This window comes from Leifsonia sp. TF02-11, assembly GCF_017565305.1.
Lineage (GTDB): Bacteria > Actinomycetota > Actinomycetes > Actinomycetales > Microbacteriaceae > Leifsonia.
Genome location: NZ_JAGEKP010000005.1, coordinates 1 through 55835, shown reverse-complemented (window position 1 = coordinate 55835; position 55835 = coordinate 1). Strand labels below are relative to the sequence as shown.

Here is a 55835-nt window from a genome sequence, read left to right as displayed (position 1 = left end):
GACCCGAGCAGGGCGAAGGCCGCGAGGGGTTCGCCCGGCCAGGCCAGCTGCCAGACGCCGCCGAGCGTCAGGCCCAGTCCGGCGCCGATCGCGAGCGATGGAGTGAGCGTTCCGCCCGCGGCTCCGGCTCCGATGGTCCCGACGGTGGCAGCGGTCTTCACCAGCGTGATCCCGAGGATGACGACGACCGGCAGCGACGCCGTGAAGGCGAGCTGGCCGAGCGAACGGCCGTTGCCCAGGATCGCCGGCAGCCAGAGGGAGGCGACCCCGACTGCTGCGAACACCAGCGGCATCACGACCAGGATGCCCCACGATTTCGGCCGATGGGTCTGGGCCAGGCGCGTCAGTCGGACGAAGCCGACGGCGGCGAAGCCGATGATCGGGCCGGCCAGGATCGCCCAGACCACGATCTGCGGGTGCAGCGGCACCTGCTCGACGACGTAGAGCGGGTTGGCCGGCACCACGATGCGCGCCACCAGCGCCGCGATCGCGGAGGTGGCGAGGGCGGGGAGAACCGTGGCGAAACTGATCTCGGCCAGCAGGATCTCGACAGCGAAGACCGCACCGCCGAAGGGGACGTTGTAGACCGCCGCGAGGCCGGCGCCCGCGCCGCACGCGACCAGGATGCGCCGCTCCCTGGCGCTCACGCCCGCGCGGTCGGCCAGCCACGACGCCCACCACGCCGCGATCTCCCGCGGTGCGACCTCCCGGCCGATCGAGGCGCCGAGCCCGACGATGACGACCTGGAGGGCCGCGTTCAGGAGGGTCACCACTCCGGGCATCCGCTTGCCGCCGACCGCGGCCTCCACCGACACCACGGCGTGGTCGGCCCTGCGGCGGCCCCACGCGCGCAGGAAGTACCAGCCGACGGCGCCGACGATACCGGCCACCACGAGCGCCACGACGCGGTTCACCGGAGGGGCCTCGAGCAAGCCCTCGAGGAAGCTGCCCTCCGAGTAGCCGAACGCCAGATGCTGGATGCTGTGCAGGCCCAGGTAGACGAGCCCGCCGCCGATGCCCGCGCCCACGCCGACGAGGGCGGTCACGACGACGAGCCGGATCAGCCAGCCGGGTGTGGTCGGTCCGGGCTGGCGGCGGGCGGTGGGCACGGAATCAGGCTATCGTCCGCCGTGGCGGCGCGTCACGGCGCGTCACGGCGCGGCCAGGGCGCCGACGGTGAGCAGCGTGACGGTCGTGGTCGTGCACGCCGTGACCGTGTCGTCCCTCACGAACAGCGACTCGGTGGAGCCGGGCGGATAGACGCGGAACCCGTCGGCCTTCTGCGGCTTGCAGTCCCCCTCCGGGTAGTTCATCGCCTGGACGATCTTCAGCGCCGCCTGTGCGGTGCCGCCGGGCCGGAGGACGACCGTCGCGTGCGGGGTGCTCCTGTCGAAGTCGGCCGGCTTGCCGAGCTGGGTGCCGTTGCCGCCCCCGACGAAGGAGACACCGGGCCAGCCCTGCAGCGAGCACTGGGCCGAGCCGTGATTGGTGAGAACCAGGGTGACCTCCACGCTGCCGGCGGCCCCGCCTCCCCCCTGTCCGATGGTGCCTTTCAGGCTGGACGTCGCGCACTGCCCTTCGACGGGCTGCGCGGTGCTGGTCCCGGTCGGCCGCGGCGACGCGGACCCGGTGTCCGTCGGCGATTCCGACGAGCTCGGCGACGTGGACGGGCCGCCCGCTGCCGTGCAGCCCGCGATGCCGAACACGACGGCCGCCGACAGCGCGAGTGTGACGACGGCACGTGCGAGGGCGGCGCTGGAGGTCGCGGACATGCTCTATTGTCAGCACGCCGAAGCCGGTGGTCGCAGGACGGCGCGCCGCCCTCGCGGCAGTCGTCCTGACAGTATGGACGCATGAAAGCGTTCGGTCAGTGGCTCGCCCGTTGGTGGACGGTCTTCGTCCCGATCGTCGGCATCGTCGTGCTCGTCGCTTTCTGGACGGTCGAGCTCCAGCCGCTGGCTGTCGCCCTGATCGCCGTCGTCCTGGCGGGAACGGTGCTGGCGGCGGTGCAGCACGCGGAGGTCGTGGCGCACCGGGTCGGCGAGCCCTTCGGGTCGCTCGTGCTCGCGGTGGCCGTGACGATCATCGAGGTGGCCCTGATCGTCACACTCATGACGACGGGCAAGGACAGCGCGACGCTGGCACGCGACACGGTCTTCTCCGCCGTGATGATCACGATGAACGGCATCGTCGGGCTCAGCCTGCTGTTGAGCGCCTCGCGACGCGAGACCACGACGTTCAACGCGCAGGGCAGCGGAGCGGCGCTCGGGACGGTGACCGCGATGGCGACGCTCACGATGGTGCTCCCGACCTTCACCGAGGCGACGCCCGGCCCCGAGTTCTCGCCCAGCCAGCTCACGTTCGCGGCGATCGCCTCCGTGCTGCTCTACGGGATGTTCGTCTTCACGCAGACCTTCGCGCACCGCGACTTCTTCCTGCCGGTGTCGCCCAAAGGCAAGCCCCTCTCCGACGACGAGGAGACCCACGCGGACGCCCCCTCGAACCGCACCGCGCTCATCAGCGTCGGCCTGCTCCTCGTCGCGCTCGTCGCGGTCGTGGGGCTCGCCAAGCTGGAGTCGACTCCGATCGAGCGCGCCGTGACCGGGATCGGCCTCCCGCAGTCGTTCGTGGGTGTGATCATCGCACTCCTGGTGCTACTGCCGGAGGGCATCGCCGCATCGAAGGCAGCGCGGCGCAACCGCATGCAGACCAGCCTGAACCTCGCCCTGGGCTCGGCGATCGCGAGCATCGGACTCACCATCCCCGCGATCGCGGTCGCGTCGATCTGGCTCCCCGGTCCGCTGCACCTGGGTCTCGGCTCCAGCCAGATCGTGCTGCTGATGCTGACGGTCGTCATCAGCATCCTGACGATCATGCCCGGCCAGGCGGCCCGCATCAAGGGCGGCATCCACCTCATCATCTTCGCGGCGTTCATCTTCCTGTCGATCGCGCCGTGACGTCACGGCCCTCACGCCGACGGCGTAGGGTGACGCCATGAGCGAGCGCGACCCGCGGGTGGATGCGTACCTGAACGGGCTGCCGCTGTGGCAGCAGCAGGTCCTCGGCGAACTGCGGGACATCCTCCACGAGGCGGATCCCGCGATGGAGGAGACTATCAAGCGCTCCGGCCGGCGCTGACCGCCGCATCCCAGAGCTGCTCCGCCGCGAGACGTGCGGCGAGCGGGGTCCCCCCGCACATCGCCGCACTCGCCGACGCGCCGTCGAACAGGAGGGTCAGCTGCACGGCGAGCACGTGCGGCGACCTCGCACCCGCCGCCTCCGCCTGGCGCTGGAAGTACGCCGTCAGCTCCCCCTTGAAGTGCTGCGCGACCACGGCCGCCGGATGGTTGCGATCGCGCAGCTCGGTGGCGACGTTGACGAACGGGCAACCGAAGAAGTCCCCGGCCTCCGCCGCGCTATGGAGGGCGTCGTAGACGTGCAGCACCCGTTCGCGCGGTGAGCGCCCGTCGTCCTCCGCGCAGAAGTACCCCGCGACCACGCGCGGACCGTATTCGCGGAGCATGTCGGCCACGATCGCGTCTTTACTCGCGAAGTGCTGGTAGATGGAACGCTTGGAGACCTGGGCCTCCTGCGCGAGTCGGTCGACTCCGACGGCGTTGACGCCCTCGCGGATGAAGAGTCGCGCCGCGGCGTCGAGCACGCGCTCCCTGGGTCGGGGGCGGGCGGGGATGGTCGACGTCATGCAGACGATTCTAGGGGCACGCTTGCACAAAGTAAACCGATCTGTGTACATTGGCCGGAAACAGATCGGTTTACTTTTGGAGGACCCTCATGACAGATCTCACCGGGCGCGTCGCCCTCGTCACCGGCGCCAACCGCGGCCTGGGCGCCGCGTTCGTCGCAGAGCTCCTCGAGCGCGGCGCCGCGAAGGTCTACGCGGCCGCGCGCCGCCCCGAGACCGTCGCGGTCACCGACCCGCGCGTCGTCCCGCTCGAACTGGACGTCACCGACGCCGACAGCATCCGGCGCGCTGCGGAGGCCGCGCCCGACGTGACCGTGCTGGTCAACAACGCGGGCATCGGCGTCAACCAGTCGCTCGTGACCGGCGACCTCGAGCAGATCCACCGCGAGTTCGACACCAACTTCTGGGGCCCTGTGCTGGTGACCCGCGCGTTCGCCCCGGGTATCGCCGACAACGGGGGCGGCGCGATCGTGAACATGCACTCCGCGCTGAGCTGGTATGCGGTCGGCTCCTACAGCGCGACCAAGGCCGCACTCTGGTCGGCGAGCAACTCGACGCGCGTCGAGCTTGCACCCCAGGGCATCCAGGTCGTCGGCGTCCACGTCGGCTACGTGGACACCGAGATGGCAGCGGACGCTGAGGGTTACAAGGTGCCGCCGGCCCAGGTCGTGACCGAGGCACTCGACACCGTGGCCGCCGGAGGCGCCGAGGCGATCGTCGGGGAGACCGCGCAGCGCGTGAAGTCCGTGCTGCACGAGGACGTGCGTGCCCTCTACCCCCAGCTCGCCAGGTAGGAGTCGCCGGCGAACCCGCGGGGGCGGATGCCCCACTGCGCCGTCCAGGTCTCGTCCGGCTCCAGCCAGCGCAGGCCCCGACCGGTGTTGAGCGCGTTCGCCGGCGCCGTCATGGGCTCCACCGCGAGCGCCACCTCCCCCGCCTCCTTCGTGGCGAAGGCGCGGTGGGTGAACAGCTGCACGTAGGCGAAGGACGCATCGCCCCACAGGGTGACGGTGCGGCCGTCCGCCGCGGCCAGAGTGTGCTCGACGGGCGACGGGAGCTCGCCGAACCCGTCGTTCAGGTCGAGCTCTGCGACGATCCGCCCTGCGGACAGGTCGTACGCCGTGCCTGCGACCGCTGTCTCGCCGACCACGTTGAGACGGTCGTCGGTCTCGAACCGCGTTCCGGCGCGCACCGTCAGCGTCAACTGGGTGGGCGGCACGTCGCCGACCCGCAGATAGGGGTGCGCGCCGATCGCGACGGGCGCGGTTCGACGGCTGCGATTGGTGACCGTGTGGGTGACCGTCAGCCCCTCCGTGTCGAGCTCGTGCGTGACCGTGGTGTCGAGCACGAACGGATAGCCGGGCTCCGGGTAGATGGTCGCACCCTGGGTGACCGCGGACTCGGACCGCTCGACAAGCGCATACGGGCGGAACCGCAGCAGACCGTGCGAGGCGTTCCCGAGAGCCGGCTCCGTGATGGCCAGCCGCTGCGGGACGCCGTCCAACTCCCACACGCCGTCCTTCACCCGGTTGGGCCACGGCACCAGCACGATGCCGTCGGCGGAGGGAGGCGTGGCCTCCTCCGGGAAGGGCTCGACCAGGTCAGCGCCGCCGTAGCGGAGGGTTCGGACGCCGGCCGCGACCTGCGTGATCGTCGCGGTCAGGTCGCCGAACTCGAGTTCGTACTGTTCTCCGGTCGGTGCGCGCATGGGCACAGCGTATTACTCAGGCGATGGTCACGGGCAGGCCCGCCGCCCGGAGCGCCCGAACCTCGTCCCGGTCGGCCGACTCCCCCGTGAGCAGGCCGGCCACCTCGTCGATCGCGGCGATGCGGCCGACGTGCGTGCGGCCGAGCTTGGAGCCGTCGGCGACCACGAGCGCCCGGCTGCAGGTCGCGACCATCACGCGCTTGAGGTCGGCCTCCGGCAGGTTCACGTTCGTGACGCCGCCGACCGGATGCACGCCGGTGCAGCCGATGAACGCCAGGTCGGCGTGCACGCGCTCCAACAGCGTGGAGGCCAGCGGCTCCACCAGCGAGTGCTGCAGCGGTCGCAAGGTGCCTCCGGTGACCACCACCTGGAACCGCGGGATCGCGCGCTCGAGCTCGAGCGCGATCGTGAGCCCGTTGGTGATGACCGTGACGTCCTCCAGGTCGTCACGGTCGGCCAGGGCGCGGGCGATGGCGGCGGTCGTGGTACCGACGTCGAGAAGGACGCTGCTTCCCGACTCGACCAGGGCCGCTGCGGCGGTGCCGATGCGGCGCTTCTCCTCCGCCGACGACTCGAGTGCCTCCTCGAAGCTCGCCTCGCGGGTCCCCGCCGCCCGGAGCACGGCCCCGCCGTGGACTCGCCGGATGCTCTGCTGCGCGTCGAGCGCGTCGAGGTCGGTGCGCACGGTCACGTCGGAGACCTGGAACTCCTCGCTCAGCTCGGCGACGCGGACGAAGCCGGATCGCCCGATCAGTTCGAGCATCCGCTCGCGACGGAGGGCGGCCGGCAGCGGTTCGGTCATACCGGCAATGCTCCTGCGCTTGCGTTTTCTTGTCAATCCGCAAGTCATTGAGTACATTTGCTTTCGCAAACGAAAGGGACGCATGGCTGCCATCACGAAGCGCCCGCACCGCCTCTCCGACGGTCGTGACCTGATCTACTACGACGACGCGGACTCGGCACTCGACCCCGAGCGCGCACCGGACCTCCGCGAGCCCGCGCCGCGCCCGGCGACCGCGACCATGCGACAGGATCCGCTCACCGGCGAGTGGGTCTCCATCGCCGCCGCGCGGCAGAACCGCGTGATGCTTCCGCCGGCCGAACTCGACCCGCTCGCGCCCGCGAGCCCGGGCAACCCGTCCGAGATCCCGAGCCTCTACGACGTCGCCGTGTTCGAGAACAAGTCGCCGTCGTTCGGCCCGCTGCTCGACGCCCCGAACGGGCCGGAGGGCCTGGACGACCTCGCGACCATCGGGCTCGGCCGCACCCGCACCTCCGTCGGCCGCTGCGAAGTGGTGTGCTTCAGCCCGGCGACGAGCGGGTCGTTCGGCAGCCTGACTCCGACCAGGGCGCGCACGGTCATCGAGGCCTGGGCCGACCGTACGTCCGCGCTCTCCGCATTGCCCAACGTGCGCCAGGTGTTCCCGTTCGAGAACCGCGGGGAGGCCATCGGCGTCACTCTGCACCACCCGCACGGCCAGATCTACGCCTACCCGTACATCACCCCGCGCACGAGCGCGCTGATCCGCTCGCTCGAGAGCTACGGTCCGACGCTGTTCGCCGACATCCTGGAGCGCGAGCGCGCCTCGGAGCGGGTCATCCTCGCGGGCGAGCACTGGACGGCGTTCGTTCCGTTCGCCGCGCGCTGGCCGATCGAGATCCACGTGCTTCCGCACCGTCACGTGCCCGACCTCGCGGCGACCTCCGACGCCGAGCGGGACGAGCTCGCCACCCTGTATCTGCGCGTCCTGCGCGGGGTCGACGCGCTCTACGACTCCCCCACGCCGTACATCGCGGCCTGGCACCAGGCGCCGGTCGGCACCCACCGCGACGACATCCGCCTCATGCTCCAGCTGACCTCCCCGCGCCGCGCCGCGGATAAGCTGAAGTTCCTGGCCGGCTCCGAATCGGCGATGGGCGCCTGGATCGGCGACATCCCGCCGGAGCAGGCGGCCGCTGCGCTCCGGGAGGCCGTCGCCCGGGCCGACCGCGAGAACCCGGTCGGCGACCTTCCCGCCGGAATCGCCGGCCTGGTCACCGCCTCCGACACCCCAGAAGGAATGATCCCCGCATGACCGACCTGCGCACCGGCGTCCGCGACGACTTCGTCTCGATCTTCGGCCGCGAGCCCGACGGAGTCTGGTCGAGCCCGGGCCGCGTCAACCTCATCGGCGAGCACACCGACTACAACCTCGGCTTCGTGCTGCCGTTCGCGATCAACCGGCGCACGGTCGCCGCGCTCGGTCTGCGCGATGACCGCACGGTGCGAGTCGGCAGCACCTTCGCCGACGAACTGGTCGAGATCGACCTCGACCGGCTCTCCCCCGAGGCCCTCGACGGCTGGTCGGCCTACCCGCTCGGGGTCGCCTGGGCGCTGAGCGAGTTCGGCGCAGACCTTGCCGCCGTGCCCGGCTTCGACCTGCTGATCGACTCGAACGTCCCCGTGGGAGCCGGCCTCTCCTCGTCCGCCGCGATCGAAGGTGCGACCGCACTCGCCCTCAACGACGTCTGGCGGCTCGGGCTCGACCGCCGCACGCTGGCCCGGGTCGGGCAGCGCAGCGAGAACATCGCCGTCGGCGCCCCGACCGGCATCATGGACCAGTCGGCCTCCCTGCTCGGCGAGCAGGACGCCGCAGTGTTCCTCGACTGCCGGTCGCTGGAGGCCCAGCTCGTGCCGCTCGGCCTCGAGGAGGCCGGGCTGGCGGTCCTCATCATCGACACCGGCGTGACCCACGCCCACGCCACCGGCGGGTACGCCGAACGGCGCGCGTCGTGCGAGGCCGGCGCCCGGGCGCTCGGCGTGGAGGCGCTGCGCGACGTGAGCGTCGACGACCTTCCGCGGGCCCGCGAGATCCTCGACGACGTGACGTTCCGAAGGGTGCGGCACGTGGTCACGGAAGACCAGCGCGTGCTCGACACCGTGCGCACCCTGCGCGAGAGCGGTCCGGCCGCCATCGGCGAGCTGCTGGACGCGTCCCACGTCTCCATGCGCGACGACTTCGAGATCTCGGTTCCCGAGCTCGACCTCGCCGTCGAGACGGCGCAGGCGAACGGCGCCATCGGAGCGCGGATGACGGGCGGCGGATTCGGCGGCTCGGCGATCGCGCTGGTGCCGCTCGACGCGCTCAGCCGCGTGCAGGTCGCCCTCGACGGCGCGTTCGCCGAGCACGGGTTCGGTCAGCCGGAGCTGTTCACGGTCACGGCGTCGCAGGGCGCGGTCCGCGAGAGCTGAGTCCATCCGGCCGTCCCTCGGTTCGCTCGTTCATCCGTTCGTCACGGGTGTTCGCCAGAATGGGACGATGACCGACGCGGAGATCACCTGGCTGAGCCCTGACACCGTTCAGATCCGTCAGCCGAAGGCGTCGCACTGGGAGGCGCCGTTCCTGTTCCTGCTCTTCGGGCGGGAGCGGGCGCTCCTGATCGACACCGGCGCCACCGGCGACGAGCAGGTATTCCCGTTGCGCGGCACCGTCGACGCCCTCACCGACACTTGGCTGCGCCGAAATCCCGCGGTCTTCACCCGGCCGTACCCGCTGGTGGTGGCGCACAGCCACGCGCACCGCGACCACATCGCCGGCGACGCTCTCCTCGCCAGCCGGCCGGGCACGACGGTCGTCGGCACGACGCCGGCCCAGGTGATCGCGTTCTTCGGTTTCCGCTCCTGGCCCGACGAGACCGTGGAGTTCGACCTCGGCCGGCGCATCGTCGATGTGATCGGCGGACCCGGTCACGAGCCCTCGGCGGTCGCCTTCTTCGACCGCGAGACCGGCATCCTCTTCACCGGCGACACCGTCCTCCCCGGCCACCTCTACGTGCGCGACCTCCCCCAGTACGTCGCGACGATCGAACGGCTGCAACGCTTCCGCGACGCCCCGACCGCTCCGCTGCGGGAGCTGCGCGGTGCGCACGTCGAGATGTCGGCGACCCCGGGCGTGGTCTATCCGCCCGGCACCCTCGACCAACCCGACGAGCTGCCCCTCGCGCTCCCGCCACGCATCCTCGACCGGGTCCGCTCGGCGCTCGACGACCTCCACGACGGGCCAGGGGAGCGCGTCGTGCGCAAGCGGTTCGTGGTCGTCGCGGAGTGAGCGGCTCCCCGTAGGGTGAAGTCATGACCATCATCAGCCTCACCGACGGCTCCACCCCCAGCGTCGCCGACGATGCGTTCGTCGCCGTCGGCGCTGTGCTCGCCGGGCGCGTGCACCTCCGTCCCGGATCCAGCGTCTGGTACAACGCCGTGCTGCGGGCGGAGGCCGAGGACATCGTCGTCGGCGAGCGGAGCAACCTCCAGGACAACGTGTCGTGCCACGTCGACCACGGCTTCCCGCTCACCATCGGCGCCGACGTCTCCGTCGGTCACAACGCCGTGCTGCACGGCTGCACGATCGAGGACGGCGTGCTGGTCGGAATGCACGCGACCGTACTCAACGGAGCCGTGGTGGGCGCCGGATCGCTGCTCGCGGCCGGCACCGTTGTGCTGGAGGGCGCGGTCATCCCGCCCGGATCCCTCGTCGCGGGCGTCCCCGGCAAGGTGCGCCGTGAGCTCACCGACGACGAACGCGCCGGCATCCTCCGCAACGCCGCCGCCTACCTCACCCACGTCACCCAACACCCCGCCCCGTAGCAATCGCTTCCTCACTTTCTCCCGCCTACGCACGGCGTGTTGCGGGAGAAGGTGAGGAAGCGATGGCTGGTCAGGAGGGTTCGACGGGGGCGGGCTCGCCGCCGGTGATGCGCACGAGCTCGTCGAACGTCGTCGGGAAGACCGTGTGCGCGTGACCGGCGGCGGCCCAGACCTCGGGATAGCCGGCGAGAGCGATGTCGACGACGGTGCGCAGCCGCTCGGGATGGCCGAGCGGCGCGACACCGCCGATCGTCTGACCGGTCGCGGCCTTCACGGTGTCGGCGTCGGCGCGGCGGATGCGCCCGCCGAGCCGCTCCCCCAGAAACGCGGTGTCGACGCGGTGCGCTCCCGAGGTCATGACCAGCAGCGGTGCGCCGTCGATCGTGAACACCAGGGAGTTGGCGATGGCGCCGACCTCCACGCCGAGCTCCGCCGCGGCCGAGACCGCTGTCGGCGTCGCGGACTCGAACCAGCGCACGCGCGGCTCGATCCCGGCCTCGAGGAGGGCGGCCTCCACCCGCTCGACGGCGGGGTGCGTGCGCTCGGCGTCGGTCACGCCAGTGCCCGCTCGGCCGACTCGACCACGTTCTGCAGCAGCAGCGCGCGGGTCATCGGGCCGACGCCGCCGGGGTTGGGCGACACCCACGAGGCCACCTCGGCGACGTCCGCGGCCACGTCGCCTGCCACGACGCTCTTGCCGGTCACCGGGTCCTCGACGCGGCTCACGCCGACATCGAGCACGACGGCGCCCGGCTTCACGTTGGCGGCGGTGACCAGTCCGGCCACGCCCGCGGCGGCGACGATGATGTCGGCCCGACGCAGATGCTCGTCCAGGTCGACGGTGCCCGTGTGCGTCAGCGTGACGGTGGCGTTGAACTCGCGGCGGGTGAGCAGCGAACCGATGGCCCGACCCACGGTCACGCCGCGGCCGACGACCACGACGTCCTTGCCCTTCAAGTCGATCCCGTGGCGCAGCATCAGGTCGATCACGCCGCGCGGAGTGCACGGCAGCGGCGTCGTGATCGGGCGGTTGACGTTGAGCACGAGCCGGCCGAGGTTCGTGGGGTGGAGGCCGTCCGCGTCCTTGGCGGGATCGACGAGCTCGAGGATGGCGTCAGTGTCGATGTGCGACGGCAGCGGGAGCTGCACGATGAACCCGGTGCAGTCGGGGTCGTCGTTGAGCTCCTCGACCACGGCCTCCAGCTCGGCCTGCGAGATGTCCGCCGGGAGGTCGCGGCGGATCGACGCGATGCCGACCTCCGCGCAGTCGCGGTGCTTTCCCGCGACGTACCACTGCGAACCGGGGTCGTCGCCGACCAGGATGGTGCCGAGACCGGGAACCACCCCGTGCTCGCGCAGCGCGCTCACGCGCTCCTTCAGCTCCGCCTTGATCTCGGCCGCTGTCGCCTTGCCGTCCAGAATCTTCGCCGTCACGCCGGCCTCCACACTCGTTGCGAACCGTCGAGTACGCGGACAATCCGCGTACTCGACGGTTCCTGGCTGATTATTCGCGTACTCGGCTGCTGCCGGAGCCGTCAGATCGAGGACGGGAGCTCGACCGGGAAGGCGTCCTGGCCGGAGGGGGTCAGGCCGGGGTACAGCGGGAAGGCCGCGGTGAGGGCGTCGACGCGGGCGCGGAGCGCCGTGGTGTCGGCGCCGGGACGCAGCGCGAGGGCGATGATGTCGGCCACCTCGGTGAACTCCACGTCGCCGAAGCCGCGGGTCGCCAGGGCCGGCGTCCCGATGCGGAGGCCGGAGGTCACCATCGGCGGGCGCGGGTCGAAGGGAACCGCGTTGCGGTTGACGGTGATGCCGACCTCGTGGAGGACGTCCTCCGCCTGCTGGCCGTCGAGCTCCGAGGTGCGGAGGTCGGCGAGCACGAGGTGCACGTCGGTGCCGCCGGTGAGCACGTCGACGCCCGCTGCGCGCGAGTCGTCGGCGGTCAGGCGCTCTGCCAGCAGCTTGGCGCCACGGATAGTGCGCTCCTGGCGGTCCTTGAACTCGTCGGTCGCGGCGAGCTTGAACGCGGTCGCCTTGGCGGCGATCACGTGCATGAGCGGGCCGCCCTGCTGGCCGGGGAAGACGTTCGAGTTGAGCTTCTTCGCGAGCTCCGTGTCGCGGCTGACGATGAAGCCGGAGCGCGGGCCGCCGATCGTCTTGTGCACGGTCGAGCTGACCACGTCGGCGTAAGGCACGGGCGACGGGTGCAGCCCGGCGGCCACCAGGCCCGCGAAGTGCGCCATGTCGACCCAGAGCTTGGCGCCCACCTCGTCGGCGATCTCGCGGAACGCGGCGAAGTCGAGCTGGCGCGGGTAAGCGGACCAGCCGGCGATGATCACCTGCGGCTTGTGCTCGATCGCCTTGTCGCGCACCACGTTCATGTCGACGAGGAAGGACTCGGGGTCGACACCGTAGGAGACGGCGTTGTAAAGCTTGCCGGAGAAGTTGAGCTTCATGCCGTGCGTCAGGTGGCCGCCGTGGGCGAGCTCGAGACCGAGGATGGTGTCGCCCGGGGTCGCGATCGCCGAGAGGACGGCGGCGTTGGCGGAGGCGCCGGAGTGCGGCTGGACGTTGGCGTACTCGGCGCCGAACAGGCTCTTCGCCCGGTCGATCGCCAGCTGCTCGGCGATGTCGACGTACTCGCAGCCGCCGTAGTAGCGGCGCCCGGGGTAGCCCTCGGCGTACTTGTTGGTCAGCACGGAGCCGACAGACTCGAGCACGGCGCGCGGCACGAAGTTCTCGGAGGCGATCATCTCGAGGTAGTCGCGCTGGCGGCCGAGCTCGAGGGCCAGCACCTCCGCGATCTCCGGATCGACCTCCGCCAGCGGCGCGGTGAAAGTGGATGGAAGGGTGTCGGTCACAATCGGCTCCTTCAAAACAGGGATGAATACTGCATCGACCCAGGCGCGCGGCCGAATCCATCCGTTCGTTCGAGGTACCGTCGTCGCTCCCCGATGGTGACCATCTGAGCGCCAGTCGCGACGTGAGCAAGCATAGCAAAGCCGGGCCGGCCGGAGCCGTGCTCATCGGCGGAAGACCTTGCTGATTAGTTAGGAGCCCTGCAATACTCGCTGGTGGTCGTCCCGCGGGTGGGCAGCGCCGACCGATCCGAGAATCCCCCTGACGTCGTGAGGAGCATCCGTGGTCGTGCCTCGCCCCGCCCAGCTCGAGAACACGGGCGATGCGCCCTTCACCCTCCTCCCCGGCGCGCGGATCATCGTCGCGGGCACCGGAGCCGAAGCGGTCGGTCGGCTCCTGCGCGACGAACTGGCGTCGGACTGCCGGCGCGACCTCGTCGTCGCGCACGAGCCTCCCGCGTTCGGCGACATCGCCATCGTGATCGCCGACGACGAAGGACCGGCCGGACACGCGGCGGAGGGGTACACCCTGGAGGTCGCGGCCGAGGGCGTGCGCGTCGGCGCGGCGACGCCTGCCGGAGCGTTCTGGGGGGTCCAGACGCTGCGCCAGCTGGTCCCGGCGGTCTGTGACGGCGACCCGCTGACCGTCGAGGCGGTTCGGATCAGCGACCACCCGCGCTTCGCGTACCGCGGTGCGATGCTCGACGTCGCCCGGCACTTCTTCACGCCGGCCGAGGTCAAGCGCTTCATCGACGCCATCGTGCTGCTCAAGGTGAATCACCTCCATCTCCACCTGACGGACGACCAGGGCTGGCGGATCGAGATCGCGTCCTGGCCCGCGCTGACCCGCCACGGCGGGTCGACGGGGAGCGACGGGAGCCGCGGCGGCTACTACACCGCCGACGACTACCGCGACCTGGTCGCCTACGCGGCCGAACGCTTCGTCACGATCGTCCCGGAGCTCGATATGCCCGGCCACACGAACGCGGCCCTGGCGTCCTACCCGGAGCTGAATCCCGACGGCGTCGCGCCCGCCCTCTACACGGGCTCGGAGGTCGGATTCAGCACGCTGCGGACCGGCGACCCGGTGACCGATCGGTTCGTGCGCGACGTCATCGGCGAGGTCGCCGCGCTCACGCCCGGCCCGTATCTGCACATCGGCGGGGACGAGTGCCTGAGCACCTCGGAGCACGACTTCCTCGGCTTCATCGACTACGCGACCCACGCCGTCGCCGACACCGGCAAGATCCCGGTCGGCTGGCACGAGATGGGCCGCAGCCCGGACCTCCCGGAGGGCACCGTCGGCCAGTACTGGTCGTTCCGGACCCCGCGCGAGCGCGCGGCGGACGAGACGCTGTCGTTCGTCCGCGCGGGCGGGGCCGTGATCATGTCGCCCGCGGATGTCGCCTACCTCGACATCGTGTACGCGGACGGCGACACGATCGGCCAGGACTGGGCGGACGGCGCGACGGACCTGCGCAGCTCCTACCAGTGGGATCCGTCCCGAATCGTGCCGGGGCTGGGAGACGCGCACATCCTCGGCGTCGAGGCTCCGATCTGGACGGAGACGATCGCGACGATCGAGGAGGTGGAGGACATGGTGTTCCCACGCCTCGCCGCCATCGCGGAGATCGGTTGGTCCGCGGCGCCGGCGGACACCGCGGCCATCGAGACCGCCCGCGACTTCGACGATTTCGCCGCCCGCCTCGGACGGCTCGCCGAGCACTGGGATGCCCTCGGTACCTCTTACCGCCGGGTGCCGGGTGTGCCGTGGCCGGAGGCCGTCGCCGGCTGACCAGCGGTCGGATCGGCGGTCGTCGCCCGAAGAGCGCGAAGAATCCGAGCGACGGCGACGAGCCGGCGACCTCCCGAGCGACGGCGACGAGCCGGCGACCTCTCGGTCGCCGGCTCGTCGTTCGTTCGACGGGGTTGACCCCGTCGCGTTGCTCTCAGGCGGCGGCGTCGGCGCGCGAGCGGCGGCGGCGCACGATGAGCAGCACGAGGCCGCCCACGAACAGCAGGACCGCGCCGGTTGCGATGCCGGCGATCGCGATGTCCGAACCGGTCATCGCGAGGCCACCCTTACCGGAGCCCGAACCGGCCGCGGAATCGCTGCCCGAGCCGGGACCCGCACCCGGGCCCGTTCCGTTCTCGGCGCCGCGAACGACGGTCGTGACGACGAAGTGGTCCCACACCTCGCCACTCGCGAGGATCACATCGAGCTCGTACTGGTCGCCGTGCTGAGCGCTCATCGGAATCGTGAAGTTGAACGTGTGCGACCCGTCAGCCGCCGCCCGCTTGGAGAAGACGCCCTCGGTGGCCGGGGCAGTCTTCGTCGACACCAGAGAAATCGCGTGAGCGTCGAGGCCGCGGATCTTCTGCGTGAGCGCCTCGTCTGCCGCGTAGGTGTCGGCGATCGCGGTGTACGTGATCGTGTCGCCCGGCGCCCCGACGAGCGAGCTGAGCGTCCCGTGGATCGAGTCTCCCGCGCCGGGCGGGTACGGCGCGGCGTTCGCGCCTGCTGCCGGTGCCAGGGCAAGCGCCAGGGCGACGAGGCCGCCGAAGAGTTTCTTTCGCATGGGGTTCTCCTTTGTGTGGGTAGGCAGGGCAGATCGGAGCGGGTCCGGTCAGCCGCAGGTTCCGCGCTCGGCGTACTGGTCGAACGAGGTGGCGGTGGGGGTGACGACAATGCGGTCGACAGTGGGTGTCCGTTGGGTGAGTACGGTGAATTCGGTCTCGAGGACGGCCACCTGGCCCGGCGCGAGATCGACCATGGCGACCACGACGGGGCGCCCGTCGATCATGCGCGAGACCAGATCCACCTGTTCGCCGTCGACGGTGACGCGGACGGGACGCAGGCTGTCCGTGCTCGCGAACTGCACCATCGTCCGGATGTGCCCGATGGGCGGGAGGCCTTTGCCACCCGGACCGGTTACCACCCAGGGCGCTGAGGTGATGTCGTCGGGCGCGGTGGAGGCGAGCGTCGCGGTCGCCGCGATCGACCGGCCGCCCTTCTGCGACGAGCACGTCGCGGTGACCGTCCCCTCGAGATAGCCGTCCATCTTTCCCGCGGTCCCGTCGGCGAAGAACACGCCGACGGGAGCGCCGTCGTCGCTCAGCTGCGCAAGCGGGCCGCCGAGCTTTCCGCCCGAGGTCACCGACTGCAGCGCCGGGTCGGCGAACCAGACCGAGACCCTGCCCTCGTCGGCCACGGCGCCGAGCTGCTTCGCCAGCGCGATGAGAGGCGTGCCGCTGCTGAAGAGCTTGTCGAACATGGCGCGGGTCAAGTCAGCGAAGAAGACGTCCTGCTCGTCTCGATCCTCGATCTCGCGGTAGATGTCGGTCAGGATCACGGCTCTCGCGTTCTCCGCATCGATCGTGCGTTGCCCGATCGTGACCGGCCCGGTCGCCGCCAACAGATGCGAGATCGAGGCTGTATCGATCGACACCACCCCGTCGAGCGGCACTCCCTGCGAGGTCTGCCAGAGTGCCGAGGTGAGCTGCCCGGTCCGGACGAAGTCCGGGGTCAGGTTCACGTCCTGGATGTACTCGCCCAGCTGCACGCCGAACAGCGCACGCTCTTCCGGGGTCACCGCGATGCCGTCGCCCTCGGCCGGATTGAGGTCGGCGGGAACGAGCTGACGCCCGAGCTCGAACCGGCCGCCGTCGGTCGTGAGCTCGGAGATCGCGCCGGCGATCCCGCCGGTCGTCCGGAGCTCGGCGTTGTTGTTGAACAGGAGGGCGTAGCGCTTGGCTCCCTCGATCCCGAGCGCGCTGGGCAGGACGTCTGCTGCAGTGGAGAGGGCCGATACCGTGCCGTGGAGGTCGCCGACGAGCTCCGCTGCTTCTCGGACGCCGGAGGCGAGCACCGGCACGAGCGCACCGGAATCGGCGTCGGCCAGAGTCCTCTCGCCGCGCGCGAGCGCGCTCTCGGCCGCGTGGAGGTCGCCTGCGACCGTGGAGACCGCTGCGACGTCGACCGTTCGGTCCGACAGCGAGACGGCGGCCGCGAGAGTCGAGAAGTCTGCCGCGACCGGAGTCAAGCCGTCGCCGACGGCGACGGCCAGGGCATCGACGGTCAGCCGGTAGGCGCGCAGGTTGTCGCCCAGGAGGGGAACGAACTCCGCGGACCGCCAGACGACGTCGGACGTCAAGTCGTGCGCGTCATCCAGGCGCGCGCCGAGGCCGCGGAGCCGGTCGACGGATGCCGCTCCCGTGCTGGGATCGGCCGAGAGCTTCGCGACGACCACACCGGCCTCCGAACGCGCGGCCGAGACGTGTCCGTACGACATGACCAAGCGCACACCGATCCAGGCGGCGCACGCCACGACCACGAGCGCGAGGCCGCCGACGGTGGCGACGACGACGCGTTTCGTCTTCGCCGAGCCTGACTTCGTCGCTCGACGGCGTGCCCGATCGCTCATGCCACGGATCCCCTTCATTCGAAACCCATGCTGACGCGAGGCGGAAGGCGCGGGCCCGTGAATCCGGAGAAGACCGTGCTCCTGGGCGGATGATCCGGAGTCAATCGTCAACACTGCGTGTCTAAGATTAGAATTATGCGTATTACTTGCATGGGAGGCTGGTTTCCTCCCCTCCTCGAACCTCCTGGAGCTCGACGTTGACCGATCCCCGCGCCGCATCAGCACCGAGGCTCGTCGGCCGCGACCGCGCGCTGACGCTCGCCCGCGAACTCCTGTTGTCCGCGGGCGCCGACGTGGACATCGTCGGCCCGCGACACAGCGGGCGGTCGAGCGTCGCCGACGCGCTCACGGCCCTCGTGTCCGACGCGCACCGCACCCCCGTCCGGCTGAACGGCATCCGGACCCTCGCATCGACGCCCCTCGCCGCACTCCATGTCGCAGGGCTCGGAGGCAACACCGGCCAGGAGCGTCGCACCCCCTCCCCGCTGCAGAACGCGATCGACGCGCTGACGGCGGCCGTCGCACGCGTCGACGCCGTCATCGTGGTCGACGACGCCGATCTGCTCGACGAGACGTCGACGGGGGCCGTCGACGCGGTCCGGCGCGCGACGGGGGTGCCGGTACTGCGCACCCGCACCCGGCACGCCAGGGCGATGGAGTCCGGCTACGTCGTCGACCTGGTCCCGCTCTCGTACGATCAGCTGGCCGCGGTGGTCGGCGAGCGCCTCGACGGGCCGGTGGACGCCACGGCGATGAGTCGCCTCTACGCCCTGTCCGGCGGCAATGTCGGCCTCGCCGTTTCGACGCTCCGACTCGCCGTCGTCGAGGGAGCGCTCACCAGACGGGCCGGGATCTGGACCGCGGAACGGGACCTCTGGACACCGGCGCTGCGCGGGTTGGTCATCGATCATCTCGCCGGCTGCACACCGGCCGAACTGGCCGTTCTCGCGGAGGTCGCCGTCGCCGGGGACGACGACGCCGAGGTCGTCCGTCGGAGTCTCGGCGACAGGCACGGCGAGGCAGCGCTCTCCGAGCTCGAGGCGGCCGGGGTCGTGAGGACGCTCGACCATGGCGGCAGACGCCGGATCGTGCTCGAGCCTCCCCTGCTCTCCGAGCACTTCCGCCACACCGATGCGCCCGCGGCCTCCTCCGACGCCCTCGTAGCGCGACTCGTGCACCAGGAGGCGGACGCGCGCTGCGCGGAGGCGGCTGCCGACTGGCGCAGCTCACCGACGCCGCGGTCGGCGCTGGCGCTCGTGCGGGCGTCGATGGCGCCGGCGTGCCCGGCGGACGGCGCCGCCGTGGAGCTCGATGCAGTCATGACGGCGGCGTCGCACTCGGACGATCCGCTCGCCCTCCTCGAGCTCGCGGAGCTGCGCGCCCGTCACGCGCTCCGAGCGGGCGTCGACCTCGCGACGGCGTCGGCGGCCCTGCACGACGCGGTCTCCGGGCTCGGCCACCCGTACTCGCGTGCTGCTGACGCGGCGGCGGCACTGCTCGCGATCGAGATCGGCGCGACGCCCGGCGCGGAGGCCGCGCAGCCGGCCGACGACCGGGAGCTGCCGAACGCCGTCCGCTCACGCCGTCTTCTCGCCGCACAGGCCGTCGCCCTGCAACGGGGGCGATTCGCCGACGCACTCGACCTCCGCGAGCGGATGCGCTCCCTCCCCGACGCGGAGATCCCCGCGCTCGGCGACGCCCTTCACGGGTTCGCGCTGCTCGGCTGCGGGCGAAGCGCGGACGCGGCGACCTGGGCTGAGCGGGGAGCGGCTGCCGCGCGGGGACGCCTCGACGTCGAGGCGCTGCGTCTGCACAGCGTCGTCGGCGGCTTGGGCCACCTGGTCTCCGGCTGCACGGACGCCGCGTCGTCGGCCATCGCGACGGCGACGGCGCTGGGCACACCGCCGTCGCCCGGCTCGGCGGCGGAGCTCGGCCTCCGCGTGCTCACGGCGATCATCGCGGCCCGGCGTGGCGACCCGGCTGGTGCAGAGCGCGTCCGCGACGAGCTCGCCGTCCGCCCCGACGCATCCTCCGGTGCAAGCCGGGCGGCACGCGCCTGGATCGACGCGCAGCTGGCCGCCGCGCGGGGACGCTCCGACGTCGCGGTCGGCCTGTTGCGCAGGCTGGCCACTGTTCTCCGCGCCGATCGGCAGGAGTCCGCCGCCGCGTTCGCCCTGTTGACGGCACTCGAACACTGCGCCGACGAGAGCGGGCTCGAGGAAGCGCGGTCTCTGCTCGCCGGCCAGCAGTCGGAGTTGTTCGACGCACGACTCGCCCACCTCGTGGCGCGCGCAGAACACGATCACGACGCCCAGCGCGCGCTCGCTCCCCGACTCATGGCCGTGGGCCTCGAGAGGCTGACCCCGAGCGGACACGACCGCACGGGCTTCTTCACGACGCCGATCTCGTTGACCGACCGGGAGCGGGAGATCGTCCGCTTCGTGGCGGACGGGCTCGTCTACCGCGAGATCGCGGCGCGGCTCCACCTCAGCGCGCGCACCGTCGAGGGCATCGCCGCGCGGATCATCCGCAAGCTGGGGCTGCGCGACCGCAGAGAACTCGCGGACCTCGCCCGCTCCGGTGCGCTGTGAGCGCGCTCACGGATATCCGATGAACCACAGCAGCACGAGCGCGACCGGCTGAAGGGCGATTCCCGCGATGAGCACGATCCGCCTCGCCCGCACATTGTGCGTGAGCCCGGGCGCGCCGGCGAGCGGGGCCAGCGGCATCAGGAGGCGGAAGAGGCTCTGCTGCGGGAGGAACACCGCGAAGAGATACAGCGCATAGCTCGAGGCGTACGCGACCACTTCCGTTCCGAGCGCGCGGACGCTCGGCCGGTTGAGCAACCACGCATAGCCGGCGATGACGGCGACGACGAGGAGTGCCCCCGCGACGCTCGCGTACCGCCAGGTGAAGAGGAACCACGGGGTGAGCGGGACGAACGCCACCCTGCCGATGAAACCGGTCCACCACGACAGCTCGGTCTCCACGTAGGCGCCGGGAGTCCCCGTCACGGTGGCCGCGACCAGGGGCCACGCCAGTCCGGCGACGGCCGTCACCGCCCCGGCGACGAGCATCGCGACGCGGTCGCGCGCCCCGAACTCCTCCCCTTCCCGACGCGCGAGTAGCGAACGGATCACGAAGATGATCCCGAGCGTCAGGGGCAGCGCGAGCTCGCCAGGGCGCGTGAACGCAGCCGCCACGCCGAGCGGGATCACCGTCCAGTAGCGCCGTGCCATGATCGCCCAGAGTCCGCCGAACAGGAGGACGAAGAACATGCTCTCCGCGTAGGCGATCTGCAGCACGAACGACAGCGGTCCGAAGCAGAAGAAGGCCGCGGCCCACAGCCCGCTCACGGGTCCAACGCGCGCGGCGACGAGGCGGTACAGCACGAGCGCCGCCACCGCGCCGCAGAGCACGGCGACCAGGACCCCGGCCGGCGCGAACCCGAGCCCTGTGGCCGCCATCAGCCCGCGGACGACCAGCGGATAGAGGGGCAGGAACGCCCACTCGTTCTGCTGGACATCGCCGGCCGCGTCGGTGGGGAGCGTCGCGGGATAGCCGTGCTCCACGATGCGCCGGTAGTAGGAGGCGTCCCAGGTGCCGGCGAACCCGAGGAACGTCGGGTGCGCCTGCGGGCTCCCGCCCTCCCAGTGGAACGCGCCGGCCAGCAGGTACAGCACGAGCATCAGACCGGTGGTGAGCACGCGCGACGCGGCGTAGAGGCCGAGGATCGCCGCCCACCACGGCAGATCGCGGCCGAACAGCCGCACCTGGCCGACATCGGCCGACGGCCCGGCGGGATTCGCCGGGCGCAGCGAACTGGAGGTACCGGCCGTCATCGGTTCGATGCTACTCCCGCGACGCTCGCACGGGGCGAGGGCCATTCGCGGCCCCCGCCCCGTGTTCTTCCGGCGCGAGCGAATCTTCCGTCTCGGCGTGCGGCTGCGCTGACGGCCTACTTGTAGTAGGTGAAGACGTAGTGCGTCATTCCCCCGTAGGCCAACGTCGACCAGCAGGAGGTGCTCACCCGGTCGTAGCCGTATTGGATGAATCGGTTCCGCACCTGGTCGCACTCCGACTTCGTGGTGAACTTCATCGTCGTCAACACGGTGCCCGCCGACGCCGGAGCGGCCACTCCGAGCGACAGACTCACGGCGAGCCCCACGATCGCCGCGCCCCCGAGCACCTTGTTCCTGGTGAATTTCATTGCGTTACCCCTTCGTAGCAATTCGATGCCTGCATTTTCTGGTGTGCAGGTCCCGCACACCATACCGGACGGTCTACCCCTCCGAGGACCGCCGCGACTCGACGATCGAAAATGATCAGTAGACAACCGTTACGCTCATAAGCGATCATTGAAGCGACCGAGCCGTCGTCGCAGAGGAGATGAGAAGTGGCGTCCGAGACCCGACTCGACGACCGGCTGGGCGCCGGGCACCCGGTGGTCGCCTTCGACGTCGGAGGAACGGACATCAAAGCCGCCCTGGTCGACGACGGCGGACGCATCGTCGAACTCCTCCGCCGCCCGACACCTCTCGACGGCGAGCGCACGGGCGACGCCGTCGTCTCGGCGACCGTCGCGCTCCTGGAGGAATTCCGTCGCACCCACCCCGAGCTCCGGCCGGTCGCGGCCGGGCTCGTCGTGCCCGGCCACGTGGACGAGGCGCGCGGGGTCGGAGTCCTCGCCGAGAACCTCGGCTGGCGGGAGTACCCGTTCCGCGACCTCGCCGCGCAGGCCCTCGGGATCCCTGTCGCGTTCAGCCACGATGTGCGGGCAGCGGGCGAGGCCGAGTACCGGCTCGGAGCGGCGAAGGACTTCCGCGACGTGGTGGTGGTCGCGATCGGCACCGGGATCGCCGGCGCGATCTTCATCGATGGCACCCTGTACACCGGCGGCGGCATGGCCGGCGAGATCGGCCACTCCCGGGTCGCCGACGGCCCCGAGTGCGCGTGCGGCGGCCGCGGCTGCCTGGAGGCCGTCGCCTCCGCCGCCGCCATCGCGCGGCGCTACACGGCGCTCAGCGGTGTGCCGGTCGCCGGATCGCGGGAGGTGCTGGAGCGCGCGAAGTCGGGCGATGCTGCGGCCCGGCGCATCTGGGACTCGGCGCTCGACGCCCTCGCGCTCGACCTGTCGCACACCGTCGCGCTCCTCGCCCCCGAGGCCGTCGTCATCGGCGGCGGTCTCGCCCAGGCCGGCGACGACCTCTTCCTGCCGCTCGCCGAGCGCCTCGAGGGCATCCTCACCTTCCAGCGCCGGCCCGTGCTGCTCGCGGCCCGAATCGGCGAGAACGCGGGGGTGATCGGCGCGGCCCTGCGCGCGCGGGAACTCCTCGACGCTGTCGACCCGGACCCCGTCGACCCCGACCCCATCCCCGCCCCCGTCCGCGAGAGAGCTCGATGATCCTCACCGTCACGCCCAACCCCGCCATCGACCTGACCTACCGCGTCGCCGCGCTGGAACCCGGCGAGACCCACCGCGTCGCCGCACCCGCGGCGCGCGCCGGCGGCAAGGGTCTCAACGTCGCCCGCGTCATCGTCCAGACCGGTGGCGCGGCCTTTGCTCTGACGACGGCCGGAGGCGCCCCCGGGCTCCGGCTCGCCGACGACCTGGAGGCTTCCGGCCTGCCGTCCGAGCTGGTCCCCGTCTCGGCCCCGACCCGCAGCAGCGTCGCGATCGTCGACGAGGGCTCCGGGGTGACCACGATCTTCAACGAGGCGGGCGGCGCGCTGTCGCCGGCCGAATGGCGGGCGCTCACGGAGGCCGTCGAGCGGCTCGCCGTGCCCGCGACCGCGGTCGTCGGTTCGGGCAGTCTCCCTCCCGGAGCCCCCGACTCGTTCTACGCCGACCTCGTGGAGGTCGCCCGCCGACGGGGCATCCCCAGCGTCATCGACGCCACAGGTCTCCCGCTGCTCGCGGCCGCCGAGGCTGGCGCCGACGTGCTCAAGCCGAATCACCGCGAGCTCGCCGACACCGTCGGCATCGACGATCCCGTCGCGGGCGCGCGCGCTCTGCTCGCCGCCGGTGCACGGCTCGTCCTCGTCTCGCTCGGCTCCGAGGGGATGCTGGCGGTGAGCGCGACAGGCGTGTCCGGCGCCCGCCTGCCGCAGCCGCTCGCCGGCAACGCGACGGGAGCGGGCGACGCCGCCGTCGCTGCGGTCGCCACGAGTCTCGCCGCGGGCATCGACGATCCCGCACTCCTCGTGCGGCGCGCCACCGCCTGGTCCGCCGCTGCCGTCCTCGCCCCGCTCGCGGGCGAGCTCGACCCCGCCTACCCGGAGTACGAGGCCCGCCTCGTGCTCTCCTGACCCGCGAACGCCGACCCACCGGAGATCCCATGTCCCTCGTCCCCACCCTCGACCTCTTGCACGCAGCGGTCGCCGCGCGCACCGGCGTCGCCGCGTTCAACGTCATCCATCTGGAGACGGCGGAGGCGCTCGTCGCCGCCGCCGAGGAGTCGCGCCGCCCGGTGATCCTCCAGATCTCGCAGAACTGTGTGGCGTATCACGGCTCGCTCGACCCCATCGCCCGCGGCGCCCTCGCGCTCGCGTCCGAGTCGTCCGCGCACGTCGCCGTGCACCTCGATCACGCGGAGGACGAGGAGCTGACACGGCGCGCGATCGACCTCGGCTTCGGGTCCGTCATGTTCGACGGCTCGACCCTGGCGTACGACGCCAACGTCGCGGCCACCGTCCGCGTCGTCGAGTACGCCCACGCCAACGATGTCTCTGTCGAGGCCGAACTCGGCGAGATCGGCGGCAAGGACGGCGCGCACGCACCGGGGGTGCGCACTGATCCGGGCGAGGCGCGTCGGTTCGTCGCCGAGACCGGGGTCGACGCGCTGGCGGTCGCCGTCGGCAGCTCCCACGCGATGACCGAGCGCACGGCGCAGCTCGACCTCGACCTGATCGCCGCGTTGCGGCACGCCGTCCCCGTCCCGCTCGTGCTGCACGGCTCCTCCGGGGTCGCGGACGAGACGATCGAGGCGGCCATCCGCGCCGGCATCACCAAGGTCAATGTGTCCACCCACCTCAACCGTCACTTCACCGAGGCGATCCGCGCCTACCTCGGCGCCAACCCGGACGTCGTCGACTCGCGCCGCTACGTCCGCGCCGGGCGTGCGGCCGTCGCGGAGGAAGCCGCCCGGCTGCTGACCCTGTTCGACGTCGCGGCCCGCCTCCCCGGCGGAACGGTGACGGCGCGCCCATGAACAGGGCGGAGCGCCTCAACGCGGTCCTCGACCTCCTCGCCGAGACGGGTCAGATCGAGGTCGAGGACATCGTGGCCAAGCTCGATGTCTCCGCGGTGACGGCCCGGCGCGACCTCGACGCGCTCGCATCGCAGCAGTTGCTGACGCGCACCAGGGGCGGAGCCGTCGGCCAGTCCGTGGCCTACGACCTCCCGATCCGCTACAAGCGCGAGCAGCACGCGCCGGAGAAGCTCCGGATCGCTCAGGCGGCGAGCGCTCTCGTGCCACGCGGGTCCGTGGTCGGCCTGTGCGGCGGCACGACCAGCACGGCGGTGGCGAGCGTCCTCGGCTCGCGGCCGGATCTGATGGAGCCGTCGCCGCACCCCAATCTCACCGTGGTCACCAACGCCATCAACATCGCCGCCCAGCTCGTGATGCGGCCCCAGATCAAGACCGTGGTGACGGGTGGCGTGGTGCACGCCCGATCGTACGAACTCGTCGGACCCTACAGCGATGTGGTGCTCGAGCGGATCACGATGGACATCGCGTTCATCGGCGTCAACGGCATCGACCCGGTTGTCGGCCCGACCGTGCACGACGAGGGCGAGGCGAGCGTCAACTCGTTGATGGCGCGCAGAGCCACCCGCGCCGTCGTCGTCGCCGACTCGAGCAAGATCGGCCGCACCGCGTTCGCCACGCTGGGCGGTCCCACGATCCTGTCCACGCTCATCACCGACGACGGCATCACCGCCGAACAGCGCGCCGCCTTCGTCGAGCGAGGCGTCGAAGTGATCGTCGCGTAAGTTGGAGAGGATGTCTGTGCACGCGATCCATTCCGCCCGCCTCGTCAGCGAGGGCCGTGTCACCCGGGACGCCTGGGTGCTGTTCGACGGCGGCCGCGTCGCCGCAGCGGGGACAGGCGACGGCTGGGTCGCCGCCGTCGCCGGCGCACCGGACGCGATCGTCACCGACGCCGACGGCGGGTGGTTGACGCCCGGCTTCATCGACATGCACGGCCACGGAGGGGGCGGCGCGGCGTTCGACGACGGTGCTGAGGCGATCCGCACTGCGCTGGACCTCCATCAGCGCCACGGCACCACGCGGTTCGTCGTGTCGCTGGTCACGGCGACCGTCCCCGAGCTCGCCGAGCGCGTCGGGACCATCGCTGCGCTGGCGGCGGAGGACCCCCGCGTGCTCGGCTCGCACCTCGAAGGCCCCTTCCTCGACGTCGGCCACAAGGGCGCGCACGACCCCGCATTGCTGCGGTCCGCGACACCGGCCGACATCGACCTGCTGCTGGAGGCCGCCCGCGGCACTCTCCGCCAGGTCACGATCGCCCCGGAACTCCCCGGCGGCATGGAAGCCGTCCGCGCCTTCGCCGGTGCGGGCGTCGCCGTCGCCGTCGGGCACACCGGCGCCGACTACGAGCAGACCCGCGCCGCCTTCGACGCGGGAGCCACCATCCTGACGCATGCCTTCAACGGCATGGACGGCCTCCACCACCGGGCGCCCGGCCCGGTCGCCGCGGCGACCCGCACTCCGGGGGTCACCGTGGAGGTCATCAACGACGGCATCCACGTGCACCCGGAGGTGGTGCGGATGGCGTTCGCTGCGGCGCCCGGCCGGGTGGCGCTGATCACCGACGCGATGGCCGCCGCCGGCGAAGCGGACGGCGACTACCTCCTGGGCGCTCTGCGCGTGGAGGTGCGCGACGGCGTCGCCCGGCTCGCCGGGGGCGGGTCGATCGCGGGCTCGACGCTCACCCAGGACGACGCGCTGCGCCGCGCGGTCCAGGAGGTCGGCGTGAGCGTCGAGGAGGCTGTGCTCGCGCTCACCGAGACGCCCGCCGCTGCCATCGGGCGGGGTGCCGACCTCGGGCGGCTGGCGCCCGGGTACGCGGCCGACGCCGTGCTGCTCGACGACGACTTCCATGTGCTGCAGGTCTGGTCGGCGGGGGCCCCGGTCGGCCGCTGAGCCGATCGGTCGGCCGCTCGATCCGTCAGGAACCGTCGAGGTCGGCGCTGCTCACGATCTCGATGAGCGGGGCGTAGAGCGCCATCGCGTCGAGGGCCCGTCGGTGGTCGGCGTCGGTCGCCCCGGCGCAGGCGTCCGCGACGACGAGCACGTGGATGCCGGCGTCGGCCGCGGCGAGCGCCGTCGACAGCACGCAGCAATCGGTGGAGACGCCCGTGAGCACGATCTCGTCGGCGTCGCCGATCGCGTCCCGCAGCTCCGGTCCCCACTTGCCGAACGCGGGCAGCGAGACGACGGGATGGCCGGTATCCCGGAACCCGAGCACCTGGTCGTAGAGCGGATCGTCGGCGGGCACCAGGGCGAAGGGCCACTGCTCGTAGTAGCGGATCCAGGCGCCGTCGGGCTGCTCGGGGGCGACGAACCGGGTGAACACCGCTCGTGGACCGAACGCGGGCAGCAGCCCGGCGATCACGGCCTCCGCGTCGGCGAACCGCGGCGTGAACCACGGGCTCGCCGGGTCGCCGAAGACCTGCTGCATGTCGACGACGACGAGCGTTCGCCCCGTCACCGCTCCTCCTGGCGGCGGATGGCCCGCCTCCCGAACAGCAGGACGCCGAGGAAGCCGATCGCCAACGACACGAGCACGCCGAGGTTGGCGTATGCCCAGTCCCCCGTCCTGCCGCCGAGCCCGAGCGGCCCGAGCAGGTAGCCCTGCCAGCTCAGCCAGTCCGCCGAGCCATTGGTGACCAGTCCCCAGCCCACCGCGGTGCCCGCTGCGATCAAGGCTATGGGCAGCCAGCGCACCGCCCCGTACCTGCCGCGGCGATCGTAGAGCTCCGCCTCCGCGTAGTCGCGCCGACGCAGCGCGATATCGGCGACGAAGATGCCGCACCACGCCGCGATCGGCACACCCAGCGTGATGAGGAAGCCCTGGAACGGGCCGAGGAAGTCGCTCGCGAAGAACACGACGTAGACGGCTCCCGCCGTCATGATCACGCCGTCGATCCCCGCGGCGACGTAGCGTGGGACCCGCACCCCGACGCTCAGCAGCGCGAGCCCGGAGGAATAGATGTCGAGCACGGCGCCGCCGACCAGCCCGAGCACCGCGACGATGACGAAGGGCACCAGGAACCACGTCGGCAGCAGCGAGGCCAGCGCGCCGATCGGATCGGCCGCGATCGCCTTCGAGAGCGACTCGGACGAACCGGCGAGCAGGATCCCGAAGATCAGCAGGAGGACCGGAGCGAGCGAGGAGCCGAAGGTCGTCCAGCCGACGACCCCGCCGCTGCGGGTCGCACGGGGCAGATAGCGGGAGTAGTCGGCCGCCGCGTTCACCCAGCCGAGTCCGAAGCCGGTGAGCATGAAGACGAAGCCGCCCACGACGTGCGGCACGTCCCCGGCCGGCAGCGCGGCCACCGCACCGAGGTCGATGTGGCCGAGCACCAGGGCGATGTAGAGCACGGTGAGCACACCGGTGACGATGGTGATCACCATCTGCATCCGCATGATGAGGTGGAAGCCGATCACGCCGCCGGCGACGACCAGCCCGACCACGACGACCAGTGCGACGACCTTGGTCGCCGTGCCGCCCTCCCAGCCCAGCCGGGTGAACACCGTCGCCGTCGCGAGCACGGCGAGCGCCGTGAGCACGGTCTCCCAGCCGACGGTCAAAAGCCACGACAGGGCGGAGGGCACCCTGTTGCCCTCGACACCGAACACCGCGCGGCTGAGCACCATCGTCGGAGCGGAGCCGCGCTTGCCGGCGAGGGCGATCACGCCGCAGAGCAGGAACGACGCGACGATCCCGACGACCCCCACGATCGTCGCCTGCCAGAACGAGATGCCGAACCCGAGCAGGAACGAGCCGTAGCTCAGACCGAACACCGAGACGTTCGCGCCGAACCAGGGCCAGAACAGGTCGCGGGCGCGCCCGGCGCGCTCGCTCTCGTGGATGGTGTTGAGGCCGTTGAGCTCCACACCGAAGGTCGCCGTCGCGCCTCCGCCCCGGTCGGGCCGATCGTCACCGCTCGTCATGGCTCGATCCAAGTGCAGGGGCCCGGCCGCCGTCAACCGAGTGCGGGCGTGTGGGCCGGTACCCTGGACGGATGGACTCCACCGGCCCTTCCGACCCGACCGGCGCCGCCACCGGCCACGCCAACCACTGGGTGCTCACCTTCAGCTGCGCCGACCAGCCCGGGATCGTGCACGCCGTCTCCGGCGCCATCGTCGCCGCGCGCGGCAACATCACCGAGAGCCAGCAGTTCGCGAGCACCGACACCGGCCGGTTCTTCATGCGGCTGCAGGTGGAGTCGGCGGCCGACCGTGCGGAATTCGAGCGGGCGCTCGCGCCGGTCGTGGAACGCTTCGGGATGACGCACAACGTCGACAACGTCGGGCGTCCGCTGCGCACCCTCGTGCTGGCCTCCACCGCCGCGCACTGCCTCAACGACCTCCTCTTCCGGCAGCGGGCGGGTCAGCTGCCGGTGACGATCCCGCTCGTGCTGTCGAACCACGGCACCCTGCGCGACCTGGCCGGGTTCTACGGTGTCCCGTTCGAATCGCGCCCGGTCACCGACCCGGAGTCGAAGGCGGCGTTCGAGGCGCGCATCCTGGAAGCGGTGGAGGAGCACGACATCGAGCTGGTCGTGCTCGCCCGCTACATGCAGATCCTCTCCCCCGAACTCTGCGAGAAGCTCGCGGGCCGGGCCATCAACATCCATCACTCCTTCCTGCCCGGCTTCAAGGGGGCGAACCCGTACCGTCAGGCGCACGCGCGCGGCGTGAAGCTCATCGGGGCGACGGCCCACTTCGTCACCAGCGACCTCGACGAGGGACCGATCATCGAGCAGAACGTGGTGCGCGTCGACCACACGCGCAGCGTTCCGGAACTCGTCGCGATCGGTCAGGACGAGGAGAGCCGCACGCTCACGCAGGCGGTCAAGTGGTTCGCGGAGGACCGGGTGCTGCTCGACGGCGCCCGCACCATCATCTTCCGCTGAGGCCGCACGGCGGGAGCCGAGGCCGCGCGGCTACACTGGTCCGGTGACCTCCACGCACGACCCGAACACCCCCGCCGCAGAGCGTCCCGTCGCCCTGCGGGCCAACGACATCCTGCGCTTCCTGCTCGAGATCTTCGCGATCGTCTCGCTGGGCATCTGGGGATTCATCGCCTGGCCGCTGCCGTGGAACATCGTCGTCGGAATCGGTGCACCCGCGCTGGCCATCCTGCTGTGGGCGCTGTTCCGCTCCCCGAAGGCCGTGCTGCACGTCGACCCGTTCGTGAAGGCGATCGTCGAGCTCGTCGTGATGGGGTCCGCGGCGTTCGCGTGGTGGAGTCTCGGCCAGCCGATCGTCGCGCTCGTCTTCGCCGTGGTGGCCACCGTGAGCGGCGTGATCAACGGTCGGCGCGAGTTCGCATGACCGGCGTCGTCGTCCATGACGCCCGCAAAGTGGATGCGAGCGGACTGGTCGACGAGTTCTGGCTGGTCACCGACGGCGACCGCATCGTCGCGACCGGTTCCGGCACGGGCTGGCACGACGCCGCCCGCGCACCCGGCGCCGAGGTCGTCGACGCCGGGGGCCATTGGCTGACGCCTGGCTTCCTCGACCTGCACTGCCACGGCGGCGGCGGCCATCCGTACGACGACGGTCCCGAGGAGATGCTGGCGGCGCTCGCCACGCATCGCGCGCACGGGACGACGCGCGCACTGGTCTCGCACGTCGCGAACCCGCTCGCCTCGCTGCGCGAGAGCCTCGGCGTCGTCGCCGATCTGGCCGCGGTCGACCCAATGGTGCTCGGGTCGCACCTGGAGGGGCCGTTCCTCGCGCGCGAGCGCCGCGGTGCGCACGACGACGCCTTCCTGCGCGAGCCGGGGCCGGAGATGGTGGAGGAGCTGATCGGCGCGGCGCGCGGCACCCTGCGCACGGCGACGATCGCGCCGGAACTGCCGAACGCGTTGGAGGCCATCGGCGTACTCATCGAGGCCGGCATCGTCGTCGGCATCGGCCACACGGCAGCCGACTACGAGCAGGCCCGGCGGGCGTTCGAGGTCGGCGCGCGCCTGCTGGTGCACGCGTTCAACGCCATGAACGGCATCCATCACCGCGCTCCCGGGCCGGTGATGGCCGCGATCGAGAACCCTGAGGTCACGCTCGAGCTCATCCTCGACGGCCTGCACGTGCACCCATCGGTCGCCGGGCTGCTCTTCCGGGAGGCCCCCGGGCGGGTCGCGCTGGTCACCGACGCGATGGCCGCCGCGGGCGCTTCCGACGGCGACTACCGGCTGGGCGGGCTGAACGTCAGCGTGCGCGACGGGCTTGCGGTGCTCTCCGGTACGTCGACCATCGCCGGCTCGACCCTCACGCAGGACGCGGCGCTTCGCAACGCCGTCACCCTCGTCGGGCTCGACCCGGTGACCGCGGTCACGGCGCTCACGCACACGCCTGCGAAGGCGATCGGCGAGGGCCACCGGTTCGGTCGCCTCCACACCGGCTATGCGGCCGACGCGGTGCTGCTCGACCACGAGTGGCGCGTCCGCCGCGTGCTCGCCGACGGCCGCCTTCTCTAGCGGACGCCGGTGGCTAACGGAGGAGATCCGGCGCCGGGACCCCCGAAATGCAGCGAACGGAGGAGATCAGCGGCCTTGTGGGCCGAATCTCCTCCGTTCGCGACGCGCGGGAGCGCGGGCTACAGCTTCTGCCAGGCCGGCTTGTGGGCGTAGGCGTACCGGTAGTAGTCGAGGTTCGCCAACCGGGAGGCGGCCGCCTCGTCGACCAGCACCGTGACGTGCGGGTGCAGCTGGATGGCCGAGCCCGGGTTGGAAGCCGACACCGGGCCCTCGACGGCACCGGCGAGCGCCTCCGCCTTGCCCTCGCCGAACGCCAGCAGCAGAAGGTGACGTGCGCGCAGGATGGTCGAGAGGCCCTGGGTGATGCAGTGCATGGGCACGTCGTCTTCGCTGTCGAAGAAGCGCGCATTGTCCTTGCGGGTCTGCTCGGTGAGCGTCTTCACCCGCGTCACCGACGCGAACGACGAGCCTGGCTCGTTGAAGCCGATGTGGCCGTCGGTGCCGATACCGAGGATCTGCACGTCGACGCCGCCGGACTCGGCGATCGCCTTCTCGTAGTCCGCGCCGGCGTGCTCGATGGTCTCCCGCGCACCGTTCGGGGTGTGGATCAGGGACGGCGTCAGCCCGAGCGGCTCGACGACCTCCCGGGTGATCACGGCGCGGTACGACTCCGGGTGCCCGGCCGGCAGACCGACGTACTCGTCGAGTGCGTAGCCGCGGACGTGCGACACGTCGAGGCCGCTCTCGGAGACCCGCCGGGCCAGCGCCCGGTACACCGGGAGCGGGGTGGAGCCGGTCGCCAGCCCGAGCACAGCGTCGGGCTTGGCGGCGATCAGCCGCTCGATCGACTCCGCCGCGAGCTCGCCCGCCGCGTCCTTGTCTGCGACGACGACGACTTCAGCCATCTGTTCCTCCTACGAGCGCCGCTCCGAGCGCGGCGACTGGCGTTCCTTCGGGGACGAGGCGCACTCGCCGGGACAGCGCGAGAGACGCGAGGAACGGGGATGTCCGGGCCCACCCGTCGAGCACCTCGTGGACATCGCTCAGCAGCCGGTCCCCGAGATGACGGAGGCCGCCACCGATCACCACGGTGTCGACGTCGACCGTCAGCACGAGCACCCGCACCGCTGCGGCGATACCCTCGGCAAGCCTAGCGGCGATCGCGCGCGCCTCGCGGTCGCCGTCGGCCGCCGCGGCGAAGAGGGCGCGGGCGGGCAGCGGGTCGTCCGTGCGCCACTGCCGGGCGATGCCGGATCCGCTCGCCACCGTCTCCAGGCAGCCGCGCTGACCGCAGCGGCAGAGCGCTCCTGCCGGGTCGACGGGCAGGTGGCCGATCTCGCCGGCCACGCCCGTGGCTCCCCGCCAGAGCCGGCCGTCGACGACGATGCCGGCCGCCATCCCGGTCCCGAGGTTGAGGTAGGCCATCGACCCATCCAGCCCGAGCAGGTGGAACGCTCCGAGGGCCGCCGCCTTCACGTCGTTCTCGACCCGAACTCCGACGCCGAGCCTCCCGGCGAGCTCACCGCCCAGGGCGAGGCTCTCCACGCCGAGGTTGACCGCGTGGGCGACCTGACCCGAGACGCTGTCGACCATGCCGGGGATGCCGATGCCGATAGAGGAGAAGCCGCCGGCCGGGAGTCCGGTCAGCTCTCCGATGCGGGCGACGGCGGTCACCGCCGTCTCCACGACGGCCGCGTGCCCGAATCCGGTCGCGAGGCGGACGCGTTGGGCGAGCACTCCCCCGTCGTCGACGGCGACCGCGTCGGTCTTCGTGCCGCCGATGTCGATGCCGAGTCTCACGGGTTGTCCCCCGTACCGCCCGTGTCGTCGCGGTCGAGGAGCTCGATGAGCGCGCGGCCGATCAGCCGCGAGGCGCCGAACGTCGCGATGTCGGCGTAGGCGCGGTCGTCGCTCGGCCAGCCCATGTCGACGACGAGCACATCGTCGCGGTGCGCGCGCAGCCGGTCGATCGCCTCTCGCGCGAAGGCGTGCCGGTGATTGTCCTTGCCGACGACCAGCACGGGCGAGGCGGCGGCGAGCACGAGGTCGGGATCGTCTCCCTCGGTGAACACCACCAGGGGGTTGGTGGCGAAACGCGAGCGCGTTCGGTCGGTCGCCGTCTCCACCGCAACCTCGGCGAACGGCCCCCAGGGGGCCTGGCCGATGGCGATGTTCGCGACGGTGTCGACGCGCACGACCGAGTAGCGGCCGTGGTGGTCGCGCAGCCAGGACGCTGCGTAGCCGGAGACGTCGAAGGCCTCGAGCACGCGCTCCACGTCCGCGTCGTCGATGTCGGCCGCACGGCCGCGGTCGTCGGCGGTCGACCGGGCGGCCGTGTGTGCCGCCGCGTCGGCGCGCACACCGTCGGCCAGTGCGCGGACGCGGCCGGCCGCCTCCTCGACGCGGTCCTCGCCGAGCCGTCCTGCGGCGATCGCGACTGCAATCGCGTCTTCGATCGCGGCGAGCTGGGCGTCGGTGTTCTCCGTCCCGATGCAGAGGAGGTCGCAGCCCGCGGCGAGCGCGAGGACGGCGGCCTCCGGGATGCCCCGGTCTCCGCTCGCTCCGTGCATGTCGAGCGCGTCGGTGACGACCACGCCCGTGAAGCCGAGTTCGCCGCGCAGCAGGTCCTCCACGACGGCCCGGCTGAAGGTGGCGGGCAGGTCGGGGTCGATGCGCGGTAGCAGGATGTGCGACGTCATGACCGTGCGGGCGCCCGCCGCCACGACTGCGCGGAACGGCAGCAGCTCGCGCTCCCGCAGCTGCTCGACGGTCAGATCGACCTCCGGAAGCTCGAGGTGGGAATCCTGGGCGGTGTCGCCGTGACCGGGGAAGTGCTTGGCACACACCGCGACGCCCGCGGACTGCAGCCCGCGCGTCCACGCCGCGCCCTGCTCGGCGACCACCTCGGGTGTCGATCCGAAGCTGCGCACGCCGATGACCGGGTTGTCGGCGTTGGAATTGATGTCGACGTCCGGGGCGAGGTCGAGGTTCACCCCGACCGCGTGGAGTTCCTCGCCGACGCGACGCGCCACCGCCTCGGTGTAGTCGGTGTCGCCGAGACGCCCGAGCACGGCGTTGCCGGGAAACGGTGAACCACTGTCGTAGTAGAGGCGGGTGACGTCGCCGCCCTCCTCGTCGATCGCGATGACGGCGTCCGGGTTGGCTGCGTAGATCGCATCGGTCAGCGCGCGCAGCTGCGCGGCCGACTCGACGTTCTGACCGAAGAGGCACACCCCGCCGAGACCGTTCCGCAGCCGTTCCTCGAGCCACGCCGGCACGGTGGTGCCGACGAAGCCGGGGAGCAGCGTCGCCGCGATGCGGCGACGCAGTGCGGTGTCAGTCGGGCCGGGCGCCTCGGCCGTATCGGACCGGGTGACCGACATCCCGCTCACCCCTTGACCGCCCCGCTGACCAGGCCGCTGGTCATGCGTCCCTGGACGATGAGGAAGAAGATGATGACGGGCACGGCCACCAGCGTGGAGGCCGCCATCACCTGTCCCCAGTCCGTCGCCCGCGACGCGGACTGCTGGATGAATCCACGCAGCCAGAGCGGAAGCGTCTGGCTGCTGTTGTCCTGCAGGATGACGAGGGCCACGGTGAACTCGTTCCAGGCCTGCAGGAACGCGTACACGCCGGAGGCGACGAGGCCGGGGGCCAGCAGCGGGAAGGTGATGCGCAGGAAGGCCTGAGTGCGGCTCAGCCCGTCCACCATCGCGGCCTCTTCGAGGTCGGCGGGGATGCCTGCGACGAAGCCGCGCAGCATCCAGATCGTGAAGGGCACGACGGCGGCGATGTAAATGATGCTGACACCGATCACGGTGTTGAGGAGGCCGAGCGAGCCCATCAGCTTGTACTGCGCGATGAAGAGGCCCTCGGCGGGGAGCATCTGGATGAGCAGCACGGCGAGCACGAACGACGTGCGGCCGCGGAACTTGAACCGGCTGATCGCGAGCGCGGCCAGGAAGGCGAACGCCAGGCAGAACACGACGGTGACGAGGGCGATGACCAGGCTCATCCCGAGCGCGGGGAAGAACGTCCCGCCCTGCATGACGGCGACGAAGTTGTCGAACGAGCCACCGAACGGCAGCCAGGTGGGCGTCGAGCTCTGCAGCACGACGTTCGGCAGCAGCGAGGAGTTCAGCATCCAGTAGACCGGGAAGACCCAGATCAACCCGAGCACCACGGCGAGGACGCCGAGGAGGATGCGGCCGGGGCGGACCTTCTGCTTGAGCTTGCGGTCGGCGGCGACCTGGCGGTCGGCGGTGACGGTGGTCACGACTGGTCCTCCTTGAGCAGGTGGCGGACGTAGAACCAGCTGAGCGCGATGGTCAGGACGAGCACGAACACCGAGACGGCGCTGGCCATCGCGAAGTCGCTCGATCCGACGCCGAGCTGGTAGATGTAGGTGCCGAGCAGGTTGGTCTCGCTGGCGATGGAGCCCTTGTCCTGCAGCAGCTTGATCTGGGTGAACACCCGGAGATCCCAGATGACCTGGAGCAACAGCACGATCCCGAGCACCGGGCGGATCATCGGCAGGATGATGTAGCGCAGCCGCTGGTAGCCCTTCGCGCCGTCCATCTGCGCAGCCTCCAGCACCTCGGACGAGACCTGCGTGAGACCGGCGTAGACCGAGAACGCCACGAACGGGACGCTCATCCAGGTCACGATGACGCCGGCCACGAAGAAGAACGAGAGCGGGTTCTGCAGCCAGTTGTGGTTGTGGAAGTCCAGTCCCCAGGAGGTCAGGACGTTGTTGATGACGCCGCGCCGCCAGTCGAACAGCCAGTTCCAGACGGTCATGGCTGCGACCACCGGCATCGCCCAGGCGAGCAGCAGCGTGATCTGCAGGAAGATGCGGGGGAAGCGCGAGATGCCGGTCATCAGGAGCGCGAGGCCGACGCCGATCACCACGGTCACAGCGGCGGTGGTCAGGCAGAAGACGAGCGAGCGCCCGACGACGACCCACATGTACGGGTCGGAGAAGAGCGTGATGTAGTTGTCGAACCAGACGAACGGCGCCGGCTTGCCGAACTGCTGGGCGAGCCCGAAGTGCTGCATCGACGTGATGAGCTGCCAGACGATCGGATAGCCGAGCGCGAGCAGCAGGATGAGGATGGCCGGCAGCAGCAGGGTGTACGGCGTGAGGCGGCCCTTGCGCCTGCGCGGCGCGATGGGCTTCTGTGCGCTCGCGGTCGGCGAGGCGGTCACGGTCTCGCTGGTGGTGGTCACGGCGGTCCTCCTTCCTGGTGAGATGGAAAAGCGGTGCGGGTGTTGGGGAAAGTCTGGAGGCAGGAGCGAGGGCGCGGAAGGGGTGGTGCTGCTTCCGCGCCCTCGCCACTGCGCTGCTAGGTGTCGCTAGGTGGAGCCGATCAGCCGTTCTTCACGTTGAGAAGAGCGTTGATCTTGGTGTCGTACTGCTGGGCGAGGCCCTTCAGGTCGGACGCGTCGCGGATCTTGGAGAAGAACTCCTCCATCACGTTCGCCGCCTCGACACCGGCCCAGCCCGGAGCGGCCGGGGTCAGCTTCGAGTTGGAGGCCGACTCGATGAGCGCCTTCGCGAACTGGTCGTCGCCGAGCGAGGACACGTAGTCCGAGTTCGCCGGGCCGAGGCCGTTCTTGCCGAGCAGCTCCTGGTACTCCTTGCTGAAGATGATCTTCAGCAGCGTCTTGGACAGGCCCGGGTTCTTGGACTTGGCCGAGATGCCGATGTTGGAGCCGCCGGCGAAGACCGGTGCGGGCTTGCCGTCGTTGCCCGGCAGCACGTAGGTGCCGAAGGTGTTGTCGTTCCAGGTGCGGACCGCCTTGCCGTCCTTGGTGGACAGGTCGCCGATCGACCAGTGCGCCCAACCCGGAGCCATGATGGTGGCGGCGGCGAGCGAGGTGTCACCCGTCTTGTTGCCGTTGGCGTCCACCGTCTGGTCGGTGTCGTTCAGGTAGATGTACTGGTTCGAGTCCTTGGCGTCGTTCGGGGCCTTGGACGCGTTCTTGTAGATGTCCTGCAGCTGCTGGAGACCCTTCAGAGACTCCGCCGAGTCGAGCGTGGCGACCCACTTGGAGCCTTCCTTCTTGGCGATGTCACCGCCGTTCGCGAAGATCCACGAGATGCCGTCGCGCCAGTCCTGCCCGCCGAGGAAGAAACCGCTGAAGTTCGGGATGTTCCGCGGGTTCTTCGACGTGATGTCGGCGACGGTCGAGTTGAACTGGTCGAGCGTGGTCGGGACCGAGGCGCCGGCCTCGTTGTAGATGTCCTTGCGGTAGAACATGTAGCGCGAGCCGAAGTAGTACGGCAGCGTGTAGTTCTTGCCGTCCACCTTGCCCGCGTCGACGAAGGACTGCAGCAGCTTGTCGCCGCCCAGGTCCTTGTACATGTCGGAGATGTCGAGGAAGGCGCCCACGTTCGTGAACGTCGGGGACTGGGTGTTGCCCATCTCCGTCACGTCGGGGGTGTTGTTCGCGTCGGGGAGCGACGTCGTCAGCTTGGTGACGATGTCTCCCCAGTCCTGCTGCTCGATCTTCAGCGTGGCGCCGGTCTCCTTGTTGAACTCCGTCTTCAGGTAGTTGCGGAGCGCGTCAGGGGTGTCTGATCCGACGAGCCACAGGGTGACCGTCTTTCCCTTGCCATCGGTGCTCGGAGCCTGGCCTCCGCCTGAGGCGCATCCGGCGAGCACGAGAGCGGAAGCCGTAGCCACAGCGGCGAGGCCGACGAGCTTTCTCTTCATTGCTGTTCCCTTCATAGTGTTCGGGCTTTTCTTGGGTGGTCAGTGTGGGCGAGTGCGTCACACCGTCGGTGCAGGGGTCGTGGATCGGTGCTGTGTCACGAGACCCCGAGTTGTCCGGAGAGGACGAGTACGGCCGCGCCGCGCAGGACGATGTCCTGCCCCTGCGTGGTCATCCGGACCGCGAGGTCGGCGTGGTTCTCTGCCATCGTCCGGCTCCGGAGCGTGTGGATGGTCGCCTCGGAGAGGGGGCCATCGAGGAGGTCCGTCGGCCCGCTGAGCACGAGTTCCGACAGGTTGAGGGCGCCCACGACCGGGGCGAGCGCGATGCCGAGCCTGCTGCCGGCTTCGCGGAGGAGGGGCGTCGCGTCGGCGCCGGCGTCCTCCGCTTCGCGGATGCCGCGCCGGAGCTGCGGGACGCTGAGCCAGTGCTCGAGCACCTGGTCGCGGCTGTACGTGGCGTCGAGCCCGAGGTCGGTGCCGACCATGACCTGGCCGATCTCCCCCGCGGCGAAGTGGCTGCCGTAGACCAGGGCGCCGGCGATGATGAGTCCGGCTCCGATGCCGTGGCCGACGCGGATCAGCATCATGTCGCCGGTGGCTCCCCCGTAGCTGTGCTCGGCGAGCACGGCGGCGTTGGCGTCGTTGGCGACGACGACCGGCAGCCCGGTGAGGACCTGCAGGTCGTGCTGGAGGGGCACGCCGGTCCAGCCGAGGTTCGGGGCGGTGAGGATGGTGCCGGTCAGGTCGACGACACCCGGGGAGCCGACGCCGATGCCGAGGATCGGCGCCGTCGCGCTGTCCACGAGGTGGCGGACCAGCTCGACGACCTTCGCGAGGGCCTCCTCGCCCGTCGCCGCGCGGCCGTCGCCGTCTTCGAGCGGAACCTCGGCGGAGTGCAGCAGCTCGCCGTCGAGGTCCATCACGGCGCCGCGGAAGCGATCGTGGTCGCTGAGGTCGACACCGACGATCTGGTGGGCGGAGCGGTTGATGTCGAGAAGCACCGCCGGCTTGCCGGGGCGGGCGGCCTCGCGCTGGCCGAGCTCGATGACCAGGCCTTCGTTCAGGAGTTCCGCGACCAGATCGGATACGGTGACCCGCGTGAGGCCGGTCTCGCGGGCGATGTCGGCACGGCTGAGCCGGCCGGCGCGGTAGAGCGTCTGGAGGACGAGCGAGCGGTTGTGGCTCCGCGCGTGCTCCGGGAGGACCTTGGCGCGCGGCCGGAGTGCCCGGCCGGGGCCGAGCCCGCCGTTGCCTCCCCGCACATCCATCGTGGTCATGTTTGTTAGTAAAGCTTACGAACAAAAGAAACGCAAGCACCGAAACGAAGTCGTTACACTCCTGCACGTGACCGCCGCATCCCTCGCCACCGCCCGCACACCCTTCGCCCTCACCGGCTCCCGCGCCCTCGTGACCGCGGCCAGTCGCGGGCTCGGCCGCGAGATCGCCCTCGAACTCGCGGGGCAGGGCGCCGATGTCGTGCTCGGCGTGCGCGACCCCGACGGCTCCTCCGAGCTCGTCGCCGAGCTGACCGCACTCGGCGCCTCGGCGCGGGCGGTGCGCCTGGACGTGCTCGACCTCGCCGCGTGTCGCACCGCGATCGACGAGGTCACCGCCCACCTCGGGCCGATCGACATCCTGGTGAACAACGCGGGCGGCGGCATCGACGCTCCGGCGCTCGAGGTCACCGAGGACGACTTCGACCACGTCTGGCGCCTGAACACCCGCTCGGCGTTCTTCCTCTCGCAGCACGTCGCGAAGAGCATGCGCGACAACGGAGGCGGAGCGATCGTGAACATCGCCTCGCAGGCCGGGCTCGTCGCCCTCCCGCTGGAGTCGTCGTACTGCACCGCCAAGGCCGCCGTCGTGCACCTCACCCGCTGCCTGGCCGTGGAGTGGGGCGGCTACGGCATCCGGGTGAACGCCGTCGCGCCTACCTTCATCGCCACGGACGGCACCTCCGAGGCGCTCTCGGACGACGACTTCCGCGCCGACACCATCGAGCGGATCGCCGCCCTCCACCGCATCGGCGTGCCCGCCGAGGTCTCCGGGGCCGTCGCCTTCCTAGCCTCCCCCGCTGCATCCCTGATCACCGGCCAAACCCTAGCCATCGACGGAGGCTGGACCGCCCGCTGAGCCGACATTCGTGACGAATGCCGCGATTCGTGGCACGAAAGTCGACATTCGTGACGAATGTCGACGCCCACCCGCGCAGTCCGGCCGTCACTCCGGGGAACCGGCTGGTGTCCGGAGCCGCGCCACCTTCTCGAGCGCGAACTCCATCGCGAGCTGCGCGGCGACCAGTGCTGCTGTCGCTGCGGCCCCGCCGACCTGCGCGGACGGATCTGTCACATTGCCGGCCGCCCAGACACCCGGCACCCCGGTCCGGCCCTGCGCATCGGTCGGCAGGTACTCGCCGATGCCGGACGGATGCTCCACAGCCGCGAGCCCGAGTCCCTCCAGGAACGGCGCGACGACGCGCGAACGCGGCCCGATGACGACCGTCTCGACGGGGTGCACGTCACCGTTCTCGAGGCGGATGCCCGCGACCCGTCCGTCGCGCAGCTCCACAGCCTCGGCGATGCCCGCCACAACGGGGATGCCGTGCTCGGCCGCTTCCTCGGCGAGACCGGGCTGACCGTTGACGAACAGCGTGACGTCGGGGCTCCACTGGTGGAACAGCAGCGCCTGGTGCATCGCCCGCGGGCTCAGCGCCAACACCGCGATCGCCGTGTCGCGCACCTCCCAGCCGTGGCAGAACGGACAGTGCACGACCTCTGCTCCCCAGCGCTCGCGCAGGCCCGGGAGATCGGGGACGTCGTCGACCAGCCCGGTCGCCACGACGATCCGGCGTGCGGTGAACCGCCGGTCGCCGTCCACCGTCACCGAGAAGCCGGGCCCGTCGGGCCGCGCGTCGGTCACGGTGCCTGCGACGAGGCGGCCGCCGTATCCCTGCACCTCGGCGCGGCCGCGGGCGAGAAGCTCCGCGGGAGGCGTGCCGTCTCGGCCGAAGAGGCCGTGGACCTCGCCGGCCCGCGCATTCCGCGGCGCGCCCGCGTCCACCACGAGCACCGACACGCGGGCACGGGCCAGCATGAGTCCGGCGCTGAGTCCGGCCGCACCGCCGCCGATCACGATCACATCGAAGTCGTCCATGACTCCAGGGTCGATGCCAGGCGCTGCGACTGGCAAGTTCTGTTGCCGGAATGGCAAAATGGCCTCTGTGACGAACGACATTCAGCGCGATCGCAGCCTCGACGCCGTCGGCGATCGCCTCCGCTCCCTCCGGACCAGGCGCGACCTGACCCTCGCCGACCTCGCGGCCGCGACCGGCATCTCGGTCAGCACGCTGTCTCGGCTGGAGTCCGGCACGCGACGGCCGACCCTCGAGCTGCTGCTCCCCCTCGCCCGCGCGCACGGCGTCACGCTCGACGAGCTGGTGGACGCACCGCAGACGGGTGACCCGCGCGTGCACCTGCGACCGGTGCGGCACGGCGACCGCACCGTGATCCCGCTGACCCGCCGACCCGGCGGCATCCACGCGTTCAAGACCGTCATCCCCGGCGGCACCCCCGCCCCCGGAGTCCCCGACCCGAAGACCCACGAGGGCTACGAGTGGCTCTACGTGCTGAACGGTCGACTCCGCCTCGTCCTGGGCGACCACGACATCGAGCTCGGCCCGGGCGAGGCCGCCGAGTTCGACACCCGGGTGCCGCACTGGTTCGAACGCGCAGGCGCCGACGCCGTCGAGTTCCTCAGCCTGTTCGGCAAGCAGGGCGAACGCGTCCATCTGCGCGCCCGCCCCTCCCGCCCCGGCGACGGTGACCAGACGGGTTAGGAGCTCAGCGCTCCGCGATCGCCGGCGGGTTCCATCTGCCGTCCAGCGCCTCCGGCCGGGGTGCGTACAGTCGCATGATGATCCGCAGCGGCCCAGCGGGCGCCGGCAGCCAGTTCGCCGACTTCTCGGCGCCCGGATCCGTCGGGCCGTAGTAGAGCTCGAGCGAGCCGTCGTCGCCGTAGTGGAGGTCGTCGCGGTCGCCGAGCGCGAAGCGGTTCAGCGGATTGGGCGCCTGGAAGCTATCGTGGTCGTACATGGTCACCGACCAGAACGCATCGACCGGCGGCAGCTGGTCGCGTTCGAAGCGCTGCACGTAGTCGCGCTCCCCCACGATCGGGCGGCCCGCCGCGTCGCCGACGGCGATGGGATAGATGGCGTCCTCCGGCTGGTTCGCGCCCAGACCGACGACCGACACGGCGGCGCGCTTCAGATAGAAGACGCCGTAGACGCCCATGGTGTCGGTGTTCATCGCCCAGCCGTTCGCGATGCGGGCCATCGTGGTGATCGCCCGGTCGTGCCGCCGGCGCGCCTCCTCTGCACCACGCTCGAGGGCGGCGCGCTGGTCGTCGTCGAACGCGTCCGCGTCGAACTCCGCGCCGCGGACGATCCCCAGCGCCCCCAAGCGGGCCAGGGCGCTGAAGTCTGTCACCTGCGGACGATGCTCGGCGAGCAGGCGCGCGGCGTAGGCGAAGTAGTCCACGGCCGGGAGCCCGTTGACGATGGCGAGCGGCTCCGCGCTGAGGTCGAGGCCCTCCGGCGCGACCGAGGCCGGCAGCGCGGTCGAGGGCGCCTCGCCGTCCAGCGTGGTGAGCCGGAGACCGTCCTGGAACTCTCTGACGGCGGCGTAGTCGGCCGGCCCGTTGGTCTGCACGCGGCCGATCAGCCAGATGTGGGAGGTCGGCGCGTCGATCCTCGTCGCACCGTCCGGCACCTCCCCCGCCCACCCGGGCGGCGCGATCAGGAAGCGCGCTGCCGCGGTCCCTGTGGTGCGCTTGCCCGGCACGGCGAACGCGTTCGTCCACATGTCGAGCAACGGGAGCAGGTAGTAGCGGCCCCCGCTGTCCGGGACGTCCAGCACGAGCGGCCCACCCGAGAGGTCGAGCCAAGCGGAGGAGTACAGGGTGTCGAAGTTCGGCGCGACGACGGCCCGGAAATCGGCGTCGGGAAAGGCCCGGGCGTGGGCGAGCGTGTTCGTCGGCCCGCGGCCGATGACGGTGGACTCGCCCGGCTGGGTGAAGACGGTGCGCGTGACATCCATCGTCACCAGCGGGTAGAAGTACGTGTAGGCCTCGGCCGCGCGCGCGGCGACCTCGTCCGGGCTCAGTGCGATCACAGCATCCCCCTCGACTCGTCCGATGCGCGACCCGCATCTGCGCCGCAGCATAGGGGCGGCTCCGCCGGTTTGGCCAGGCCCGACGGTAGGCCTTAACGACTCGTGCCGAATGCCGACCCGGATGCACCGGAGTCGACATTCGGCACGAATGTCTGCGGGAGCGACCTAGGCCACGCGCGCCTTGAGGTTCTCGCTGATCGCGTCGAGGAACTCCTCGGTGGTAAGGAACTTCTGCTCAGGGCCGACCAGGAGGGCGAGGTCCTTGGTCATCTTGCCCTCCTCGACCGTCTTCACCACGACATCCTCGAGGGTGTGGGTGAAGTCGATGAGGTCCTGGTTGCCGTCGAGCTTGCCGCGGTGCGCGAGGCCGCGCGTCCAGGCGAAGATCGAGGCGATCGGGTTGGTGGAGGTCGGCTTGCCCTGCTGGTACTGGCGGTAGTGGCGCGTCACGGTGCCGTGCGCGGCCTCCGCCTCGACGACCGAGCCGTCCGGAGTGGTCAGCACGGAGGTCATCAGGCCGAGCGAGCCGAAGCCCTGCGCGACGGTGTCGGACTGCACGTCGCCGTCGTAGTTCTTGCAGGCCCAGACGTAGCCGCCCTCCCACTTGAGGCTGGAGGCGACCATGTCGTCGATCAGGCGGTGCTCGTAGGTGAGGCCGGCCGCGTCGAACTTCTCCTTGTACTCGGTGTCGAAGACCTCCTGGAAGAGGTCCTTGAACCGGCCGTCGTAGGCCTTGAGGATCGTGTTCTTGGTCGACAGGTAGACCGGGTACTGACGGTCGAGGCCGTAGTTGAACGACGCGCGGGCGAAATCGCGGATGGACTCGTCCTGGTTGTACATGCCCATCGCGACACCGGCACCGGGCGCCTGGTAGATCTCGAAGGACTGCGCCTCGCCGCCGTCGGCGGGCTGGAAGCTCATCGTGAGCGTGCCGGGGCCGTCGAAGGTGAAGTCGGTGGCGCGGTACTGGTCGCCGAAGGCGTGACGGCCGATGACGATCGGCTTGTTCCAGCCGGGGACCAGCCGCGGGATGTTGGAGATGATGATGGGCTCGCGGAACACGACGCCGCCGAGGATGTTGCGGATGGTGCCGTTCGGGCTCTTCCACATCTTCTTGAGGCCGAACTCCTCGACACGGGCCTCGTCCGGGGTGATGGTCGCGCACTTGACGCCCACGCCGTGCTTCTGGATGGCGTGCGCCGCGTCGATCGTGATCTGGTCGTCGGTCTCGTCGCGCTTCTGGATGCCGAGGTCGTAGTACTCGAGGTTCACATCGAGGTACGGGTGGATGAGCGAGTCCTTGATCGCCTTCCAGATGATCCGCGTCATCTCGTCGCCGTCGAGCTCGACGACCGTTCCATCAACCTTGATCTTGTCCACTGGTTCTCCTGGGGTCTGTGCCGTGTTTCAGCCGCAGACAGCTTACCCGAGGCGGGCAACTATCTTGACATCGAGACACTTTTGCCAGCATTCGGTCAGCGCCGTCGTCGACTATGCGGGCCGCTCCGCGCACGTTACCCTTTCGTTATGGCTGAGTTGAGACTGGAAGAGTTGAGCGCGAAGACCGTCGTGGCGGCGAACGCGCTGTCGCTGAAGCCCGGCCAGGAGCAGTTCATCGCTCCCGTGTCGTACTCGGCCGCGGCCGCCGTCGCCGACCCGACGACCTCATGGCAGCGCGTCGTCCTCGACGGCGACGAGGTCGTCGGATTCATCATGGGCGACTTCAACCCGCACGCCGAGCACGACGAGTTCAAGGCCATCCTCTGGCGGATCAACGTCGACGCCGACGACCAGGGCCGCGGTATCGGCACGTTCGCGGTGCGTGCTCTGGCCGACGAGGCGCGCGAGCGCGGCGTCCAGCGTCTCTACGTCATCTGGGAGTCGGGTGAGCTCGGCCCCGAGCAGTTCTTCCTGCGCACCGGATTCAAGCCCGTCGGCGAGACGCAGTACGGCGAGACGATCGGTGCCCTCGACCTCTGACGGCGCCGCAGGAGCGGGCGACGACTTCGCCTCGCGGGTCCTCGCCGTCGTCGAGAGCATCCCGCCCGGGCGTGTGATGACCTACGGCGACGTCGCGGCGGCCCTCGGGTCGCGGGCGTCGCGCATGGTCGGCCAGGTCATGGCCTACTACGGCGCTGCGGTGCCGTGGTGGCGCGTCGTGCGGGCGAGCGGCCATCCGCCGGTGAACCACGAGCACATCGCCCTGCAGCACTACCGCGCAGAGGGGACGCCACTTCTCGGGGGCGGTGACCGGCCGTACCGCGTCGATCTGACAGCGGCCCGTCACGACGGCGCCTGAGATCCCACTCGCGACATCATCCTCTCGGCCGATGCAGCGCTCAGGTTGATGGTGTTGACTGGGTTGGTCTGTCCAACATCCCGTCCAGGAGCGTCCGTGCCCCGTACCCGTCGACTCGGCCTCGCCATCGCCGCCGTCCCCCTCGTCGCCGCCCTCTCCGGGTGCTCGGTCGTGGCGGCATTCACTCCGCATGTCGAGCCGGCGATCTACGACACGGCGAAGGATCTCACGGCGGCGAACAACACGGCGATCGGCTCGACGGCGTTCGTCCCCGATGACGCGACGGTGATCCGCATCGACTACGACACGCAGACCGGCGAGGCGATCATGACGTACACGTCGCCGACGCTGCTGCGGCCGAACGTCTGCACGGGTACGGCGGCCACGCCCAAGCCGACCATCCAGGACAGCTGGTGGCCCGTCTCCGGTATCCCTGCCCAAGGGTCGACGTGCCCGGGCAAGTGGATCGCGTTCCCGATCGGCCAGCAGGTCTACGCGATCCGGCCCGCCACCAAGTAGAGCGGCTCGGCCGGGCACCGCTCACGATGCGGCCTTGCCACCCTCCGCCGCATGCGCCGGCAGCACCAGCTCCACGATCGTGCCGAGGCCGACGACCGACCGTACGTCGACGTGACCGCCGACCGTCTCCACGCGGTCGCGCAGCCCCTCCAGCCCGCCGCCCGGTTCGACGCGCGCCCCGCCGCGGCCGTCGTCTTTGACGGTCACGGTGACCTGGTCGCCCTCGCGGGTGACCAGCACGGCGCAGTTGCGCGCTTCGGCGTGCTTCGCCGCGTTGGCGAGGCACTCCGAGACGCAGTAGTAGATCGTCTCCTCGACGACGTTGGGCAGCCGTTCGGCGAGCTCCACGTGCACCTCGACGGGGGTGCGGCTGCGCTGGGCGAGCTCCTCCAGTGCCGACCGCAGGTCGCCGTCGGTCAGCACGGTGGGGTGGATACCGCGGGCGAGCTCGCGCAGTTCGCGCAGCGCGTCGGCGAGTTGCGCCGACGCGCTCTCGAGGTCGCCGACGAGCTCGTGCTCGTCGGCCGCAGCGGCCTTCGAGGTCGCGATCCGGAGGCTGATCGCGAGCGACACCAGCTGCTGCTGCGAGCCGTCGTGGAGGTCGCGCTCGAGTCGCCTGCGCGCCAGGTAGCCCTCCTCGACGATTCGCAGCCGCGACTCCCGCAGCTCCTGGATCGTCTGCTCGAGGCGGGCGCGCAACCGGTCGTTGTCGACCGACAGCAGCAGAGCGGACGACACGGCGTCCAGCAGCCTGTCGTCCTGCGCGAGCGCCACATCGTGCTCGATGAGTGCGATCGGCCCCTGGTCGGAGTCGATGGCGAGCGTGGAGCGGCCCGGCCGGTCCGCGTGGTCGCCGTCCGGCACCGCGTCGCCCCGGCTGGTGCGATAGCCGCGCGTGTGCTCGTCCCACCAGAAGACGCGCAGCGAACTGTCGTGCAGTGTGCGGGCGAGGCTCGACTCCCACAGCCCGCGGTCCACCTTGTCACGGGCCACGATCACCAGGTCGGCGACCCGTGACCTCAGGCCGCGCGCGTAGAAGACACCGCCCACGTAGGCAGGCGGGATGAGTGCGATCGCGACGGGCGGGATGAACTGGAGCCAGCCGCTGTCCCAGCCGAGCGCGAAGCTCAGGGAGTCCTGGAATGTCCCGTAGCACCAGAGCAGCAGGGCCAGCGGCATCACGAAGGCGACGCGTCGTGCGGGGAGCGTGCTGGTCACCCAGCGCACGGCGAGCCGGACGGCGACGGTCAGCAGGAGCACGACGCCGACGACCCGCCAGGCGATGCCGAGCCAGTAGTCGGCGTCATGGCTCGGGAACAGCGCGTCCGCGTTCGCCACGCATCCGCACTCGGCCGCGGTCGGCGACGAGAACAGCAGGATGCCGAGGAAGCGCACCACGAAGGCCCCGGCGAGCGTGTAGGCGACGACGCGGTCGAACCGGGAGGCGAACCGGCCCGTCGGATAGGTGAGCACCAGGATGCCCACGAGCACCGCCCACAGATCGGTGACGCCCTCCATCAGCGGCCAGAGCCAGGCGATGTCCCTGGTCACCGGATACCAGGCGCCCGCCGCCCAGAAGAGCGCCGCCCCGACCATCAGCCAACCGGGCACCGGGCTGCGGATCGCCCGCCACGCGATCACCGCGCAGACGACGTAGTCGACGGCGACCGCGACGAACACGATGGCCCAGCCGATCCCCTGCGGCCGCGGGCCGTAGTCGTTCGTCATCGCGCTGACGACCTGCGCGAGCACGTTCGACGCGATCGTCACCGTGACGGCGAACGCCCGCAGCGAGATGCGTGCGGCGTTCACGTCGTCAGCCGTCCCGGCCGAGGAAGCGCAGGACGGCGAGCACCCGCCTGTGGCCTTCGGTGGTGTCCTCGATGTCGAGTTTGTTCATGATGTGCCCGATGTGCGATTCGACGGTGCGCAGGCTGAGGTGCAGCGCGGCGGCGATCCCGGCGTTGGAGAGCCCCTCGGCCATGAGCCGGAGGACGTCGATCTCCCTGCTGGACAGCGACTCGACCGCGGCCTCGGACGACCGTGCGGACACCAGGAGCTGGACGATCTCCGGGTCGACCACGGACCCGCCGCCTGCCACGGTGCGCACGGCGTTCACGAGCGTGTCGCCGTCGGCGACCCGGTCTTTGAGGAGATAGCCCGTTCCGCTGCCGGCGCTCATCGCCCGGATGGCGAACGCGGCGGTGGTGTACATCGAGAGCAGGAGCACGCCCACCGTCGACCCCTCGGCGCGCAACGACTCCAGAGCGCGCAGCCCCTCGTCGGTGTGCGTCGGCGGCATCCGGATGTCGAGCACGACGGCGTCGATGCGGTCGTCGCCCTCGAGCAGATGCAGCAGCTGCTCCGCCGTGTCCACCGACGCGACGACATCCACTCCACCCGCACGCAGGAGCTGCCCGATCCCCTCACGCAGCAGCACGGCGTCATCGGCGATCGCAACCCGGAGCGGGCGGGAATCCGAGTTCTCTCCCCCGACCACGCGCTTACATTAGCAGGCTGCGAATCGCCTCACCGCTCAGTTCCGCTTTGCTGATGAAACCGTCCGCCCCGCTGTCGGTCACCCGGGTGCCGTAGTCGCGCGACGAACGGCTGGAGGTCAGGACGACGGCAGCCCCCGTCGCGCGCATCGCCGCAACCAGATCGAACCCGTTCGCATCGGGAAGCCCGACGTCGAGCAGCACCAGATCGGGCGTGAGGGCACGGCTCAACTCGACGCCACGGGCGCCGGTCTCGGCGTCTCCGACGACGGAGAACCGCTCCAACGTGAGGAGCTCGGCGGCCTGCGCACGGAATCGCGCGTGGTCGTCGACGATCACAACACGGAGGCACATGCTGACGATTCTCGCCGGAAGCGGCGGGAGAGCGCATCCGTGCCAGCACGCACCACCTTTCGGGTGGTCCCCCGGATGTGGGACATGCCCCGACAGCACGAACATATGAGGCAAGCTCAGCACCTGGCGCCGAGCCCGCCATCCCGAAACAGACGACCAACCCGAACCCGAGGAGGATGCGATGCCCACCGCAACCCGAACCGCCGACCCGAACGGAGCAGCCGAACTGGCCTCCGAGGCGGTCGCGGTGGGCGTCCGCGACCTCCCGGTGGTGGTCATCGACCTCGAGCGGGCGCGGCGGCGGTACCGCGCGCTGCGGGACGACTTCCCATGGGTCGACGTGCACTACGACGTGAGCGCGCTCGCCCATCCCGCGCTGCTCTCCGCGATCGCGGAGGTCGACGGCGGCTTCGAGGTGACGCACGACCAGGCGCTGCCCGCGCTGCTGCTCGCGGGCAGCGCCGGCCGCCACGTGCTCCACGCGACCCCGGTCGCGCACCCCCACGAGGCCAGAGCGGCCTACGACGCGGGCGTCCGCCGGTTCGTGGTCGACGACGCACGCGCCCTGGAGGTGTTCGCCGGCGCTCCGGGCGACCTGCGGGTCGTGCTGAAGCTCCAGCCGGCCCTCGCCCCGCGCCCGGCCCACCGCGCCGCCCGGGGGATGTCGCCCGCGGCGATCGTGGCGGCGGCCCGCGCGGCGCGCGGCCTCGGCGTCCGCATCGCCGGCCTCTCCCTCACCCTCCCGCACGACGGCAGTCCGGCCGAGTACGTCAGCGAGATCGTGCGCGCGATGGGAGTCGCCGCCGACGTGGAGGCCGGGACCGCTCAGCGTCTGCGCCTCCTCGATCTCGGCGACGGGTTCCCCGGACGTGCCGACAGCCGGCCCGCCGAGCGCGCAGAACTGGCGCGGGCCATCCGCGGCATCGTGGCGCCCGCCACCTCCGGGATCACCGTGACGGCGTCCGCCGGAAGCGCGGTCACCGCCGGCTGTCTGACCATCGTGTCGGGAGATGTGCGGCGCGACGTGGAGCCCGCGGTGGCCAGCGCATGCATCGACGCCGGCGCGGAGGTCGTCGTCCTCGACGGCCAGGGCACCTCGCTCCTGCGACGCCTGCCCCTGCTGCGCAGCAGGGGCGCCTCCGGCCATCGGGTGCTCCGCCGTCTCGCGGGCACCTGACCCACAGACCTGGCCGGACGGGCCGAAACCCAACCCAACCCAACCCCTTGGCCCGTCCCGACCACGGCGACAGGCCCCGGATCCTCTCCCCGAAGGGAGGGCCCGGGGCCTGTCGGTATCACCTCGCGACTGTGACTACACGAGCGAGTCCCGCCACGCGGCGTGCAACTGCGCGAACCGGCCGGTGCCGGCGATCAACTGGTCCGGCGAGCCGTCTTCGACGACCTTCCCGTGCTCCATGACGAGCACCCGGTCCGCGATCGCGACCGTCGACAGTCGGTGCGCGATGATCACGGCGGTGCGATCGGCGAGCAGGGTCTGCAGAGCCTCCTGCACCAGGCGCTCGCTCGGGATGTCGAGCGAGCTGGTCGCCTCGTCCAGGATGAGCACCGCCGGGTTCGCCAGGAACGCCCTGGCGAACGAGATCAGCTGACGCTGACCGGCGGACACCCGGCCGCCGCGCTTGTTCACGTCGGTGTCGTACCCGTTCGGCAGGCCCGTGATGAACTCGTGGGCGCCGACCGCCTTCGCGGCCTCCACCACCTCGTCCCTCGTCGCCTCCGGCTTGCCGAGCGCGATGTTGTCGGCGACAGACCCGCTGAACAGGTACGCCTCCTGGGTGACCATGACGATCGCACGGCGCAGGTCCTTCGGGTGCATGTCGCGCAGATCCACGCCGTCGAGCGTGACGGAGCCTTCGCTCGGGTCGTAGAAGCGCGAGATCAGCTTGGCCAGCGTCGACTTGCCCGCGCCGGTCGAACCCACCAACGCGATCGTCTGCCCGGCAGGGATGTCCAGACTGAACTCCGGCAGGATGACGCGATCACGCTTGTAGGCGAACGTCACGTCGTCGAAGCGCACGTGGCCTTCGGCTGTCCAGAGGTCGACCGGCTTGACCGGGTCGGGCACGCTCGGCTCCTCCTCCAGCACGCCGGAGATCTTCTCGAGCGCCGCTGCGGCCGACTGGTAGGAGTTGTAGAACATCGCCATCTCCTCCATCGGGTCGAAGAACCGGCGCGTGTAGAGCAACGCCGCCAGCAGCACACCGATGGCGAGCTGGCCGTTCGCGACCCGGAAGCCGCCGACCAGCAGCACGACACCGACGGTCACGTTGCCGATCATCACCAGACCGGGGTCGAAGATCCCGAACAGCTGGATGACCCGCGCGTTGACGTCGCGGTAGTCCTCGACGAGGCCGCCGAACTCCTTCTCGTTGCGCTTCTCCTTGCGGAAGGCCTTGACCGCGCGGATGCCGGTCATCGTCTCCACGAAGTGGACGATGAGCTTCGCCGACGCCACCCGCGAGACGCGGAACAGCGCCTGCGAGCGCTTCTGGAACCAGCGCGTGAGCAGGTATAGCGGCACCAGCGAGCACAGCAGCACCACGCCGCTCAGCCAATCGAGCCAGAACAGCGCGATCGCGATGAACAGCATGTACAGGAAGCCCTGCACCAGCTGGTTGATGCCGGAGTCGAGCAGCTCGCGGATCGAGTCCAGGTCGCTGGTCTGCCGCGAGATGATGCGGCCGGACGTGTACGACTCGTGGAACTCGAGCGAGAGCTTCTGCGTGTGCAGGAAGACCCGCTTGCGGAGGTCGATCAGGATCGCCTGGCTGATGCGCGCGCTGAGCACCGTGTACCACGAGATCAGCACGGCACCGATGATGCCGGTGAACAGGTAGGCGACACCGGCGGCGGCGACCGGGAGCCAGTTCTGCGAGTGCAGAGCCGTGATCCCGTTGTCGATGCCGAACGCGATGATCGCCGGCCCGGCCACCTGGCCGGCCGTGCTGACCACGACGACGATCGCGGTCAGCACCAGCCGCAGGCGCAGCGGGTGCAGCAGCGAGCCGAGAAGGCGCAGCGAGCGGCGGCGGATCTGCCGGCTCTCCGCTTTGCTGAGGTCGTTGCGCTCCTCGCCCTCGACGCCCAGTACTGTCGCGGTGCTCACAGGTTCACCTCCTGAAGGAACTCCTCGTCCTGTTCCTCTTCGAGGGAGGAGAGGACGAAACGGTAGTGCTCGTTGGTGGCGAGCAGGTCGTGGTGCGTGCCGACGGCGGTGATGCGGCCGTCCTCCAGCAGCGCCACCCGGTCGGCGAGCGTCACGGTCGAAGGACGGTGAGCGACGACCAGGGCGGTCGTGGACGCGAGCACCCGGCGCAGGGCGGCCTCCACCAGCGCCTCCGTGTCCACGTCGAGCGCCGACAACGGGTCGTCGAGCACCAGGACGCTCGGCGCCGCCGCCACCGCGCGCGCGAGTGCGAGACGCTGGCGCTGGCCGCCGGACAGGCTGAGCCCCTCCTCGCCGACCTTGGTGTCGAGCCCCTCCGGCAGTTCGTAGACGAACCCGGCCTGGGCGATCTCGAGGGCCTCGGTGAGCACCTGCTCGGCTTCCGGAGACGCGGGGTCGAGGCCGTCGCGGCCCAGGAGCACGTTGTCGCGCACCGAGGCCGAGAACAGCGTCGCGTCCTCGAACGCCATCGCGATGGCCTTGCGGAGGTCGTACCTGGTCAGTTCGCGCACGTCGATGCCGTCGATGCGCACAGAGCCTCCCGTCACGTCGTACAGACGCGTGGTCAGCGCGGTCAGCGTGGACTTGCCGCTTCCGGTGAGCCCGACGAGCGCCATCGTCTCCCCCGGCAGCACCGTGAGGTCGACGCCGTTCAGGAGGTCGGGGAAGCGCTCAGGGGAGTCCTGATAGCGGAAGTGCACATCGTCGAAGACGAGCTCGCCACGCGGATCGGTGATCCGCTTCGGCTCCGCGGGGTCGGTGATCGCGTTGCGCTCGTCCAGCACCTCGAAGAAGCGGTCGGCCGCTGTGCGCGTGTCGAACGTCATCGAGAGCAGGAAGCCGATCGACTCGATCGGGAAGCGCAGCACGGTCGCCGTCGCGAAGAAGGCGACCAGCTCGCCGACCGACAGCTGGCCCTGCGCGGCCAGCCAGACACCGACCACCAGGCAGATGCCGAACGCGACGTCCGGGATGAGCAGCAGCCACAGCCAGAGGCCGGCGACCGCCTTGGCCTTCTCGATCTCGGTGCCGCGCAGCTCCTCCGCCTGCGACTCGAACTTCGCCAGCGCGTGCTTGCCCCGCCCGAAGGCCTTGAGCACGCGGATGCCGTGCACCGACTCCTCGACGGCCGTGGCCAGGTCACCGGCCTGGTCCTGGCTGCGCCGGGCGACGATGGAGTACTTCTTCTCGAACGCGAAGCCGTAGATCCACAACGGCACCGACAGCACGAGGAAGATCAGGCCGAGGATCCAGTTCCAGCCGATCAGGATCGCGAAACCGACGATGATGGTCACGACGTTGACGACGAGCAGCACGATGCCGAACGACAACCAGCGCCGGATCAGGCTCAGGTCGCTCACGGCGCGCGAGAGCAGCTGGCCGCTCGGCCAGCGGTCGTGGAACGCGACAGGGAGGTCCTGCAGCTTCTCGTACAGCGCGTTGCGCATCCGCGCCTCGACGTGGGTGCCCGGAGTGAGCACGAACCAGCGCCGGAGCGAGATGAACACGGCCTCGGCGGCGCCGAGCCCGACCACGAGCAGCGCGGCCGGCCAGACCGCGGATGCGTCTCCGGTGGACAGCGGACCGTCGACCAGGAAGCGGAGCACCTGCGGGATGAGCAGCGCGACCAGGCTCGCCAGCAGAGCGGCGACCATGCCGAGCACGATGCGGGGCGCCGCCGACTTGGCGAACGGGAGGATTCGGAGAAGCGTGCGGAAGGTCCCGAGCCGCTTCTGGTCTTCTCTTTGGGGTGGGTGCTGATGGGTTTCAGCGATGGACATGGGTTCCGTCTTCTCTATCTGCGTTTCGTGGCTTCGATTTCGTGGATGGGTCGACTCCGACCCGGTGAGACGTGCTGAGAGGTCGCCAAAGGAGTCGTTCGCGTGGGCGCGACGAGCCCGGGCCGCGGATGCCCGGGCGGTGGTGCCGGCGACGGTCAGCCGGAAGCGCGTTCCTGCCTGGGACCTACCAGGCGGGGGCCGGCTCCGGGGACGCGCTCGCGGCAGCGACGAGCCCGAACACGGTCACGGTTCGTGTGTTCTCAGTCGTTGTCATGGCGTCCTCCCAAGGCCCGATGCGTCATCCGAATGCTGCGACAAGGCAGCCCTACAGGATATTCCCAGTGTCGCTCAGAGCGCAAGAGCGAGTTCGCGGATCCGCGCCACCAGTCCCCACGCGCGGTGCGCCGCTAGGCTGCAGGGATGGTGTGGCGCTCGCTCCCGTTCTGGTCGGTCATCGGGGCGTTCGCCGTCTTCGTCTCGCTGGTCGTCGGAATCTACGTGAGCGTAGGCGCCGCGTGGAGCGCGGCCCGGTCGTTGACGCACACCACTCTGGAACTCCGGGTGCAGGGCGAAGACTCTCGGACCGTCGAGGTCTACCTGCACCACGCGACGTGCGTCGTGCGGGCGGGCAACCGCGTCGTCGTGCGGAACGATCCGACCTCCCGCGCTCCGGCGCAGATCGTCGCGGACCTCCGCAAGGGAGTCTTCAGCACCAACATCAGCACCGGCGACGGCGGGTCGTTCTTCTCGGTGCAGGCGTTCCATCTCGACGGCGGCAGCGTCCACTTCGACGGGACGACGGGAGACTATGTCGACGTCTTCGACGGCGGAAGGACGAAGAGGGCGCAGCTGGCCGGCAGCATCCCGTGCACGACGGACACGTCCGGCGATTGAGCCCCGCGTCAGCGAATGCGGATCGACAGGCAGGTGACGCAGCCCTCGAGCTTCTCGAACTCCGAGATGTCGACCTGCACGACGGTGTAGCCGAGGTCCTCGACCAGCGCGACCGAGCCGGGGGCAGACGATGACATGAGCACGGTCTCGTCGTCGAGCACGACGACGGCGGTGCCGTGCGCCTCAGGGACGGGCAGGAAGCGCTCGAAGATCCGCGGCTCGTCCACGATGGGCTCGTAGCCGATCACGGTGCCGTCGGGGAGCGCGGTGACCGCGGTCTTCAGGTGCAGGGCCTTCGTGACCGGCACCGCGACGACGGTGTAGCCCAGAGGCGCGACGAGAGCGCGCAGCTGGCGGATCCCCTCGGCGTTCGTGCGGCCTCCGCGGCCGACGTAGACGGTGTCGCCCACCTTGAGCACGTCGCCGCCGTCGAGGGTGCCCGGCTCCTCGATGCGCTCGAGCCGGAGGCCCTGGGCGCGCAGGGCGGCCTCGGTGCCGACGGTCTCCGCGCGGCGGGAGTCGGCGCCGGGACGCGAGATGACGGCGGTGTCGCCGAAGACGATCGCGGTGTCCTCAACGAAGACGGAGTCGGCGAGCGTGTCGGCGCTGGCGACCTCGACGGTCTGCCAGCCGGCGTCGGAGAGAGCTGCGACGTAGTCGTCCCACTGCTTGTCGGCCAGTTCGTTGTCGACGGCCTCCCGCTCGATGTGCGTCACCAGACCGTCGGCCAGGTTGGCGGCGGGGATGCGCACCAGGGCGATCTTGCGGGCAGCGGGTGCCAGCACGCGCCTGTCGAGCGCCAGGTAGACCGCGTAGCCGGCGGTCGGGAACGCGATCGCCGCCACGATCCAGACACCGAGGTTGACGCCGATCAGCGAGAGCCACATCTGCTGCCACGCGGCCGCCGTGAGCGAGGCGCCGTTGGTGGCGTAGAGCACCAGGGTGCCGACGATCGTACTGATGACCGCGACGACGACGCCCGAGATGATCGAGACCCAGCGCCGCTCGAACGCGCCGAGCAGCGCCGCGATCAGGCCGAACACGAACAGCGCCAGCGCGATGTACTCCGTGTACTGCACGGCATTGCCGAGGATCTTCGGTTCCGCTGCCGAGCCGTTCAGCCAGAGGAGCACGCCCGTGATGATCGCGATGACGGCCACAGCGGCGAAGAAGGCGATGGCGGCGACCGCGACGGCGGCGAGGAGCGAGGCGACGAACCGGCGCCCGACAGAGGAATTCATGAGACCCAAGCCTATCCGACCGGTTCCTATGGGAATGCTGGCATCGGCGGGCGCCCGCCGCCGACCGTGGCGGGCGCGGCGGCGGGGCGGGGGGGGGGGGGGGGGGGGGGGGGGCGGCGGGGGGCG

The 55835-nt window shown here is 70.8% G+C and carries 54 protein-coding genes and 1 riboswitch (1 of these 55 running past the window's edge); of the genes, 24 read left to right on the top strand and 30 right to left on the bottom strand.

What is annotated here, in order from left to right:
• On the bottom strand, window positions 1-1109 hold the 5' portion of the coding sequence (locus JNB50_RS08760) for a chloride channel protein (RefSeq protein WP_307794657.1). Its footprint begins 169 nt before the window's first position; 1109 of the gene's 1278 nt are visible here — the first part of the coding sequence; the start codon lies at window positions 1107-1109; its stop codon lies off the left edge, out of view.
• A gap of 42 nt (window positions 1110-1151) precedes the next feature.
• Window positions 1152-1772, bottom strand: a complete 621-nt coding sequence (locus JNB50_RS08755) for a DUF4232 domain-containing protein (RefSeq protein WP_208039749.1) — start codon at window positions 1770-1772, stop codon at window positions 1152-1154.
• A gap of 81 nt (window positions 1773-1853) precedes the next feature.
• Between JNB50_RS08755 and JNB50_RS08750 the strand changes: the two genes are divergently transcribed.
• Both JNB50_RS08750 and JNB50_RS08745 read left to right on the top strand, forming a co-directional pair.
• Window positions 1854-2957 (top strand): calcium:proton antiporter, encoded by a 1104-nt coding sequence (locus JNB50_RS08750; protein WP_208039748.1) that lies wholly within the window; start codon window positions 1854-1856, stop codon window positions 2955-2957.
• A 37-nt stretch (window positions 2958-2994) separates the two neighbouring features.
• Entirely contained in the window at window positions 2995-3138 is a 144-nt protein-coding gene (locus JNB50_RS08745; RefSeq protein ID WP_208039747.1) for a hypothetical protein, read from the top strand.
• Here JNB50_RS08745 and JNB50_RS08740 read toward each other — a convergent pair.
• Window positions 3116-3703, bottom strand: a complete 588-nt coding sequence (locus JNB50_RS08740) for a TetR/AcrR family transcriptional regulator (protein ID WP_208039746.1) — start codon at window positions 3701-3703, stop codon at window positions 3116-3118. The two genes, JNB50_RS08745 and JNB50_RS08740, sit on opposite strands and share 23 nt — an antisense overlap.
• Window positions 3704-3792: 89 nt before the next feature.
• On the opposite strand from JNB50_RS08740, the gene JNB50_RS08735 reads away from it, so the two are divergent.
• Window positions 3793-4497, top strand: coding sequence for an SDR family oxidoreductase (locus JNB50_RS08735; RefSeq protein WP_208039745.1), 705 nt, complete (start codon window positions 3793-3795; stop codon window positions 4495-4497).
• Here the strand turns inward: JNB50_RS08735 and JNB50_RS08730 are convergent.
• Both JNB50_RS08730 and JNB50_RS08725 read right to left on the bottom strand, forming a co-directional pair.
• Entirely contained in the window at window positions 4476-5411 is a 936-nt protein-coding gene (locus JNB50_RS08730; protein ID WP_208039744.1) for an aldose 1-epimerase family protein, read from the bottom strand. The genes JNB50_RS08735 and JNB50_RS08730 overlap by 22 nt on opposite strands.
• Before the next feature lie 16 nt (window positions 5412-5427).
• Entirely contained in the window at window positions 5428-6213 is a 786-nt protein-coding gene (locus tag JNB50_RS08725; RefSeq protein ID WP_208039743.1) for a DeoR/GlpR family DNA-binding transcription regulator, read from the bottom strand.
• 82 nt (window positions 6214-6295) lie between these two features.
• Here JNB50_RS08725 and galT point away from each other — a divergent pair, with 82 nt between their 5' ends.
• The 4 genes from galT (at window position 6296) to JNB50_RS08705 (ending at window position 10035) form a co-directional block, all read left to right on the top strand.
• Window positions 6296-7486, top strand: a complete 1191-nt coding sequence (gene galT / locus JNB50_RS08720) for a galactose-1-phosphate uridylyltransferase (protein WP_208039742.1) — start codon at window positions 6296-6298, stop codon at window positions 7484-7486.
• A complete protein-coding gene (galK, locus tag JNB50_RS08715; protein WP_208039741.1) occupies window positions 7483-8643 on the top strand; it encodes a galactokinase in 1161 nt (386 codons plus the stop codon). The genes galT and galK overlap by 4 nt, the downstream gene beginning before the upstream one ends.
• A gap of 67 nt (window positions 8644-8710) precedes the next feature.
• Entirely contained in the window at window positions 8711-9499 is a 789-nt protein-coding gene (locus JNB50_RS08710; RefSeq protein ID WP_208039740.1) for an MBL fold metallo-hydrolase, read from the top strand.
• A gap of 23 nt (window positions 9500-9522) precedes the next feature.
• Window positions 9523-10035, top strand: coding sequence for a gamma carbonic anhydrase family protein (locus tag JNB50_RS08705; RefSeq protein WP_208039739.1), 513 nt, complete (start codon window positions 9523-9525; stop codon window positions 10033-10035).
• A 70-nt stretch (window positions 10036-10105) separates the two neighbouring features.
• Here the strand turns inward: JNB50_RS08705 and JNB50_RS08700 are convergent, their stop codons facing one another.
• From JNB50_RS08700 to glyA, 3 genes are all read right to left on the bottom strand, one after another.
• The gene (locus JNB50_RS08700) at window positions 10106-10591 is read right to left on the bottom strand and encodes a YbaK/EbsC family protein (RefSeq protein WP_208039738.1); all 486 of its coding nucleotides are present in this window, start codon (window positions 10589-10591) and stop codon (window positions 10106-10108) included.
• Window positions 10588-11469, bottom strand: coding sequence for a bifunctional methylenetetrahydrofolate dehydrogenase/methenyltetrahydrofolate cyclohydrolase (locus JNB50_RS08695; protein ID WP_208039737.1), 882 nt, complete (start codon window positions 11467-11469; stop codon window positions 10588-10590). The genes JNB50_RS08700 and JNB50_RS08695 overlap by 4 nt, the downstream gene beginning before the upstream one ends.
• Window positions 11470-11570: 101 nt before the next feature.
• Complete coding sequence (glyA, locus tag JNB50_RS08690; RefSeq protein WP_307794656.1) at window positions 11571-12896, bottom strand: serine hydroxymethyltransferase; 1326 nt, start codon at window positions 12894-12896, stop codon at window positions 11571-11573.
• Between the two features lie 30 nt (window positions 12897-12926).
• Window positions 12927-13025: riboswitch (ZMP/ZTP riboswitch) on the bottom strand.
• A 151-nt stretch (window positions 13026-13176) separates the two neighbouring features.
• Between glyA and JNB50_RS08685 the strand changes: the two genes are divergently transcribed.
• Entirely contained in the window at window positions 13177-14688 is a 1512-nt protein-coding gene (locus JNB50_RS08685; RefSeq protein ID WP_208039736.1) for a beta-N-acetylhexosaminidase, read from the top strand.
• A 154-nt stretch (window positions 14689-14842) separates the two neighbouring features.
• Here the strand turns inward: JNB50_RS08685 and JNB50_RS08680 are convergent, their stop codons facing one another.
• Both JNB50_RS08680 and JNB50_RS08675 read right to left on the bottom strand, forming a co-directional pair.
• On the bottom strand, window positions 14843-15472 hold the full coding sequence (locus tag JNB50_RS08680; protein ID WP_208039735.1) for a hypothetical protein: 630 nt from the start codon (window positions 15470-15472) through the stop codon (window positions 14843-14845).
• Window positions 15473-15520: 48 nt separating this feature from the next.
• Window positions 15521-17317: a DUF4012 domain-containing protein gene (locus tag JNB50_RS08675; protein WP_208039734.1), complete on the bottom strand. Its 1797-nt coding sequence runs from the start codon at window positions 17315-17317 to the stop codon at window positions 15521-15523.
• Window positions 17318-17514: 197 nt separating this feature from the next.
• Here JNB50_RS08675 and JNB50_RS08670 point away from each other — a divergent pair, with 197 nt between their 5' ends.
• Window positions 17515-19908: a helix-turn-helix transcriptional regulator gene (locus JNB50_RS08670; RefSeq protein ID WP_208039733.1), complete on the top strand. Its 2394-nt coding sequence runs from the start codon at window positions 17515-17517 to the stop codon at window positions 19906-19908.
• A 6-nt stretch (window positions 19909-19914) separates the two neighbouring features.
• On the opposite strand, the gene JNB50_RS08665 is transcribed toward JNB50_RS08670, so the two are convergent.
• Both JNB50_RS08665 and JNB50_RS08660 read right to left on the bottom strand, forming a co-directional pair.
• Window positions 19915-21159, bottom strand: coding sequence for a mannosyltransferase family protein (locus JNB50_RS08665; protein ID WP_208039732.1), 1245 nt, complete (start codon window positions 21157-21159; stop codon window positions 19915-19917).
• Window positions 21160-21275: 116 nt separating this feature from the next.
• Window positions 21276-21527 carry a hypothetical protein gene (locus tag JNB50_RS08660; protein WP_208039731.1) on the bottom strand — a complete coding sequence of 84 codons (252 nt, stop codon included), beginning with the start codon at window positions 21525-21527 and terminating at the stop codon, window positions 21276-21278.
• 186 nt (window positions 21528-21713) lie between these two features.
• Here JNB50_RS08660 and JNB50_RS08655 point away from each other — a divergent pair, with 186 nt between their 5' ends.
• The 5 genes from JNB50_RS08655 to nagA (JNB50_RS08635) are packed head-to-tail and all read left to right on the top strand — an operon-like array spanning window position 21714 to window position 26481.
• Complete coding sequence (locus tag JNB50_RS08655; RefSeq protein ID WP_307794654.1) at window positions 21714-22721, top strand: ROK family protein; 1008 nt, start codon at window positions 21714-21716, stop codon at window positions 22719-22721.
• Entirely contained in the window at window positions 22718-23626 is a 909-nt protein-coding gene (locus JNB50_RS08650; protein ID WP_208039730.1) for a 1-phosphofructokinase family hexose kinase, read from the top strand. The genes JNB50_RS08655 and JNB50_RS08650 overlap by 4 nt, the downstream gene beginning before the upstream one ends.
• 29 nt (window positions 23627-23655) lie before the next feature.
• On the top strand, window positions 23656-24528 hold the full coding sequence (locus JNB50_RS08645; RefSeq protein WP_208039729.1) for a class II fructose-bisphosphate aldolase: 873 nt from the start codon (window positions 23656-23658) through the stop codon (window positions 24526-24528).
• Complete coding sequence (locus tag JNB50_RS08640) at window positions 24525-25310, top strand: DeoR/GlpR family DNA-binding transcription regulator (protein WP_208039728.1); 786 nt, start codon at window positions 24525-24527, stop codon at window positions 25308-25310. The genes JNB50_RS08645 and JNB50_RS08640 overlap by 4 nt, the downstream gene beginning before the upstream one ends.
• Before the next feature lie 10 nt (window positions 25311-25320).
• Window positions 25321-26481, top strand: coding sequence for an N-acetylglucosamine-6-phosphate deacetylase (nagA, locus tag JNB50_RS08635; RefSeq protein ID WP_208039727.1), 1161 nt, complete (start codon window positions 25321-25323; stop codon window positions 26479-26481).
• A gap of 25 nt (window positions 26482-26506) precedes the next feature.
• Here nagA (JNB50_RS08635) and JNB50_RS08630 read toward each other — a convergent pair whose 3' ends face one another.
• Together JNB50_RS08630 and JNB50_RS08625 are read right to left on the bottom strand one after the other, a co-directional pair.
• Window positions 26507-27049 (bottom strand): cysteine hydrolase family protein, encoded by a 543-nt coding sequence (locus tag JNB50_RS08630; protein ID WP_208039726.1) that lies wholly within the window; start codon window positions 27047-27049, stop codon window positions 26507-26509.
• Window positions 27046-28515: a cytosine permease gene (locus JNB50_RS08625; protein WP_208039725.1), complete on the bottom strand. Its 1470-nt coding sequence runs from the start codon at window positions 28513-28515 to the stop codon at window positions 27046-27048. Before JNB50_RS08625 ends, JNB50_RS08630 begins: the two co-directional genes overlap by 4 nt.
• A 71-nt stretch (window positions 28516-28586) precedes the next feature.
• Between JNB50_RS08625 and purU the strand changes: the two genes are divergently transcribed.
• Genes purU through nagA (JNB50_RS08610) form a run of 3 tightly spaced genes read left to right on the top strand, consistent with a single transcriptional unit; the run spans window position 28587 to window position 31049 of the window.
• Window positions 28587-29480, top strand: coding sequence for a formyltetrahydrofolate deformylase (purU, locus tag JNB50_RS08620; RefSeq protein ID WP_208039724.1), 894 nt, complete (start codon window positions 28587-28589; stop codon window positions 29478-29480).
• 43 nt (window positions 29481-29523) lie between these two features.
• Window positions 29524-29901, top strand: a complete 378-nt coding sequence (locus JNB50_RS08615; protein ID WP_307794653.1) for a YrdB family protein — start codon at window positions 29524-29526, stop codon at window positions 29899-29901.
• Window positions 29898-31049 carry an N-acetylglucosamine-6-phosphate deacetylase gene (gene nagA / locus JNB50_RS08610; protein ID WP_208039723.1) on the top strand — a complete coding sequence of 384 codons (1152 nt, stop codon included), beginning with the start codon at window positions 29898-29900 and terminating at the stop codon, window positions 31047-31049. Before JNB50_RS08615 ends, nagA (JNB50_RS08610) begins: the two co-directional genes overlap by 4 nt.
• A 119-nt stretch (window positions 31050-31168) precedes the next feature.
• Here the strand turns inward: nagA (JNB50_RS08610) and JNB50_RS08605 are convergent, their stop codons facing one another.
• The 7 genes from JNB50_RS08605 to JNB50_RS08575 all read right to left on the bottom strand — a co-directional run bounded on the left by JNB50_RS08605 (window position 31169) and on the right by JNB50_RS08575 (window position 39045).
• Window positions 31169-31954, bottom strand: coding sequence for a glucosamine-6-phosphate deaminase (locus JNB50_RS08605; RefSeq protein ID WP_208039722.1), 786 nt, complete (start codon window positions 31952-31954; stop codon window positions 31169-31171).
• Entirely contained in the window at window positions 31947-32849 is a 903-nt protein-coding gene (locus JNB50_RS08600; RefSeq protein ID WP_208039721.1) for an ROK family protein, read from the bottom strand. The genes JNB50_RS08605 and JNB50_RS08600 overlap by 8 nt, the downstream gene beginning before the upstream one ends.
• Window positions 32846-34432 carry a beta-N-acetylhexosaminidase gene (gene nagZ, locus JNB50_RS08595; RefSeq protein ID WP_208039720.1) on the bottom strand — a complete coding sequence of 529 codons (1587 nt, stop codon included), beginning with the start codon at window positions 34430-34432 and terminating at the stop codon, window positions 32846-32848. Before nagZ ends, JNB50_RS08600 begins: the two co-directional genes overlap by 4 nt.
• A gap of 5 nt (window positions 34433-34437) precedes the next feature.
• A complete protein-coding gene (locus JNB50_RS08590; protein WP_208039719.1) occupies window positions 34438-35325 on the bottom strand; it encodes a carbohydrate ABC transporter permease in 888 nt (295 codons plus the stop codon).
• On the bottom strand, window positions 35322-36278 hold the full coding sequence (locus JNB50_RS08585; protein WP_208039718.1) for a carbohydrate ABC transporter permease: 957 nt from the start codon (window positions 36276-36278) through the stop codon (window positions 35322-35324). Before JNB50_RS08585 ends, JNB50_RS08590 begins: the two co-directional genes overlap by 4 nt.
• 140 nt (window positions 36279-36418) lie before the next feature.
• Entirely contained in the window at window positions 36419-37768 is a 1350-nt protein-coding gene (locus JNB50_RS08580; RefSeq protein WP_208039717.1) for an extracellular solute-binding protein, read from the bottom strand.
• A gap of 95 nt (window positions 37769-37863) precedes the next feature.
• Window positions 37864-39045: an ROK family transcriptional regulator gene (locus JNB50_RS08575; RefSeq protein ID WP_208039716.1), complete on the bottom strand. Its 1182-nt coding sequence runs from the start codon at window positions 39043-39045 to the stop codon at window positions 37864-37866.
• A 67-nt stretch (window positions 39046-39112) separates the two neighbouring features.
• Here JNB50_RS08575 and JNB50_RS08570 point away from each other — a divergent pair, with 67 nt between their 5' ends.
• Window positions 39113-39901 (top strand): 3-oxoacyl-ACP reductase family protein, encoded by a 789-nt coding sequence (locus JNB50_RS08570; RefSeq protein ID WP_307794651.1) that lies wholly within the window; start codon window positions 39113-39115, stop codon window positions 39899-39901.
• Between the two features lie 87 nt (window positions 39902-39988).
• On the opposite strand, the gene JNB50_RS08565 is transcribed toward JNB50_RS08570, so the two are convergent.
• Window positions 39989-40921 carry an NAD(P)/FAD-dependent oxidoreductase gene (locus JNB50_RS08565; RefSeq protein WP_208039714.1) on the bottom strand — a complete coding sequence of 311 codons (933 nt, stop codon included), beginning with the start codon at window positions 40919-40921 and terminating at the stop codon, window positions 39989-39991.
• Window positions 40922-40979: 58 nt separating this feature from the next.
• Between JNB50_RS08565 and JNB50_RS08560 the strand changes: the two genes are divergently transcribed.
• On the top strand, window positions 40980-41603 hold the full coding sequence (locus JNB50_RS08560) for an XRE family transcriptional regulator (protein WP_208039713.1): 624 nt from the start codon (window positions 40980-40982) through the stop codon (window positions 41601-41603).
• Window positions 41604-41607: 4 nt separating this feature from the next.
• Here the strand turns inward: JNB50_RS08560 and JNB50_RS08555 are convergent, their stop codons facing one another.
• On the bottom strand, window positions 41608-42936 hold the full coding sequence (locus JNB50_RS08555) for a DUF1254 domain-containing protein (RefSeq protein ID WP_208039712.1): 1329 nt from the start codon (window positions 42934-42936) through the stop codon (window positions 41608-41610).
• A 165-nt stretch (window positions 42937-43101) separates the two neighbouring features.
• A complete protein-coding gene (locus JNB50_RS08550; protein ID WP_208039711.1) occupies window positions 43102-44316 on the bottom strand; it encodes an NADP-dependent isocitrate dehydrogenase in 1215 nt (404 codons plus the stop codon).
• A gap of 147 nt (window positions 44317-44463) precedes the next feature.
• On the opposite strand from JNB50_RS08550, the gene JNB50_RS08545 reads away from it, so the two are divergent.
• From JNB50_RS08545 to JNB50_RS08535, 3 genes are all read left to right on the top strand, one after another.
• Complete coding sequence (locus tag JNB50_RS08545; protein ID WP_208039710.1) at window positions 44464-44916, top strand: GNAT family N-acetyltransferase; 453 nt, start codon at window positions 44464-44466, stop codon at window positions 44914-44916.
• Window positions 44900-45235 (top strand): MGMT family protein, encoded by a 336-nt coding sequence (locus JNB50_RS08540; RefSeq protein WP_208039709.1) that lies wholly within the window; start codon window positions 44900-44902, stop codon window positions 45233-45235. The genes JNB50_RS08545 and JNB50_RS08540 overlap by 17 nt, the downstream gene beginning before the upstream one ends.
• A gap of 96 nt (window positions 45236-45331) precedes the next feature.
• Complete coding sequence (locus JNB50_RS08535; RefSeq protein ID WP_208039708.1) at window positions 45332-45754, top strand: hypothetical protein; 423 nt, start codon at window positions 45332-45334, stop codon at window positions 45752-45754.
• Window positions 45755-45775: 21 nt separating this feature from the next.
• Here JNB50_RS08535 and JNB50_RS08530 read toward each other — a convergent pair whose 3' ends face one another.
• From JNB50_RS08530 to JNB50_RS08520, 3 genes are read right to left on the bottom strand one after another with little or no spacing between them, the layout of a single operon-like run.
• The gene (locus JNB50_RS08530) at window positions 45776-47566 is read right to left on the bottom strand and encodes a sensor histidine kinase (RefSeq protein ID WP_307794649.1); all 1791 of its coding nucleotides are present in this window, start codon (window positions 47564-47566) and stop codon (window positions 45776-45778) included.
• A gap of 4 nt (window positions 47567-47570) precedes the next feature.
• Complete coding sequence (locus JNB50_RS25735) at window positions 47571-48254, bottom strand: response regulator transcription factor (protein ID WP_208039707.1); 684 nt, start codon at window positions 48252-48254, stop codon at window positions 47571-47573.
• A 4-nt stretch (window positions 48255-48258) separates the two neighbouring features.
• On the bottom strand, window positions 48259-48591 hold the full coding sequence (locus JNB50_RS08520) for a response regulator transcription factor (protein WP_307794648.1): 333 nt from the start codon (window positions 48589-48591) through the stop codon (window positions 48259-48261).
• Window positions 48592-48787: 196 nt separating this feature from the next.
• Here JNB50_RS08520 and JNB50_RS08515 point away from each other — a divergent pair, with 196 nt between their 5' ends.
• A complete protein-coding gene (locus tag JNB50_RS08515) occupies window positions 48788-49783 on the top strand; it encodes a hypothetical protein (protein WP_208039705.1) in 996 nt (331 codons plus the stop codon).
• Between the two features lie 135 nt (window positions 49784-49918).
• On the opposite strand, the gene JNB50_RS08510 is transcribed toward JNB50_RS08515, so the two are convergent.
• Window positions 49919-51733 carry an ABC transporter ATP-binding protein gene (locus JNB50_RS08510; RefSeq protein ID WP_208039704.1) on the bottom strand — a complete coding sequence of 605 codons (1815 nt, stop codon included), beginning with the start codon at window positions 51731-51733 and terminating at the stop codon, window positions 49919-49921.
• Window positions 51730-53574, bottom strand: coding sequence for an ABC transporter ATP-binding protein (locus tag JNB50_RS08505; RefSeq protein ID WP_208039703.1), 1845 nt, complete (start codon window positions 53572-53574; stop codon window positions 51730-51732). The genes JNB50_RS08510 and JNB50_RS08505 overlap by 4 nt, the downstream gene beginning before the upstream one ends.
• Before the next feature lie 420 nt (window positions 53575-53994).
• Here JNB50_RS08505 and JNB50_RS08500 point away from each other — a divergent pair, with 420 nt between their 5' ends.
• Complete coding sequence (locus tag JNB50_RS08500; protein WP_208039702.1) at window positions 53995-54468, top strand: hypothetical protein; 474 nt, start codon at window positions 53995-53997, stop codon at window positions 54466-54468.
• 8 nt (window positions 54469-54476) lie between these two features.
• Here JNB50_RS08500 and ddaH read toward each other — a convergent pair whose 3' ends face one another.
• Entirely contained in the window at window positions 54477-55709 is a 1233-nt protein-coding gene (ddaH, locus tag JNB50_RS25460) for a dimethylargininase (protein ID WP_279554049.1), read from the bottom strand.
• Between the last annotated feature and the right edge of the window lie 126 nt (window positions 55710-55835).

What these genes read in the sequence shown, in the direction of transcription:
- JNB50_RS08560 (WP_208039713.1), top strand. Translation starts at nt 40,980, where the DNA reads ATGGCCTCTGTGACGAACGACATTCAGCGCGATCGCAGCCTCGACGCC.
- galK (WP_208039741.1), top strand. Translation starts at nt 7,483, where the DNA reads ATGACCGACCTGCGCACCGGCGTCCGCGACGACTTCGTCTCGATCTTC.
- JNB50_RS08605 (WP_208039722.1), bottom strand. Translation starts at nt 31,954, where the DNA reads ATGGCTGAAGTCGTCGTCGTCGCAGACAAGGACGCGGCGGGCGAGCTC.
- JNB50_RS08680 (WP_208039735.1), bottom strand. Translation starts at nt 15,472, where the DNA reads ATGCGAAAGAAACTCTTCGGCGGCCTCGTCGCCCTGGCGCTTGCCCTG.
- galT (WP_208039742.1), top strand. Translation starts at nt 6,296, where the DNA reads ATGGCTGCCATCACGAAGCGCCCGCACCGCCTCTCCGACGGTCGTGAC.
- JNB50_RS08725 (WP_208039743.1), bottom strand. Translation starts at nt 6,213, where the DNA reads ATGACCGAACCGCTGCCGGCCGCCCTCCGTCGCGAGCGGATGCTCGAA.
- JNB50_RS08505 (WP_208039703.1), bottom strand. Translation starts at nt 53,574, where the DNA reads ATGTCCATCGCTGAAACCCATCAGCACCCACCCCAAAGAGAAGACCAG.
- JNB50_RS08750 (WP_208039748.1), top strand. Translation starts at nt 1,854, where the DNA reads ATGAAAGCGTTCGGTCAGTGGCTCGCCCGTTGGTGGACGGTCTTCGTC.
- JNB50_RS08735 (WP_208039745.1), top strand. Translation starts at nt 3,793, where the DNA reads ATGACAGATCTCACCGGGCGCGTCGCCCTCGTCACCGGCGCCAACCGC.
- JNB50_RS08575 (WP_208039716.1), bottom strand. Translation starts at nt 39,045, where the DNA reads ATGACCACGATGGATGTGCGGGGAGGCAACGGCGGGCTCGGCCCCGGC.
- JNB50_RS08705 (WP_208039739.1), top strand. Translation starts at nt 9,523, where the DNA reads ATGACCATCATCAGCCTCACCGACGGCTCCACCCCCAGCGTCGCCGAC.
- JNB50_RS08675 (WP_208039734.1), bottom strand. Translation starts at nt 17,317, where the DNA reads ATGAGCGATCGGGCACGCCGTCGAGCGACGAAGTCAGGCTCGGCGAAG.
- JNB50_RS08645 (WP_208039729.1), top strand. Translation starts at nt 23,656, where the DNA reads ATGTCCCTCGTCCCCACCCTCGACCTCTTGCACGCAGCGGTCGCCGCG.
- JNB50_RS08660 (WP_208039731.1), bottom strand. Translation starts at nt 21,527, where the DNA reads ATGAAATTCACCAGGAACAAGGTGCTCGGGGGCGCGGCGATCGTGGGG.
- JNB50_RS08755 (WP_208039749.1), bottom strand. Translation starts at nt 1,772, where the DNA reads ATGTCCGCGACCTCCAGCGCCGCCCTCGCACGTGCCGTCGTCACACTC.
- JNB50_RS08665 (WP_208039732.1), bottom strand. Translation starts at nt 21,159, where the DNA reads ATGACGGCCGGTACCTCCAGTTCGCTGCGCCCGGCGAATCCCGCCGGG.
- JNB50_RS08740 (WP_208039746.1), bottom strand. Translation starts at nt 3,703, where the DNA reads ATGACGTCGACCATCCCCGCCCGCCCCCGACCCAGGGAGCGCGTGCTC.
- JNB50_RS08710 (WP_208039740.1), top strand. Translation starts at nt 8,711, where the DNA reads ATGACCGACGCGGAGATCACCTGGCTGAGCCCTGACACCGTTCAGATC.
- JNB50_RS08515 (WP_208039705.1), top strand. Translation starts at nt 48,788, where the DNA reads ATGCCCACCGCAACCCGAACCGCCGACCCGAACGGAGCAGCCGAACTG.
- JNB50_RS08565 (WP_208039714.1), bottom strand. Translation starts at nt 40,921, where the DNA reads ATGGACGACTTCGATGTGATCGTGATCGGCGGCGGTGCGGCCGGACTC.
- nagA (WP_208039727.1), top strand. Translation starts at nt 25,321, where the DNA reads ATGTCTGTGCACGCGATCCATTCCGCCCGCCTCGTCAGCGAGGGCCGT.
- JNB50_RS08545 (WP_208039710.1), top strand. Translation starts at nt 44,464, where the DNA reads ATGGCTGAGTTGAGACTGGAAGAGTTGAGCGCGAAGACCGTCGTGGCG.
- nagA (WP_208039723.1), top strand. Translation starts at nt 29,898, where the DNA reads ATGACCGGCGTCGTCGTCCATGACGCCCGCAAAGTGGATGCGAGCGGA.
- JNB50_RS08580 (WP_208039717.1), bottom strand. Translation starts at nt 37,768, where the DNA reads ATGAAGAGAAAGCTCGTCGGCCTCGCCGCTGTGGCTACGGCTTCCGCT.
- JNB50_RS08745 (WP_208039747.1), top strand. Translation starts at nt 2,995, where the DNA reads ATGAGCGAGCGCGACCCGCGGGTGGATGCGTACCTGAACGGGCTGCCG.
- ddaH (WP_279554049.1), bottom strand. Translation starts at nt 55,709, where the DNA reads ATGAATTCCTCTGTCGGGCGCCGGTTCGTCGCCTCGCTCCTCGCCGCC.
- JNB50_RS08730 (WP_208039744.1), bottom strand. Translation starts at nt 5,411, where the DNA reads ATGCGCGCACCGACCGGAGAACAGTACGAACTCGAGTTCGGCGACCTG.
- JNB50_RS08650 (WP_208039730.1), top strand. Translation starts at nt 22,718, where the DNA reads ATGATCCTCACCGTCACGCCCAACCCCGCCATCGACCTGACCTACCGC.
- nagZ (WP_208039720.1), bottom strand. Translation starts at nt 34,432, where the DNA reads ATGTCGGTCACCCGGTCCGATACGGCCGAGGCGCCCGGCCCGACTGAC.
- purU (WP_208039724.1), top strand. Translation starts at nt 28,587, where the DNA reads ATGGACTCCACCGGCCCTTCCGACCCGACCGGCGCCGCCACCGGCCAC.
- JNB50_RS08500 (WP_208039702.1), top strand. Translation starts at nt 53,995, where the DNA reads ATGGTGTGGCGCTCGCTCCCGTTCTGGTCGGTCATCGGGGCGTTCGCC.
- JNB50_RS08625 (WP_208039725.1), bottom strand. Translation starts at nt 28,515, where the DNA reads ATGACGAGCGGTGACGATCGGCCCGACCGGGGCGGAGGCGCGACGGCG.
- JNB50_RS08640 (WP_208039728.1), top strand. Translation starts at nt 24,525, where the DNA reads ATGAACAGGGCGGAGCGCCTCAACGCGGTCCTCGACCTCCTCGCCGAG.